This window comes from Pseudomonas sp. GW821-FHT01A09 (genome assembly GCF_058986725.1).
Genome location: NZ_JBYSWB010000012.1, coordinates 55,958 through 113,175, shown reverse-complemented (window position 1 = coordinate 113,175; position 57,218 = coordinate 55,958). Strand labels below are relative to the sequence as shown.

Sequence of the window (57,218 nt, the reverse complement as noted above, 5' to 3'; positions counted from 1 at the left end):
GTGAATTGCATTGCGTGTTCCATCGCATCGATTATCAAGCCGGGCAGAATACTCGCAACCTGACGTCGGAGCGAGAAACCCGCTCGCTTGGATCCGGGTAGACTGGCCCTCGCGAATCAAACCGGAGACCCCCAAGGTGCAATACACCCTCGGCCTGTTCGACGATCTGCCCAGTGCGCCGGGTGGCGTGCGCGCCATCGGCAGCCAGGCTTTCGTACTCGAAGGCTTCGCCCTGCCCTATGTCGCCGACCTGCTGCCATTGCTCGACAGCATCAAGCACCGCGCGCAGATTCGCCACATGGTCACCCCGGGCGGCTTCACCATGTCCGTCGGACTGACCAACTGTGGCGCCCTGGGCTGGGTCAGCGATCGCCAAGGCTACCGTTATTCGGCCGTCGACCCACTCAGTGGCGAGCCCTGGCCGGCGTTGCCGCCGCTGATGCTCGAGCTGGCACGCAAGGCTGCACAGGCAGCCGGCTTCGAGCATTTCGAGCCGGACGCCTGCCTGATCAATCATTACGCCCCAGGGGCGCGCATGTCGTTGCATCAGGACCGCGACGAAAAACAGCTCGGCGAACCCATTGTTTCCGTTTCACTGGGTTTGCCAGCGATGTTTCTATTCGGCGGTTTCGAACGCAGTGACAGTACCCAGCGTGTCCCGTTGGTCCATGGTGATGTTGTGGTATGGGGCGGTGCCGATCGGTTGCGTTTCCATGGTGTGTTGCCGATCAAGCCAGCCGAACATGCATTGCTGGGACCGTGGCGAATCAATTGCACTTTCCGCAAGGCGGGGCGCTAAAACCTGAATTAAATAATCGACAACAAAAGACCCCGACATCTGCCGGGGTCCTTGACGGGTGATAAATAACTTAGCCTTGTTGGCAACCATTACCCATCACACGGTATTCGATCTTGTGTTCCTGACCTTGATGGTCGAAGTAAGTCATGGTGGCCGGGACCACACCGCAAACATCCGGGATAGGCGAGACGTCAACGACCTTGGCGATGTCCAACTTGGTCCCGTAGCTGTATTCGGTAGTCGCGACATTATTGCTGTCATCAGCCGCTTGCGCAGCGGACATGCAACCGATAAACGACAAACTAACCAGGGCGAGGGCAGCGATACTTTTCATGATAAATGGCCTTTAGAGCAATCCTACAACCGATTTGCTTCATGTGGCGACTAGGCTTATTAGATATTATTAGGACAGTATAGGGTCAAATTAAACAGCTTATTATAGTTTGACGATTCACCGCGTCGTAACACGAAGTATTCCAAGATCCGGGAGATTAGTTACTCTCCAGAGTCCCCTGCGGGTTGTGTTCGTAAGGGATGAACATATAGTACAAGAATGAAATTTATATTAAACACAAGTTATAGACATGCACTGTTACCGTTACAGCAACAATCGGATACACTCTGCCTACTACCCAAGGAAGGCGAGCCATGTCCATACCCCAGTACGCTGCACTGCAAGCCGTTGCTCGACCACTGCTGAACAAGTTTTATCGCCAGCACCGCTCAGCCATGCGTTTGCCCCCTGACGCCCAGGGCTGGGTGGCGCGTGACGGCGAAATCATCGCCGGGCTGTGCCTGACGCCAGTGGCTCAAGGGCAATGGCTGACGGGATTGCTGGTGACGCCCGGCTGGCGCGGACGCGGCGTGGCGCAGGGGCTGATCGAGGCGGCGATTGCCGCAGGGCCGGTATGGTTGTTCTGTCACCCGCAGTTGCGCGGTTTCTACGAGCGCGTCGAGTTCGAGATCGCCGAGACGCTGCCGCCGGCGCTGGCCGAACGGCTCAAGCGCTACCAGCAGAGCAAGGAGTTGATTGCGATGCGCCGGGGGTAAGCGGAGGTTGCTGGGCGCTTGCGCGTTGGCCGGCTAAAGATCGTCATTCATCGGTATTGGGGTCGAGCCCTGGGAACAACACTTCGGTAAACCCGAACCGAGTGAAGTCTCGAATGCGCGACGGATACAACCGTCCGATCAGGTGATCGCACTCGTGTTGCACCACCCGGGCATGAAACCCATGGGCCACACGCTGGATGGGCCGGCCTTGCGGATCGACGCCTTCATAGCGGATGTGCTGATAACGCTCGACCACCCCACGCAAGCCCGGCACTGACAGGCAACCTTCCCACCCTTCCTCCAGCGTCGGGCTGAGCGGCGTGATGAGAGGATTGAGCAATACGGTCTGCGGCACCGGTTCGGCCTCGGGATAACGCTCACTGCGCTCGAAACCAAAAATTACCAGCTGCAGGTCGATGCCGATCTGCGGCGCCGCCAGGCCGACGCCGCCGACATGCTCCATGGTTTCGAACATATCGGCGATCAGGGCGTCGAGTTCTTCCGTGCCGATCAGGGCTTCAGGCACGGGCGGAGCGATTCGCAGCAAGCGCTCGTCGCCCATTTTCAGAATGTCGCGGATCATCGGCTCATGCTTCCAGTCGGAGGTGGCGGCGCAACAGGTGCGGGACTGTGCTTGTGGCCCAGCACCGTGGCATGTTTTTCCTCGACTGGCGCATCCGCGTCCTTCTGGCCCTTGGCCTTGCCTTCCGTCGACATGTGCTCGATCACCGCATTCATTTCCGCGCCTAACAGCAGCACTGCCGAGGAGATATAGAAATACAGCAGCAAGACGATGATCGCGCCGATGCTGCCATACATGGCGTTGTAATCAGCGAAGGTCTTCACATAAAACGCGAAGCCCAACGAGGCGATGATCCACACCACCACCGCCAGCACCGAGCCCGGGGTAATGAAACGAAACTCCTGTTTGACGTCCGGCAGCACGTAATACATCAGTGCGACGGCCACCATCATCAGAATGATGATCACCGGCCAACGCGCGATGGTCCACAGGGTCACCACGAAATCCTCGAGGCCGATCTGCGCCGCGATCCAGTTCATCACCTGCGGCCCCAGCACCATCAATGCCGCGGCGGCCAGCAACATGCCGGCGATGCCCACGGTGTAGAGCACCGACAGCGGCAAGCGCTTCCAGGCTGGACGTTCTTCCACCACATCGTATGCCGCGTTCATTGCGCTCATCAGCAGACGAATACCTGCCGAGGCGCTCCACAGCGCCACCACGATACCTACCGAAAGCAAGCCGCTCTTGGAGGTCTGCAACTGGTCGATCACCGGGTTGACCAGATCCAGCGCCTGGGGCGGCAAGACCATTCCGGACTGCATGCGCAGCCAGGAAAAGAAATCAGGCAAATGCAGGAAACCGATCAGCGCGATCAGAAAGAGGATGAAAGGAAACAGCGAAAACAGCATTTGATAGGCCAATGCCGAGGCATAGGTCGACATCTCGTCGTCGACGAATTCCTTGACCGTTTTGACCATGACCTGGCCCATTGGCAGATTACGTAATATTGGGAAAATCATAGCGTCTCCTTTCGCCTCGCCTTGTCGAGCGGCGGTATGAATACGACCGGGCATTCGAACGCCCCTTCACTCGCCACGACAATTTGAACGCTTTTGATCAGTCAACGCGCGCGGCCAGCACCTTGCGGCGCGCCGACGTTACCCTATCTTCATGCACGGGGCCAATTCGCTACCCGCTGACAGCGCAACGGCCATCCGTGGATGACCGTTGATAGTGCTACAGCTCACCGGATCGCGTCCGGTGTCGGCGTGCGCCTTAATGCTTCTTGCTCACAGCATCTTTGACTTTGCCGACGGTTTTCTGTGCTTCGCCTTTGCGTTCCTGCACTTTACCTTCGGCTTGCATCTTGGCGCTGCCAGTGGCTTTGCCGACGCCTTGCTTGACGTTACCGACTGCTTCGTTTACCGCACCTTTCACTTTGTCTTTAGTGCCACTCATGGTGTTTCTCCTAATGAGATCGAAGTGTCTTCAATCGACATAAGGTTGACTCCACGTCAGGCGCGAGAGTTTCAATTTTTACTGCAACCGTTCATCGGCACGCCTGAAAAAATCGGCCGGGGCTTTATATTCAAGGGCTTTGGCACCAGAATAGGCGCCAGTTCAGGCATGTGCCCGTGCGTCATTTCTTTACAGGTTTTCCATGAAGCTCGATAAACCCCAGGCCATCGTTCGCCGCAACGAACAACTCGGCGGCGCAGTGCTCGGCGTCAATAACTGCCATTTTTCCATTCTCGACAAGCGCCGCAACATCTGGTGGTTCGATATTCCGGTAGCTCGCTTGCAGATCGGCCAGTACGAGTGGATTCACCTGCTGATGCACGACCCACTGACCGATCGTCTGGTGCACGCGAAGGTGCCCACCAAGGTCATGCGCGAGGGGCTCGAAGGCCTGGTGGTGCGCAATGCCGGCAAGCGCAAGTCGACAGTGAGCCTGGAGCTGAGTGCCGACAAGGATTCATTCCTCAAGGACGTACGGCCGCTGGGCAGCGGCATGGGCTTCGCGCCTTTTGTGCAGGATTGATTCACTCCCCCCAGCGCCGGGCAATGAACACCCCCGCCGCCGCGCTCAGCGCTGATATGACCACACCCCAGGCCATGTCCATCGCCACCAGGCTGCCGGGCCATCCCGAAAGCGTCGCCCAGTTGCTCAAGTCGTAAGTGCCATAGGCAACCAGACCGAGCAACGCGCCGCTGCTCAGGGCGCGTCCGGTGCGACCACTGAGCAAACCGGGCAATACCGCAAAATAGGCCACGCCCAACGGATACAACAGATAGAACAGCAGCGCCGGCAGCCAGCGCGGCTGATCGAGCATCATCGGCCCGAGCAGGGCCTTGTAGGTGGAGCCCATCAGCACTCCGAGCCAGAGGCCGTCGAGGACGATCAGCGCCAGCAAGGCACCCAGATAGGCAAGCGCGAAACGTTTCATGGGGGAGCCTCGTGGGAAGAGTTCTGTATGAAGACAGACACTAGACCCCACCCAGAGGCATTCGCTCAACTCGCGCGCCAGATCAGCTCAATTCGATGCGGTCGGCGTGGATGACGATCTGGCCGTTCTTGTACAACGCGCCGATGGCCTTCTTGAAATTGCCCTTGCTGACCCCGAACAGGTCGGCGATCACCTGGGGGTCGCTCTTGTCGCTGACCGGGAGGCTGCCCTGATTGTCGCGCAGCTTGCCGAGGATCTTCTCGTTGAGGCTGTCCGCGGCCTGAGCGCCCACCGGCTGCAGGCTCAAGGCGATCTTGCCATCATCGCGCAGCGCCTTGATGTAGCCGATCTCCTGCTTGCCCGAACGCAGAAACTTGAACACTTCGTTCTTGTGGATCAAGCCCCAGTGCTGGTTGTTGATGACCGCCTTGAAGCCCAGATCGCTTTCTTCGACCACGAGCAATTTCACTTCCTGGCCCAGGCTGTAGTGGGCGGCGACCTTGTCCAGATAGCGGTCCAGGCGAGCGGTGGCAGTGATGCGCCGAGTGCGCTTGTCGAGGTACACGTGCACCACGCAGTAATCGCCCTGCTTGAGCTGGCGCTTCTCTTCGGAATACGGCAACAGCAGGTCCTTGGGCAGGCCCCAATCCAGGAACACACCGATGCTGTTGATTTCCTTGACCTTGAGGCTGGCGAATTCGCCGACCTGGACCTTGGGCTTTTCAGTGGTGGCCAGCAGCTTGTCTTCGCTGTCGAGGTAAACGAACACGTTGAGCCAATCCTCGACCTCCGTGGGCGTGTCCTTGGGGATGTACCGGTTGGGCAGCAGGATTTCGCCATCGGCGCCGCCATCCAGATACAGACCGAAGTCCGTGTGCTTCACCACTTGCAAACTGTTGTAACGCCCAATCAAAGCCATGCTCAAGATCCTCACTGCGAGGCCGGCATTCTACCCGAGATCATTGCCGCATGCCTTGCCTGACGAACGGCAACCGTGGCATTCTGGCCCGTTGCGATATTCGGCCACCAGTAACTGGTTATTTCGTGTACAATGCGTGGCCAAGTTAATTTTCAAAGGTTAATGGCAGCCATGCGCGTAAAAGCATCCACCACGAAAGCGAAACCAGCTCCGGCCGTCGAAACCAGCGAGTCGATCAACGAACAGATCGCTGCGTTTCTCAACAAAGGCGGCGAGATCCAGCAGATCGCCAAAGGTGTGAGCGGCCAGACCTTCACCCCTTCGCGTCACATCAGCCTTGGCAAGAAGTAAGCGTCAACGCTCCCAAGCCTGAATCGAAGTCAGTGGGCAATGTGAAACGCCCACGACTTCAGGCGATGAATCATCGCCCGCAACACCCTCTTTTTTGCGACTCGATGTCGCAGCCTGCCGAAAAATAGACGAGTGGCGCCCATCTGCGAAGTTCAGAGGGTATGCTTTGCACCGTCTAGCTCGGGCCTTTGCGCCCACCTTCACAGACCGCGCGGTTGATTGCGCGGCACACTGCGTTCGGCATCACACGGAGTAAGACATGCTCAGAACCCGCCTTGTTCTGACCGCCAGTCTACTGGCCATCCCCTATGCCCATGGGCAGGTTGCCGAGCGCGACCTGGGTGATTTCGACCTGAAGATCGGCACTACACCCACGCGCAGCATGGCTGCAGGCCTGGTTCAGCCAGCCTCCGTCGGCACCCTGCACGGCGGCCTGGACCTGACCCACGACAGCGGCTTCTACGCCGGCCAGTGGTCGCCCAGTGTCGGGCTGACCAGTGATAGTACCCTCGAAATCGACTCCTACGCCGGCTTCAAGCATCCTTTCGACAAGAATCTGGGCCTGGGCTACGAAGCGGGCATCATTCACTACAGCTATCCTCGCCTCGAAGCCACCGACAGCCATGAGTTCTATGCGGGCCTCAAGGTGCTCGACACCCGCTTCGGCGCCGCTTTCAACCAAGCCGTCGACAGCCGCAACAGCACCCTCTTCGCCAGTCTGCACGGGCTCCCGCTGCTGGACGTGGACATGAGCTTCAAGGTCACCAACCACCAGCTGGACTCCCCTTACGTACTAGGTTCCGGTGCCCAGGTGGCCAGCTTCAACGACTGGTCGCTGCAGCTTTCCAAACCGTGGAAGGGCGTCAACATGAACTTCATCTACACCGATTCGACCCTGCGTGGCGAAGGGTGCGAGGCATACTCCGGGCATAACCCGCAATGCGAAGGCGTGTTCACGGTGCAGGCGGTTCGCGCGTTTTTCTGAAACCTGCGCTGTAGCACGGGGGCTTGCCCCCGATTTTGCTTCATTGAGGATGAAGGTCGCGCGCAGCTTTTTCGGGGGCAAGCCCCCTCGCTACCTGAAGTACCGCTGGTATAGGCTACGGGGCAGTGATTCAGCCCCCCACTTCGACACAAGACCGCCGCCATGCCCGACCGTCAGATGCCGCCCGCCCTGCGTTTCATGCTCGCCGCACGCCGTATCGAGCTGGAAGGCCTCGAAGGCCTTGCCGTGACCTGCGAACTGGTCACGCGCATCAGCGAACTGATCCACGCGCTGCAACGCGAGCGCGGCTACACCAACCTGTATCTGGCCAAGCTCACCGCCCCCCATCTCGCCTACCTCGATCACCTCAGCGAAGATGCCCAGGAAATCGAACGGGTGGTGCGCGAGCGCTTCGACAGCATGGATCTGGAGTCCAACAGCGCCACCGATCGCGCCCGCCTGTTCAACCGTATCGCCCACGTGCTGCACGGCCTCGACGAGCTGTCCGGCCTGCGCCGACGGATTCGCGACCAGATGCTCGAACCCGGCGATGCCACCATGGCCTTCACGCGCATGATCGGCGGCCTGCTGGCCGTAGTCTTCGAAGCCGCCGATACGGCCGTCGACCCGATCATCACGCGGGTGCTGGTGGCCATGTTCAACTTCATGCAGGGCAAGGAACTCGCCGGCCAGGAACGTGCCTGTGGCGTCGGCGGTTTTTCCCTGGGCTTTTTCGACGGGCCGCGGCGCGATCGCCTGGAACAACTCGCCCACAGTCAGGAGCGTTGCTTCGAGACCTTTCTCGACTTCGCCGACGATCGGGCGCGGGAGATGTGGTTCGATACCGCCACCAGCGATATCAACGCCAAGCAGGCCCGCATGCGCGCCATGGCCTTGCGCACCTCGGAGAAGGACAAGGTTTCGGCGGAGCTCTCCGAGCTGTGGTTCGACGTCTGCACCGAGCGCATGGACGCCTTCAAGGGCGTCGAAAATCACATCGCCAGGTTGCTCCACGGCAGTTGCCAGCGCGGCATCCAGCAGGCCCGCGCCGACCTCGACAATCATCGTGAACTGCTCAAGCGCCTGGGCAGCCTGGAGCGCCAGGACGAAAGCGAGTTCAGCAAGTTGTTCAACATCCAGGCCAGCGACCTGAGCGGCGGCGGCCAGGACAGCATGGGGCCGCACCTCAGCCGTTCGGTGCTGGACATGCTGCAGGCCCAGACGCAGCGGCTGGTTACGGCCACCGAACAATTGGACGAGGCCCGCGAGGCGCTCAACGAACGGCGGGTGGTCGAGCGCGCGAAAAAACTGCTGATGGAGGAATATCAGGTCAGTGAGAGCCAGGCCTACGCGCGCTTGCGCAAAACCGCCATGGAGCGCGGCGAGCGGCTGGTGGACGTGGCGCAGAACCTGCTCAATCTGGCGGCACGGCGGCGCTGACCTGCGCCGTTGAAGTGCAGTGCGCGCTCGCCACGTGCGGCGCGCCCCGCACTGATAACCGGGCGCGGCTTGACACCCACGCTGCAATCCATTGATTCATAAAGATTTACATTCAGAATTTACATTCATCTTCAGCGCTGGCACACATTCTGCTTCGTGATGATCAGGCCAGCCGACAGCGGCCTCTCAATCGAATACAGGACAACGGCGTCCACTCTTCTTGCGGCAGCAATGCCCATCAAGAGTGGTCGCCGTTTTTTTATGCGCGCCATTTGGGGAATCGACGATGGATGACACACCTTTCAGTGCAGCAGACGAACAACACGATGCCCCGCGACGCACCTTCCTCAAGCAATCCCTCGGCGTATTGGGTGCGAGTGCGGCACTGACGCTGCTGCCGGCGGGTTTGCAGTCGAAAGTCTGGGCGGCCGGCGGCGATGCGCCGGAAACCACCAAGGCCAAGCTGGGCTTTATCGCCCTCACTGACGCCGCTCCGTTGTTCGTTGCCGATGAGAAGGGCCTGTTCGCCAAATACGGCATGACCGAAGTCGAAGTCCTCAAGCAAACGTCATGGGGCACCACCCGCGACAACCTGGTGCTGGGTTCGGCCGCCAATGGCATCGACGGTGCGCATTTGCTGACCCCCATGGCCTACCTGATGAGCGCCGGCAAGATCACCACCAACAACCAGCCGGTACCAATCTCCATCCTTGCGCGCCTCAACCTGGCCGGCCAGTGCATCTCGGTAGGCGAAGAATACTCGGCGCTGAAACTGGGCACCGATTCGAGCCCGTTCAAGGCCGCCCTGCTGGCCAAGAAAGCCGCCGGCAAAACCGTCAACGCCGCGGTGACCTTCCCCGGTGGCACCCACGACCTGTGGATGCGCTACTGGCTGGCCGCCGGCGGCATCGACCCGAACAAGGACGTCGCCACCATTGTCGTGCCGCCGCCGCAGATGGTCGCCAACATGAAAGTCGGCACCATGGACACCTTCTGCGTGTGCGAGCCGTGGAATTCGCAGCTGGTCAACCAGAAGATCGGCTACACCGCCAATACCACCGGCGAGCTGTGGGACAAGCACCCGGAAAAAGCCTTCGCGCTGCGCTCGGATTACGTCGCCGCCAACCCCAATGCCGCCAAGGCATTGCTCAAGGCGATCATGGAAGCGCAGATGTTCTGCGAAAAACCGGAGAACAAGGACGAGGTCGCGCAGATCTGCGCCAAGCGCCGCTGGATCAACGCCCCGGTCGAAGACATCGCCTCGCGCATGAAGGGCACTTTCGCCTACGGCACCGGCAAGGTGGTGGAGAACAGCCCGTTCATGATGCGCTACTGGGATGACCATGCCTCCTACCCGTTCAAGAGCCATGACCTGTGGTTCCTGACCGAGAATATGCGCTGGGGCTACCTGCCGCAGAACCTCGATACCCAGGCGCTGATCGACAAGGTCAACCGTGAAGACATCTGGCGCACTGCAGCGGCTGAACTGAACCTGTCCGCCGAGCTGATTCCGACCTCGACCTCCCGAGGCATCGAGACCTTTTTCGATGGCAAGCAGTTCGACCCACAAAACCCCAAGGCCTACCTCGACAGCCTGGCGATCAAGGCGCTGGTGTGAGCCCGACTTTGAGTCTTGCGGCGGATGCCAGGGCCCCGTCGCGGGCAAGCCTAGCTCCCACAGACTGCGCCCTGTGGGAGCAAACTCTGCTCCCATAGATTGCCCCGTACCTCTGTGGGAGCAGGGCTTGCCCGCGATGAGGCCCGTACCACCAACGCCAAAACACCGTTATCTACGCACCATCGGAGGCATCCATGAACGCTGACGCAAAATTACCCAAGGCCGCCGCTCACGCACTGGCGCCCAAACCCATCGCTGCACGCGCGATGCCCGGCTGGCTCAAGCGCCTGCGTACGGCGCTGCTGCAAAACCTCCTGCCCCCGCTGGTGATCGCCACGCTGCTGCTGTGCCTGTGGCAATTGCTGTGCAGCGGCAAGGGCTCGGCACTGCCGCCCCCGACGCAAGTGATCAAGGACACCTGGGAGCTGATCGTCAATCCGTTCTTCAACAACGGTGGCAACGATGTCGGCATGGCCTGGCAACTGCTTGCCAGCCTCAAGCGCGTCGCCTATGGCTACCTGCTGGCGGTGGTGGCCGGCATCAGCCTGGGGGTGCTGGTCGGGCAATCGAGCTGGGCCATGCGCGGCCTCGATCCGCTGTTCCAGATCCTGCGTACCGTGCCGCCGCTGGCGTGGTTGCCGCTATCGCTGGCGGGCTTCAAGGACAGTCACCCGTCGGCCATCTTCGTGATCTTCATCACCGCCATCTGGCCGATCATCATCAATACCTCGGTGGGCGTGCGCAACATCCCCGAGGACTACCGCAACGTCGCCAAGGTGCTGCGCCTCAACGGTATCGAGTACTTTCTCAAGATCATGCTGCCGGCCGCCGCGCCGTACATCTTCTCCGGGCTGCGCATCGGCGTAGGCCTGTCGTGGCTGGCGATCATCGCCGCAGAGATGCTCATCGGCGGGGTCGGCATCGGCTTTTTCATCTGGGACGCGTGGAATGCCTCGCGCATCAGCGACATCATCCTCGCGCTGTTCTACGTCGGTATCGTCGGCTTCTGCCTCGATCGCCTGGTCGCCCTCGTGGGCCAACTGGTTACCCGCGGCACGTCCGCCAGCTAAGGAGCACAGCCCATGGGCACGAGTTATCTGAGCATCGAAAACGTCGACAAGCACTTCGAGCGCGACGGCGTCAGCAGCCAAGTGTTGAGCGGCGTCAACCTCGACATCGAGCGCGGCGAATACATCTCCATCATCGGCCATTCCGGCTGCGGCAAGTCGACGGTCTTGAACATAGTCGCCGGGCTGTTGCAGGCCAGCAAAGGCGCGGTGATCCTCGATGGCCGCGAAGTGCACGCGCCCGGCCCGGATCGCAGCCTGGTGTTCCAGAACCACTCGTTGCTGCCATGGCTGACGGTGTATGAAAACGTCGCGCTGGCGGTCAACAAGGTGTTCAAGTCGAGCAAGACCAAGGCCGAACGCCACGAATGGACCCTGCACAACCTGGAGATGGTCAGCATGGGCCATGCGCTGCACAAGCGCCCAAGCGAGATTTCCGGAGGCATGAAGCAGCGCGTCGGTATCGCCCGGGCCCTGGCCATGCAGCCCAAGGTGCTATTGCTCGACGAGCCGTTCGGCGCCCTCGACGCCCTGACCCGCGCGCACCTGCAGGATGAAGTGATGCGGATTCAGGGTGAACTGCACAGCACGGTGATGATGATCACCCACGATGTCGACGAAGCCGTGCTGCTGTCCGATCGCATCGTGATGATGACCAACGGCCCGGCCGCTACCATTGGCGAGATCCTCACCATCGACCTGCCCCGCCCGCGCAACCGCATCGCACTGGCGGACGACCCGCTGTACAACCAGTATCGCCACGCGGTGTTGAGCTTTTTGTACGAAAAACAGCGCAAGGTCGAGGACCTGGGCGCGCGGCGTGCAGCGGCGCCGTTGGTGGCCAAGTCCCAGGCCACAGTTGGTCACACTCTTTAGGGGCATTGCGCATGGCGTCGCCAGCGGCGTCTGCGTTTTAATGGCCGCCCTATCGAGCCACGGCACTGCCCCATCATGGATTTTCAATCACTTTGGCTGCGCGCCCAGGACCTCTGGAGCGCGTTGGATCAGCACCCCTGGCTGCACGCCGCCCTCGGGCTCATCCTGTTGTTCGGCGTAGCACTGGCGCTCGGCCGTATCGCGCGCTACGTGATCATCCATGGGGTCAAGCTGCTCAGTCGCCAGCCGGCGCTGCATTGGCTCGACGATTTTCTGCGCAACAAAGTCTTCCATCGCTTGGCTCAGACCGTTCCATCGCTGGTGGTGCAGTTCGGGCTCAACCTGGTACCGGAGCTGAGCGACGTCGCCCGGCATTTTCTCGGCAACGTCGCGCTGGCCTTCACCATCCTGTTCCAGATGTTCGCCCTCGGTGCGCTGCTCAACGCTCTGCTGGACATCTATGCCCGTACCGAGCACGCCCGCACCCGCTCGATCAAGGGCTATGTGCAACTGGCGAAGATGATCCTCTACATCTTCGGCGCCATCATCATCGTCGCCACCCTGATCGACCGCTCGCCGTTGTTGCTGCTGTCCGGGCTGGGTGCCATGTCGGCGGTGATCCTGCTGGTCTACAAGGACACGCTGCTGTCCTTCGTGGCGGGTGTGCAGTTGACCAGCAACGACATGCTGCGGGTCGGTGACTGGATCGAAGTGCCTCAGGTGGGCGCGGATGGCGATGTGGTCGATATCACCCTGCATACGGTGAAGGTGCAGAATTTCGACAAGACCATCGTGTCGATCCCTACCTGGCGTTTGATGTCCGAGTCGTTCAAGAACTGGCGCGGCATGCAGCAGGCCGGCGGGCGCAGGATCAAGCGCAGCCTGTTCATCGATGCCAGCGGCGTGCGCTTCCTGCGCCCGGACGAGATCGAGCGGTTGACTCAGGTACATCTGCTCACCGACTACATGGGCCGCAAGCAGGCCGAGCTGCAGAGCTGGAATGCGGCCCAGGGCGATGTCGCCAGCGTCGCGGCCAACCGCCGCAACATGACCAACCTGGGCACCTTCAGGGCCTATGCCCTCGCCTATCTCAAGAGCCATCCGGATATCGAGCCGAACATGACCTGTATGGTCCGGCAGATGGCCACCGGCGCTGAAGGAGTGCCGCTGGAGATCTACTGCTTTACCCGCACCACCGCCTGGGTGGAGTACGAGCGGATTCAGGGAGATATCTTTGACTATCTGCTGGCGGTGCTGCCGGAGTTCGGGTTAGCGGTATTTCAGCAGCCGAGCGGGGCGGATATGCGGGTGGGGTTGATGGGGAAAGTGACGCTTTCCGAGCTCCTGATACACCCTCCGTCGCATCGCCATTGCAGGAGTGACAGCAGATGAACAATACTGCTGTCATTGAAAGCATAGAGGGAATAGCGATGGCAGTGCTGACCGTACGGAATCTGCCAGACGAGGTGCATCGCGCGCTACGTCTGCGCGCGGCGGAACATGGCCGCAGCACCGAAGCTGAAGTCAGAGACATCCTTGCGCAAGCTGTTCGCCCAAGCTCACGCCTTATGCTGGGTGACGCCCTGGCTGCACTGGGCCGACAATTCGAGCTGAGCGATGAAGATGTCGACGCGATGAGTCAAGCACGAGACAAGACGCCCGCTGAGCCCATGAGGTTCCAATGATCGTCCTGGACACCAATGTGCTCAGCGAAACCCTGCGGCCTCAACCTGAAGTGAGGGTGCTCGACTGGCTCAATGCACAACATGCCGAGACCCTGTTCATTACCAGTGTCACCGTGGCGGAAATGATGTTCGGGGTTGCGGTTCTCCCCGAGGGGCGGCGCAAGGCCATGTTAACCGCTGCCGTGGAAGAACTGGTGAAGCTGTTCCATGGCCGGATACTGCCTTTTGAAACTGAGGCTGCTTGCCATCATGCCGAATTGGCCGTTCACGCCCGTTCCAACGGGCGTGGACTTCCCACGCCAGACGGATATATCGCAGCCATCGCCGGAGCACGCGGTTATACGATTGCCTCCAGAGATACGGCCCCTTACGAGGCAGCCGGGTTGAAGGTAATCGATCCGTGGCAATGGAATGCCTGACGTTGGCTGAACATGTACACCGCCATCAGACCACGTAAGCCAGACGCCCCCGCCGACTGATCCACAGCGATCCAAGAATCACCAACCCGCCCAACGCCAGCCTTCCCAGCGGCTCGCTCTGATTCCAGATCAGCAGATTCAGCAGCAACCCCACCGGCACATGCAAATTGTTCATCACCGCCAGGGTGCCGCCACTGACCTGGCAGGCGCCCTTGTTCCACCAGTACATGCCCAACGCAGTGGACACCAACCCGAGGAACACCAGCACGCCCCATTGCAAAGGCGCCTCGGGCCAGTGATGCAGATTGCCGAACGCCAGCCAGGCCGGCAATGCCACCAGCAGCGCCCCGACATAGAAGTACCCGAACCGCCGGTAATGCGGCAGGTCGCTGGGGTAGCGCGCAATCAGGTGCTTGTACATCACCTGCCCCGCCGCATAGGTAAAGTTGGCCAGTTGCAGCAACAGGAAACCCATGAAGAAATCCGGGCTGATGCTGTCGAAGCGGATCACCGCCGCGCCCATCACCGCCACCAGCGCTGCCACCAGGCCCCAGGGATTGAAGCGCCGGTTGAGCGCGTCTTCGATCAAGGTCACGTGCACTGGGGTGAGGATGGTAAACAGCAGCACCTCGGGCACGGTCAGCACGCGGAAGCTCAGGTACAGGCAGACATAGGTGACGCCGAACTGCAAGGCACCAATCAATAGCATCGAGCGCATGAAGCGCGGCTCGACCTGGCGCCAGCGGGTCAGTGGGATGAATACCAGGCCAGCGAGGAGGATGCGCAGCACCACCGCGAGGTAGCTATCGACGTGACCGGCGAGGTAAACGCCGATCAGGCTGAAGGAAAATGCCTGGATAAGGGTAACGATCAGAAGGTAGGGCATGACGGCCTCGTGCAGTGAGGCGGCGACCATAACGGCTCGATGAGCATCAGGCAATTGTTGCGCTCGGTCGATCGCACCGCCTGTTAACCTTCGATGAAATATTTGAGAAAAGGCTCGTAATCCATCGAATTAATTGTTTTATTAACCAGATGTGTATTAATCAAGAGAGCCGGTCATGAAAGCGCCACGCGTAACCCTCGACCAATGGCGCACGCTCCAGGCAGTGGTCGATCACGGCGGTTTTGCCCAAGCCGCCGAGGCGTTGCATCGTTCGCAATCGTCCGTGAGCTACACCGTCGGGCGTATGCAGGAGCAACTGGGCGTGCCGTTGCTGCGAATCGATGGCCGCAAGGCAGTGCTCACAGAAGCCGGCGGCGTGTTGCTGCGCCGCTCGCGGCAACTGGTCAAGCAGGCCAGCCAGCTGGAAGACCTGGCCCTGCACATGGAACAGGGCTGGGAGGCCGAAGTCCGGCTGGTGGTCGACGCCGCCTATCCCAGCGCGCGGCTGGTCCATGCGCTGACCGCCTTCATGCCACAAAGCCGCGGCTGCCGCGTGCGCTTGCGCGAAGAAGTGCTGTCCGGTGTCGAGGAAGTGCTGCATGAAGGCATCGCCGACCTGGCCATCAGCGGCTACAACATTCCGGGCTACCTCGGCACGGAAATGAACGCCGTCGAATTCGTCGCCGTGGCCCATCCCGACCACGCGCTGCACAAGATGAACCGCACCTTGAATTTTCAGGATCTGGAAAGCCAGCTCCAAGTGGTGATCCGCGATTCAGGCCGCCAGCAACCCCGGGATGTCGGTTGGCTCGGCGCCGAACAACGCTGGACCGTCGGCAGCCTCGGCACCGCCGCTACCTTCGTCGGCAGCGGCCTGGGCTTCGCCTGGCTGCCGCGCCACATGCTCAGCCGCGAGCTGCGCGACGGCGTGCTCAAGCCGCTGCCCCTGGATCAAGGCGGCTCGCGTCATCCACTGTTCTACCTATACTCGAACAAGGATAAACCTCTCGGCCCGGCGACCCAGATCCTCATCGAGTTGTTGCGCACCTTCGATACCACTCCGCTGAGCACGCTGGACGCCACGACGCTGACCGTCTGACAAGGAAGCCCCATGGCTCGCTTCGACCATCAAGGCTGCGCCCTGCACTATGAAGTCATCGGCCACGGCAGCCCGGTGTTGCTGTTGCATGGCCTGGGATCGAGCTCGCTGGATTGGGAATACCAGACCCCTGCGCTGGCGGCTCGGCATAAAGTCATAGTGCTCGACCTGCGCGGCCACGGCCAATCGGCCAAGCCCCGCGAGCGCTACAGCATCGAAGGTTTCTGCGGCGACGTCATCGCCCTGCTCGACCATCTGGACTGCGGGCCGGTGCATCTGGTCGGCCTGTCGATGGGAGGCATGATCGGCTTCCAGCTGGCGGTGGATCATCCGCGGCGGCTCAAGAGCCTGTGCATCGTCAACAGCGGGCCTCAGGTCAAGCTGCGCTCCCCCGGCGACTACTGGCAGTGGTTCAAGCGATGGAGCCTCATGCACCTGGCCAGCATGCGCACCATCGGCATCGCCCTGGGCAAGAATCTTTTTCCCAAACCCGACCAGGGTGCGCTGCGCGCCAAAGTCGCCGAACGCTGGGCCAACAACGACAAGCGCGCCTATCTGGCCAGCTTCAATGCCATCGTTGGCTGGGGTGTGCAGGAACGTCTCGGCGCCATCGATTGTCCTACCCTTGTGATCAGCGCCGACCACGATTACACCCCGGTGGCGGTAAAGGAACATTACGTCACACTCATTCCCGACGCGCATCTGGCAGTCATCGATGATTCGCGTCACGCTACACCGCTGGATCAACCAGAACGCTTCAACCAAACCGTGCTGGGCTTCATCGCCACGGCAGACAACACCCTCAAGGATCAATGAGTCCATGTTCAAGAAAATCCTGATCGCCGCCTCCGCCCTTCTGTTCGCCGCCAACCTGATGGCCGCGCAACCGGCCGGCGGCAACAAGCCCCATGTATTGCTGCACACCAGCAACGGTGACATCGAGCTGGAGCTCGATGGCGACAAAGCGCCCATCAGCACCAAGAACTTCCTTGCGTATGTGGACAAGGGCTTCTACACCAACACCATTTTCCACCGCGTGATCCCCAACTTCATGATCCAGGGCGGCGGCTTCACCCAGCAGATGCAAGAGAAGGACACCAACCCGCCGATCAAGAACGAGGCCAGCAACGGCTTGGAAAACCTGCGTGGCACCATCGCCATGGCGCGTACATCGGACCCTGATTCGGCCACCAGCCAGTTCTACATCAACCATCGCGACAACGACTCGCTCAATTACAGCTCCGGCAACCCCGGCTACGCAGTGTTCGGCAAAGTGGTCAAGGGCATGGATGTCGTCGACATCATCGCCAACAGCAGCACCACGACCAAGAGCGGCATGCAGAACGTGCCCGTCGACCCCGTATTGATCCTTTCGGCCAAACGCATCGACTGACGCCGAGCCCGCCAGGACCGCCCCAATCGCACAGGAGAGCCCGCCCCCATGATCTACCGCCGTTTCGAGCAATGGATCGATATCTTCCGCGAAGCTCCAACCGAGTCGCCACCCAACAAGGTCCTGGCGTTCTACATCTACTACCTGCGCCAGGTCTGGCCGACCTTCGCCGTGCTGCTGGTGGTCGGTCTGATCGGCGCGCTGATCGAAGTCGCGCTGTTCCGCTACCTCAGCCGCATCATCGACATGGCTCAGGGCACGCCTAATGTGCACTTCTTCAGGGACAACGCCCTCGAACTGATCTGGATGCTGGTCGTGACCCTGGTACTGCGGCCGATCTTCATCGGTTTGCACGACCTGCTGGTGCACCAGACCATCAGCCCGGGCATGACCAGCATGATCCGCTGGCAGAACCACAACTACGTGCTCAAGCAGAGCATGAACTTCTTCCATAGCGACTTCGCCGGGCGCATCGCTCAACGCATCATGCAGACCGGCAACTCGCTGCGCGACTCGGCCGTGGCCGCCGTCGACGCTCTATGGCACGTGCTGATCTACTCGATCAGCGCCCTGGTGCTGTTCGCCGAAGCGGACTGGCGCCTGATGATCCCGCTGATCTGCTGGATCGGCCTGTACATCCTGTCGCTGTATTACTTCGTGCCACGGGTCAAGGAACGCTCGGTCATCTCCTCCGATGCTCGCTCCAAGCTGATGGGGCGCATCGTCGATGGCTATTCCAACATCGCCACGCTCAAGCTGTTCGCCCACACCAGCATGGAGCAGCAATACGCCCGTGAAGCGCTGACCGAACAGACCGAGAAAACCCAGATGGCCAGCCGGGTCATTACCAGCATGGATTTCGCCATCACCGCCATCAACGGCCTGCTGATCGTCGGCACCACCGGCCTGGCGCTGTGGCTGTGGACCCAGTCGCTGATCTCGGTCGGTGCCATCGCCCTGGCCACTGGTCTGGTGATTCGTATCGTCAACATGTCCGGCTGGATCATGTGGGTGGTCAATGGCATCTTCGAGAACATCGGCATGGTCCAGGATGGCCTGCAGACCATCGCCCAGCCCGTGACCGTCACCGACCCCAAGGGCGCGCCGCAGTTGAAGGTCGACCGCGGCAACGTGCGCTTCGAGGACGTCGACTTCAACTACGGCAAAGGCCCGAACATCATCGATGGGCTGACCCTGGATATTCGCCCGGGAGAGAAGATCGGCCTGATCGGGCCTTCCGGCGCCGGCAAGTCGACCCTGGTCAATCTGTTGCTGCGCCTCTATGACCTGCCAGCAGGGCGCATCGTCATCGATGGTCAGGACATCGCCAGCGTCACCCAGGAGAGCCTGCGGGCGCAGATCGGCCTGATCACCCAGGACACATCCCTGCTGCACCGCTCGATCCTCGACAACCTGCGCTATGGCAAGCCGAACGCCTCCGAGGAGCAGGTCTGGGATGCCGTGCGCAAGGCCCACGCCGAAGAGTTCATCCCGCTGTTGTCCGACGCTGAAGGCCGCACCGGCTTCGAAGCCCATGTGGGCGAGCGCGGGGTGAAGATTTCCGGTGGTCAGCGTCAGCGTATCGCCATTGCGCGGGTGCTGCTCAAGAACGCGCCGATCCTGATCATGGACGAAGCCACATCGGCGCTGGACTCGGAAGTGGAAGCCGCGATCCAGGAGAGCCTGGAGACCCTGATGAAGGGCAAGACGGTGATTGCCATCGCTCACCGGCTGTCGACCATCGCCAAGATGGATCGGCTGGTGGTGCTGCAGCACGGGCGCATCGTCGAAGTCGGCAGCCATAGCGAATTACTGGCCCAGAAGGGGCTGTATGCGCGGCTGTGGCATCACCAGACGGGCGGGTTCGTCGGGATCGATTGATCGCCTGATAGCGAAGGGTCAGTGCCCTTCGCTACTTTCACTATGGCGATAGGGCAATGCCGCCCTCGCCTCCTCGGCATAGGCCAGAATCCCGACCCGCTCCTTTTCGAGAAACTCCTGCACGGCCGCTTTCAGCCCTGGATGCAGCAGATAGTGCCAGGACCGCGTAATGGTCGGCTCGAAGCCGCGAATCAATTTGTGCTCGCCTTGGGCGCCGGCATCGAAACGCTTGATGCCCTTGGCGATCGCGTAATCCATGCCCTGATAGAAGCACGTCTCGAAATGCAGCCGATCGAACTCGGCCAGGCAGCCCCAGTAACGACCATACAAACTGTCCCCGCCCACCAGGCTAAAGGCCATCGCCACCGGACGTTCGTCCTGCAGGGCGAACACCACGCGAATCATTTCGGGCATGCGCTCGGCCAGCAGGCTGAAAAACTCCCGCGTCAGGTACGGCGATTGCCCCCGCACCGCGTAGGTGTTGGCGTAGCACAGGTAGACGAAATCCCAGTCTTGCTCGTTCAACTCGTGCCCTTCGCGCCACTCGAAGGCCATGCCCTGGGCCGCTACCTGCTCACGTTCCTTGCGCATCTGCTTGCGCTTGCGCGAGCTGAGCGTGTCGAGAAAATCCTGAAAGTCCCGATAGCCGCGGTTGTGCCAGTGATACTGGCAACCCAGACGCTCAAGCCAACCTGCCTGGCCGCGCATGTGTTCATCGAGCGCGGGCTCGGTAAAGTTCAGATGGGCGCTGGAAAGGCCTTCGGCAGTCAGGTACTCCGGCAACTCGCGCAGCAACGCCAGGCCGTCATCCAAGTGGCGGGCCAGCAGACGCGGCCCAGTCACCGGACTGAAGGGTACCGCGCACAGCAGCTTGGGATAATAGGCGATGCCGGCGCGGCGACAGGCGTCGGCCCAGCCGTGATCGAAGACATACTCGCCATAGGAGTGCCATTTACGGTAAGCAGGCAGCGCGGCCACCAGTTGCCCGCCCTCTTCCAGCAGCCGATGCTCGGCACGCCAGCCCGACTTGGGCCCCAGGCTGCCGCTGTCTTCGAGGGCCGAGAGAAACCCATGGCGCAGAAAGGGCTGCGGTTGATCGAGCAAAGCGTCCCACTGGGCGGGGGCGATGTCAGCGAGGCTGGAAATAATACGAACGGACATGACCCACCTCGACGCAAGAATAGGTCGAGTATCAGCAGATAGACCGCGCCTCGCAAGGCGGTGCGAGAATTTTCATGCGAAGAGGGACAATCGGCGCCCACAAAAAAGGCCGACAGAGTGGGCGCCCTGCCGGCCAAGTTGATTGTAGGAGCAATCAAGACTGAATAATAACAGCCATCACCACTGACAACCTTTAAACATCCTTAATTGAAACTTTATCTATAAATTTCATGCCATCTAAAATAGCAACTTAATATCATCCTCAGAAGATATTGATTGGGTATTCGGTAATCAGGCGGGTCTGAATCAGTTTGCCGCCGGTGGACGCATCGCCATCGTGCCAGGCTTCACGCAGGTGGAAGGTCAGGTGCTTGGCGGGACCCGATTGCACCGCATATTTCACCTCAGCATCGGTTTCGTGCTCGCGATCGTCTGCACCATAGAAACCCGAGTAGGCAGAAGAGCTGTCCACGTGAGTCCCGTCAATGCCATAGCCACGGATATGACGGGCCATGAAGCCCAGACCCGGTACGCCATAGTTGGTCATGTCGAGGTCATAACGCACTTGGAAGGACCGTTCGCCAGGGCCGTTGAAGTCCGAGTACTGTACCGAGTCCGCCAGGTTGATCGAGTTGCCGAAGCGACCAGAGGCGTCATTGTCACCGAAGCCGACATAGTCGAACGGCTCGTCGCCCTTGATCTTCTGTCCGGCCAAGGTAAAGGTGTGCGCACCGAGGGTATATGCCGCCGACAGCGAAGTCGCGGTGGTGTTGATGGTACCGGCTTTCGCGTCGCCGTCATCGAGCGTGCGATACAGGTTGAAGTCCACTGCCACGGATTGGTTGTCGGTGAGTGGATGGACCAGGTTCAGGTTGACGTAGTACTGGTTCCACAAATCTTCATAGTGAGCACCGTACAGCGACCCCGTGAACTCTTTGCTGAACTGATACTTGGCCCCGCCATAGCTGACCGAACTGGTGTCGACCTGGGCATAGGCAGCCATGATGTCACCGCTATGCGCCGCGGTGGTGTTGCCGGTACCCGAGGTAAAGTGACCGCCTTCCAGATTCAAGCCAGCCCATTCGTGGCTGTTGATCAAAAACCCTGACGCGGTTTGCGGCATCAGGTAGTTGTCGGCGGTAGCGAAGACCGGCGCAGTCGGTTGCAGATCGCCCACTTTCAGCACGGTGTTGGACACCTGGAACTTGACGTCACCGCCAGCCTTGGACACGCCGTGCTTGGGATCGCCGTCGTTGTCGGTAGGGATGTTCGGACCGCCCGCACGGTCAGTGGTGCCATCGATACGCAACGCGAGGTCGGCGAAGGCATCGACACCGATACCCACTGTGCCCTGAGTGAAGCCGGAGCTGAAGGTTGCCATCAGCGCCTGATCCCAATCACGGGTGTGCCCGCCGCCGCCGGTCTGATTCCAGACCATGTTGCGGTTAAGGATGTTCAGGCTGCTATCCGCGACGAAGCCTTTCGAATCTGATTGATCGCTTGCTTGTGCCAACGTTGGCAAGGCCATGACCACTGCTGCGGCCACCGCACTCAATTGCAACGTGTTAAACATTTTTCTCATTTTATGTCACTCCCCTGCACGAAAATCGTGTAGCGGCATTAAGACGACGGCGAGATACAGCGACCAATGAAACCGAATTAAAACTTTGATATGAAAGTTTATGTAAATTAATTATTTATGACGGTGGAACTCTTTTCGTTGCAATGACGATTGCCTATAGCGACCCGAATAATGCTTCGACGCCCATGGGAAAAATCGGCGATAGCCCCGCCCGCTGTGCTTTTCCTCGGCTTCCACCTACGGCGGCTAATCATCGCAACCGCTCTATCCCGGCCCTCTTGGCGGCTAAATCGCTTCATCAATCTGCTATCAAACAGCCATCTCTCTGTCATAAACGCTCGCAATACTGGCGCCTGTTTTTACCACCGGGGGTGGCAAGCCTCCACATGACCGGGCCAGGCGCCCGGCGTGCATTCAGGCGATTTCGCCGTATTAGCGTTGGGGAGTTCACACATGGGTTTTGTATCTAAACGCGCCGCTGCCAGTCTGTGCGGCGGCCTGGTTCTCGCAGCCAGCGCTTCGGCCAACGCGGCTGTCGACGCCAAGCTGCTGGAAATGCTGAAAGCCAACGGTTCGATCACATCTGCTCAATACAGCGAGCTGCAAGGCGAACTGGCCAAGGATCAACAACAAGCCGCCGCCGATGCCGCACAGAAGAAGACCGAGATGTCGGCCTTCGATCAAAAAGTCGCCTGGGCCGCCAAGACTCAGATTCACGGTGACGTCCGTGTTCGCCAGGAGAACATCGACCAGGATCACGGCTCCAGCACTTCGGACGGCGATCGCATCGCCGACCGCCAACGCATCCGTGCCCGTCTGGGTGTGTACAGCGAGATCAATCCGCAAGTCGACGCTGGTATCCGCGTGGCCACGGGCGGCAGCAACGATACTCGCTCGACCAACCAGGACCTGAACGGCAACTTCTCCAAGAAGTCCCTGTGGCTGGACCTCGGCTATCTCGACTGGCATCCGACTGCCGTGCCTAACCTGCACCTGATCGGCGGCAAGATGAACCAGCCTTGGGTGAGCATGGGCGACGTGATCTGGGACAGCGACATAAACCCGGAAGGCGTGACCGCTACCTACAAGCTGCCACTGAGCAAAGACGCATCGCTGTTCGGTAGCCTGGGCTACTACTCCCTGACCGACAACGTCGACGGCGAAGGCTATCAATACAACCACGACCTGAGCCTGTACGCCGGCCAGTTGGGTGGCAAATTCAACATCGGTAACGCTGTCGGCGTGACCGTGGGTGGCAGCCTCTACACCTACAACAACGAAGACAACAACGGCGACAACACGGCGAACACCGCGCTGAGCCGCAATGGCAACTCGATCGCCAACGAGAATTTCCGCCTATGGGAAGGCTTTGGTCAGCTCGATATCAAGAACCTGCCGATCCCGTTGGCGCTCTACGGCCAATACGTGAAGAACAGCCAAGCGGTGGACAGCGACGACAAAGCCTACCTGGTAGGCGTCAAGACCAAGCTGGGTGACTTCTCGCTGGACTACAACTACCGCCGCGTGGAAAACAACGCAGTGGTCGGCGCGTTCACCGACTCGGACTTCGGCAACGGCTACACCGGCGCCCACGGCAGCAAGATCAAGCTGGGCTACGACATCGACAAGAACTTCGGCCTGGGCGTGACTTACTTCATGGCCAAGACCAACACCCAATCCAACGGTGCCCTGGCTGCCCAACGCGACGACGACGTCAACACCCTGCAACTGGATCTGGAAGCCAAGTTCTAAGGGTTCCAGCCCCAACAGAAACGCCGGCAGCTGCCGGCGTTTTTTATTTCCTGGTGGTCACCGCCGCGAGCTTCAACGCTTGCGCAGGATCACGCTACCGATCGAATAACCCGCCCCGAACGAGCTCAGCACACCCAATGCGCCGGGCGGCAGATCGTCCTGATAGGTGTGCAGGGCAATCACCGAACCCGCCGAGCTGGTGTTGGCGTAGGTATCGAGAATGACCGGCGCTTCTTCTACCGTAGCGTCGCGCCCCAGCAGCTTCTTGACGATCAGGTGGTTCATGCTCAGGTTGGCCTGGTGCAGCCAGAAGCGCTGCACGGCGCTGACCTCGATATCGTTCTCGGCCAGATGCTGGGCGATCAGTTCGGCGACCATCGGGCAGACTTCGCGGAACACCTTGCGGCCTTCCTGGACGAACAGCTTGTCGATGGCATCGATGCTCTCCTCAGCGGTGCGATTAAGGAAGCCGAAGTTGTTGCGGATATTGTTCGAGAACTGGGTCAACAGCTTGGTGCTGACGATCTCGAACTGATGCGCCGAGGTCGCCAGATCGGCGCGCTCGACCACCACCGCCGTGGCCGCGTCACCGAAGATGAAGTGGCTGTCGCGGTCGCGGAAATTCAAATGCCCGGTGCAGATCTCCGGATCGACCACCAGCACCGCCCGCGCCTGCCCCAATTGCACGCTGTTGGCGGCAGTCTGGATACCGAAGGTGGCGGACGAGCAGGCAACGTTCATGTCGAAGCCGAAGCCCTGAATGCCCAGCGCCTGCTGTACTTCGATGGCGATGGCCGGATAAGGCCGCTGCAGGTTGGAGCAGGCGACGATCACCGCGTCGATGTCGGCGGCGGTCTTGCCGGCGCGTTGCAAGGCCTGCTTGGCGGCAGCGGTGGCCATTTCGCAGAGAATCGATGGCTCGTCGTTGCTGCGCTCGCGCAGCCGTGGCTTCATCCGCTGCGGGTCGAGAATACCGGCCTTGTCCATGACGAAGCGGCTCTTGATGCCCGAGGCTTTCTCGATGAACGGTGCACTGGATTCGCCGAGGGCGACCACATCGCCGCGCTCGATAGCGGCGGCGTTGTCATGGTTGAACTGGTGCACATAGGCGTTGAAGGACTCCACGAGTTCTTCGTTGGAGATGCTGTCGGCCGGGGTGTAGAGCCCGGTGCCGCTGATGACGACGTTATGCACGATCGTTCCTCTTTGAATGACGCCAATGTTGTAAGTTATTGAGCGGCCGAGTGTGCCATATTCGCGGGCGATTGGCGCGAGTCGCCTAGCCCTCGACCTGGCTCCACTGCTTGCTCAGACGCTTGTCCGAGACCGGCACCTTGGTCCCCAACTGCTGGCCGAACAACGATACCCGGTACTCTTCCAGCCACCAGCGAAACAGCTCCAGTTGCGGATCACGCTTGCCTTCCTGGCGGTGCTTGTCCAATCGCGAGGCATATTGCGCCCAGTAACCGGACAGCTCGCCGCTCCAGACTCGATCCTTCTGCACCTGGGCCGGCAACTTCTCGAGGCGCAGTTCGATGGCCTTGAGGAACCGGGGCAGCTCCTTGAGCCACACCCCGGGCGTCTCGCGCACGAACCCCGGATAGACGAGGTTGCCCAGCTGCTGCTTGATATCGTTCAGGGCAACGGCCTGGGCCAGGTCGATCTTGCCCTTGAAGCGTTTTTGCAGGCCGTGCCACAGCTTGAGGATGTCCAGCGTCAAGCGTGCCAGGCGTTCGGCATGCTCGGCCCAGGTCCCACGCTTGCGCTCGGCCAGCGACAGCAAACCGGCGCCGTCACGGGGCAGGACCGCCTCGCCTTCGAGCACGCAACTGTCGAGGCTGGCCAGCAGGATGTCTTCCACCAGCGCATCAATACGCCCCAGATCGCGGTACATCAAGCCTAGCTCGGTCAAGCCCGGCAGCTTGCCGCGCAGGAACTTGGCCGGTTCCGCCAGTTGCTGCAACAGCAGCCGCTGCAACGCACGACGGTGCTGGAATTCTGCCTCGGCGGCGGTGGAGAAGCGCCCCTCCTTGACCGTGCCGCCCTCCTCCACCAGCGCCGGGTAGACCGTCAGCGACAGCCCGGCGATGTTCTGCTGAGTGGTTTCGGCCACCGCGGCGAAGACCTTGGCCTCCACCGGCTTCTGGTTCTTCGCGGTCGCCGGCACCGCCAGCGCGGCCTGGCTGGCCTGGGCGAAACGCGCGGTCAGCTCGGCCAGATCACGGCCCTCGCCGAGGAACTTGCCCTGGCCGTCGAGCACTTCGAGGTTCATGCGCAGGTGGCTTTCAACCTGCTGCTCGGACTCGGCCCACGCCTCCTCGGAGACGCGCGCTCCGGTCATGCGCAGCAATTCGCGGCCCAGGGCCTCGGGCAGCGAGCCCTCGGCGAAGGTCATGCGCTGCAGGGCCGCCTTGACGAAATCCGGCACTGGCACGAAGTTCTTGCGCAGCGCCTTGGGCAGGTTGCGTACCAGGGCGATGCACTTGGCCTCGATCAACCCCGGCACCAGCCACTCCAGGCGCTCGCCCGGCAGTGACGGCAACAGCGGCGCTGGCACGGTCAGGGTCACACCATCACGGGGATGGTTGGGCTCGAAGTGATAGCTCAGCGCCAAGGTCAGATCGCCCAGACGCAAGGTGTCCGGGTATTGCGCGGCGGTGACTTCGCTGGCCTCGCGGGCCAGTACGTCTTCGGCGCGCATGATCAGCAATTGCGGGTCTTTCTGGCTGATGACCTTGTACCAGCTGTCGAAGGTGGCAGTCTGGTGAATCTCCGCCGGTACCCGAGCGTCGTAGTAGGCGTAGAGGGTCTCTTCATCGGCGAGGATATCGCGGCGCCGCGCCTTGGCTTCGAGGGCATCGAGCTGTTCGAGCAGTTCGCGGTTGGCGCTCAGGCAGCGCGCCCGCGACTGGATCTCGCCGCGCACCAGGCCTTCGCGGATGAACAGCTCGCGCGAGGCGACCGGGTCCACCGGACCGAAATGCACCGGCCGCCGGCCGATCACGATCAGCCCATACAAGGTGACTTGCTCGAACGCCACCACCTGACCGCGCTTCTTCTCCCAATGCGGCTCGAAGTAGTTGGTCTTGACCAGATGCCGCGCCAGCGGCTCGATCCAGTCCGGCTCGATCTTGGCCACCATGCGCGCGTACAGCTTGGTGGTCTCCATCAGCTCGGCGGTCATCAGCCACTGCGGGCGCTTGCGGCCGATACCGGACGAAGGGTGGATCCAGAAGCGCCGCTGCCGGGCGCCCAGATAGTCGCCGTCTTCGGTTTTCTGGCCGATCTGGCTGAGCAAGCCCGAGAGGATCGCCTTGTGCAGGCGCGGATAGTCGGCCGGGTCCTTGTTGACGGTCAGTTGCAGATCGCGGCAGATCAGCCCGAGCTGGCGATGGGCATCGCGCCATTCGCGCAGGCGCAGGTAGTTGAGGAAGTTCTTGCGGCACCAGTTGCGCAGCGGGCTGGAGGTCAGGGCCAGGCGTTGTTCTTCGAAGCCGCGCCATAGATTGACCAGCGCGGCGAAGTCCGAGTCGGTGTCCTTCCACTGCGCGTGGGCTTGGTCTGCCGCTTGTTGACGTTCGGGCGGCCGCTCGCGCGGGTCCTGCACCGACAGCGCACTGGCGACGATCAACACTTCCTGGAGGCTGCCTTGCTGCGCAGCCTCGAGCAGCATCCGCCCCAGCCGCGGGTCCACCGGCAAGCGCGCCAGTTGGCGGCCCATCGGGGTCAGCTGATTGTCGCGGGTCACGGCCGAAAGCTCTTGCAGCAGGTTGAAGCCGTCGGTGATGGCCTTGCCATCCGGCGGCTCGATGAACGGGAAGGCGTCGATGGCGCCGAGGCGCAGATGCAGCATCTGCAGGATCACCGCCGCCAGGTTGGTGCGCAGGATCTCGGGGTCAGTGAAGGCCGGCCGCGCGTTGAAGTCTTCTTCGCTGTACAGGCGCACGCAGATGCCCGGCTCGACCCGGCCGCAACGGCCCTTGCGCTGGTTGGCGCTGGCCTGGGACACCGCCTCGATGGGCAAACGCTGAACCTTGGCGCGATAGCTGTAGCGGCTGATGCGCGCGGTGCCGCTGTCGATCACGTAGCGGATGCCGGGCACCGTGAGCGACGTTTCGGCGACGTTGGTCGCCAGCACCACCCGGCGGCCCGGATGGGACTGGAAGATGCGCTGCTGCTCGGCCGGTGACAGCCGCGCGTACAGCGGCAGGATTTCGGTGTGTTTGAGCTGCGCCTTGCGCAGCATGTCGGCGGCGTCGCGGATCTCCCGCTCGCCGGGCAGGAACACCAGCACGTCGCCCGGGCCTTTGCCGTTGCTGCGTTCGAAGTGGGCGATTTCATCCAGGGTGGCGATGATCGCCTGGTCGACGCTGAGGTCTTCCTCGACGCTGTTGCCCTCTTCGTCCTGCTCGCTGGTCAGCGGCCGGTACCAGGTATCCACCGGGTAGGTGCGCCCAGACACCTCGATGATCGGCGCCTTGTCGAAGTGCTCGGAAAAGCGCTCCAGATCGATGGTCGCCGAGGTGATGATGACTTTGAGGTCCGGGCGACGCGGCAGTAGGGTCTTGAGGAAGCCGAGTAGAAAATCGATGTTGAGACTGCGCTCGTGGGCTTCGTCGACGATGATGGTGTCGTACCGCTCCAGAAAGCGGTCGTGCTGGGTTTCGGCCAGCAGGATGCCGTCGGTCATCAGCTTGACCAGGGTGTTGCTGTCGCTTTGATCTTCGAAGCGGACCTGATAGCCCACCAGCCCGCCCAGCGGCGTGGCCAGTTCTTCGGCGACTCGGGCCGCGACACTGCGCGCGGCAATGCGTCGAGGCTGGGTGTGAGCGATCTGGCCGTGCTGGCCGCGGCCAAGCTCCAGGCAGATCTTCGGCAACTGGGTGGTTTTGCCGGAGCCGGTCTCGCCGGCGATGATCAGCACCTGATGCTCGGACAGCAGCTTTTTGATCTCGTCACGCTTGGCGGCGATCGGCAGGTTGTCGTCGTAGCGGATGGTCGGCACGCTGTCGCGACGCGCCGTGACCCGGGCGCACGAGGCCTGCAGTTTCTCGACCCATTGCGCCAGCTTGCCCTCATCGGGCTTTTTGCGCAGTTCCAGCAATTGGCGTCGCAGGCGGTGGCGATCGCCGATCATGGCGTGGTCGAGGGTGTTGAGCAGGTCGCCAGTAGCGGGAGTCTGGAGGGTCATCAGGTACGTCGAAGTCTTCTACAGGAGGGCATTTCACCGTGATCGGGCATTATCGCAGAAATGCCCAGCAGCGTGGGCATGAGGGGCATCTGAAGATTCTCGCCGGCTGTGACGGCCCCTTCGCGAGCAAGCTCTGCTCCCACAGTGCGGGGTACAGATGTGGGAACATGGCTTGCCAGCGAAGGGGCCCGGTAAGCTCTGCCCCCACAGTGCGGGGTACACCTGTGGCAGCATGGCTTTCCAGCGAAGGGGCCCGGTAAGCTCTGCTCCCACAGTGCGGGGTACAGATGTGGGAGCATGGCTTGCCAGCGAAGGGGTCTGCAGAGTCACCGTGCAAGCCGCCTGGGATCAGGCGATCTTCTTCAGCCCCAGCTTACGCAGCTCCTCGTCACGCAGCTCGCGGCGCAGGATCTTGCCGACGTTGGTGGTGGGCAGCGCGTCGCGGAACTCCACTGATTTGGGCACCTTGTAGCCGGTGACATTGGCGCGCATATGCTCCATGACCTGCTCCTTGGTCAGGGTCATGCCGGGGCGCACTACCACGAAGATCTTGATGACTTCGCCGGACTTTTCGTCCGGAATGCCAATGGCCGCGCACTGCAACACACCCGGCAGTGAAGCCAGGACATCTTCCAGCTCGTTGGGATACACATTGAAACCCGAGACCAGGATCATGTCCTTTTTCCGATCGACGATGCGCATGTAGCCATCTTCCTGGATCAGAGCGATGTCACCGGTCTTCAGCCAGCCTTCGCTGTCGAGGATTTCATCGGTGGCTTCCTGGCGCTGCCAGTAGCCCTTCATCACCTGCGGGCCCTTGATGCACAGCTCGCCGATTTCCCCGAAGGACAATTCGCGGCCGCTGTCGTCGACCACCTTGCATAGGGTAGAGGGCACCGGGATGCCGATGGTGCCGACCTGAATCTTCTGGATCGGGTTGACGGTGGCCACCGGGCTGGTCTCGGTCATGCCGTAACCTTCGCAGATGGGACAACCGGTCACTTCTTTCCAGCGCTCGGCGGCGGCCAGTTGCAAGGCCATGCCCCCGGACAGGGTGACCTTCAGCGACGAGAAATTCAGCGCGCGGAACTCGGCGTTGTTGCACAGCGCCACGAACAAGGTGTTCAGGCCGACGAAACCGCTGAACTTCCACTTCGACAGCTCCTTGACCATCGCTGGCAAGTCGCGCGGGTTGCTGATCAGGATGTTGTGATTGCCGATCAGCATCATCGCCATGCAATGAAAGGTGAAGGCGTAGATGTGATAAAGCGGCAATGGCGTGATCAGCACCTCGCAGCCTTCATCGAGGTTGGACCCCATCAATGCCTTGCACTGCAGCATGTTGGCGATCAGGTTGCGATGGGTCAGCATCGCACCCTTGGCAATGCCGGTGGTGCCGCCGGTGTACTGCAGCACCGCGACGTCATCGTGCCGCGGATCGGCTTCACGCACCGGCTGGCCATGGCCCTTGCGCAGCACGTCGTTGAAACGCACCGCAGTGGGCAGATGGTAAGGCGGCACCATTTTCTTCACGTACTTGATGACGCTGTTGACCAGCAGACGCTTGAGCGGTGGCAGCAGGTCGGCCACCTCGGTGACGATGATGTGCTTGACCTTGGTCTTGGGCACCACGCTCTGCGCCAGATGCGCCATGTTGGCCAGGCACACAAGGGCCTTGGCGCCGGAGTCGTTGAACTGGTGTTCCATCTCCCGCGCGGTATACAGCGGATTGGTATTGACCACGATCAGGCCGGCGCGGATAGCGCCGAACACCGCCACCGGATATTGCAGCACGTTGGGCAACTGCACGGCGATGCGGTCGCCGGGCTGCAGATCGGTGTGCTGCTGCAGGTAAGCCGCAAAGGCGCCGGAAAGCTCGTAAAGCTCGCCGTAGGTGAGGGTCTTGCCCAGGTTGGTGAACGCCGGTTTGTCGGCGAAACGCTGGCAGGACTGCTGCAACACTGCCTGGATATTCGGATACTGATCCGGATCGATATCGGCGGCGATGCCCACCGGATACTTATCCTTCCAGAAGTTGTCGATCATCGAACCCCGCTCCTCCAGCCACAGCCAAGACTCACCGCATTTGATGCGGCTATTATTAAAAGTGTCGCCAGGCTTCCCCACAACAGCGAGATAGAGCCAAAGCGCGGCCGAGAGTAGCAGCTTTGCAAAATGGCCACCAGTGGGCCGAGCAAGGCTTAATGGTCATATCCAGAACCAAAATACAGCTACCAGTCACATATAGAGTATTTATCCCACTCCGTTGCCCCGCCCACCACTCGACCCCGCAAGGGCTGTACACATAAAACAAGTCAGCCTTTGTCCCTCAGCTCGCGCCGCAAGATCTTGCCCACGGCCGTCATCGGCAGGCTGTCGCGCAGCACGATCTGATGGGGGACTTTGTAGCCCGTGAGGTTGGCTTTACAGAACCGCTTGAGCTCCTCGATATCGAGCCCTGCGCCGCGCGGCACCACGAATAGCTTGACCGCCTCCCCCGTGCGCGAGTCCGGAACGCCGATGGCGGCGCAGTTGGCGACGCCGGGATGGCCCATTACCACCTCTTCGACTTCGTTGGGGTACACGTTGAAACCCGAGACGATGATCATGTCCTTCTTGCGATCGACAATGCGCACGAAACCATCACTGCTGATGATGGCGATATCGCCGGTCTTCAACCAGCCGCCGCTGTCCAGGGCTTGCGCGCTCGCCTCGGTGTTGTTCCAGTAGCCCTTCATCACCTGCGGGCCCTGGATGCACAGCTCGCCGCGCTCGCCCAGCGCCAGCTCGACGCCTTGGTCATCGATGACTTTGACCGCAGTGCCCGGCATCGGGATGCCCACCGAGCCCAGCTGAGCACTGGGCCCATAGGGATTGGCGCAGGCCACGGGGGAAGTCTCGGTCAAGCCATAGCCTTCGACGATGCGGCAACCGGTCAGCGCCTGCCAACGCTCGGCCGTGGCGGTAGACAACGCCGTACCGCCCGAATTGGTGACCTTCAAGGAGGAGAAATCGAGACTGCAAAACTGCGGGTGCTCCATCAAGGCGACGAACAGCGTGTTGAGCCCCAGCAGCCCGGTGAAGCGCCACTTTTTCAGCTCCTTTATAAAGCCGCCGATATCCCGCGGATTGGTGATCAGCACGTTGTGATTGCCGCTGACCATCATGCACATGCAATTGGCCGTGAAGGCATACACATGGTAGAGCGGCAGCGGTGCGATCATCACCTCCTGCCCCGGCTCGATCATCCGCTCGCCGCCTTCGCCACGCTGGGAGAAACAGGCCTGCACCTGCAGCATGTTGGCAATCAGGTTGCCGTGACTGAGCATCGCGCCCTTGGCCAGGCCGGTGGTGCCGCCCGTGTACTGCAGCACCGCGGTGTCGTCCTGATCGGCCGGCACCGGCACAGGCGGCAATTGCGCCTGCAGTATCTGGCGAAACGCCACCGCTTGGGGCAGGTGATAGAGCGGCACCATTTTTTTCACCTTGGCCACCAGCAGGTTGACCAGCCAGCCCTTGGGTGCTGGCAGCAGATCACCCATTTTCGCCTCGATGAGAAATTCGATACGGGTGTCGCCCAGCACCTGTTCGACCTTGTTGCCGAACAGATTGAGGTACACCAGCGCCCGCACCCCGGCATCCTTGAACTGATGGCGCATCTCGCGCACGGTGTACAACGGATTGGTATTGACCACCACCAGCCCGGCCAGCAACGCCCCGAACACGGCAATGGGGTATTGCAGGACGTTGGGCATCTGGATGGCGATACGGTCACCAGGGCGCAGCGTGGTGCGCTGCTGCAGCCAGCCGGCGAAGGCGCGGGCATGGGCGTGGAGCTGGGCGTAATCGAGGGTCACCCCCAGATTGCTGAAGGCCGGGCGCCGAGCGAAATGCTCACAGGAGCGATCGAAGACCTCGACCACGGAGCGATAGGCAGTCAAATCGATGGACGAGTCCACACCCGCGGGGCGTTTGTCGTTCCAGAAATCGGCATTCATTATTATTGTCCTCAGGCTGCGCACCGACGCCTGCCGAACCCCATGCAGGGCAAGCACAGCGCAGCGTTCAGGACGTTAGCAGGTCAGCGCGAGCAGGCCCACAGGCAATGCTTCACTATTAACATCGTGAATCTATTTAATATAGAGGCATCGCCAATGTGCTCCACTGCGCTTGGTCGGACGTCTCAACACCCAAGCAGTATTCGTCACCGCCGCCGCCCACCACCTTGTTCACCTGATGCACGGTGCATCGCGGCTTTTCACGTTCAGCGAAGGATTCTTCTCCATGACCCAAGTCACCAACACGCCTTACGACGCGCTCGAAGTCGGCCAGACCGCCAGCTACAGCAAGACCGTCGAAGAGCGTGACATCCTGTTGTTCGCCGCCATGTCCGGTGACTGCAACCCCGTGCATCTGGATGCCGAGTTCGCCGCAGCTACCATGTTCAAGGAGCGCATCGCCCATGGCATGTTCAGCGGCGCCCTGATCAGCGCGGCCGTTGCCTGTGAATTGCCTGGACCGGGGACTATCTACCTGGGCCAGCAGATGAGTTTCCAGAAGCCGGTTAAACTGGGCGATACCCTGACCGTGCGCCTGGAAATTCTCGAAAAGCTGCCGAAATTCCGTGTGCGCATCGCCACTCGCGTCTTCAACCAGCGTGATGAACTGGTGGTGGACGGCGAAGCGGAAATCCTCGCGCCACGCAAGCAGCAAACAGTAACGCTGGCGAGTCTGCCGGCGATTCAGGTGGGTTGATAGAGACGGGAATACAGGCGAAAAAAAAGGCGACCGAAGTCGCCCCAAATGCCTTGCGTGCCTGTTTGCGAATGCATGGGGCAAGAATAACCGCAGGGCAGCGGGGCTGCATTGACCTGCGTCAAGATGAGCGCAGGGTCATTTTTTCTTCGGTTTCTTTTTCGCTTTCTTGCTGCCTTTGCCCAGCGGCAGCGCCTGTTCGAACGCCTGACGGACTTCCTTCAGGCGTTTTTCGTTGAGGTCATGCACGCGCTTGGCGCGTTCGGCAGAGAAGTCGATCAGGTTCGGGTCGTCGCTCATGGTCATGCCACATTGGCTTACGGGATGCGCCCATAATGGCGGCTGCCGGCCCCGGTGACCAGCCCTGGCGTCAGACCTCGATATTGATCAGCAGTCCCTGGCGCGGCTCGTTGTCGATCAGCGGCGCCACCGGCACCGTGTCATCAGGGTTGAGTTCGTAGCCGGGCACCGGCAGATAGGCTTCAGGCTCCTCGGCTTCGGCCTGCTCCTCTTGCTGGCCCTCCCCGTGCTGCTGGCGGTTTTGGCGCTGGAACTCTTCATGCAGGCGCTGTGCGGTCTCGTCCTGATCACGCTGGCGGAATTCTAGCGTCGGATTCCCCGGGCTGGCCTGAACCGGCGCCACTGGCGGGATCGCTGGCGGCTGGCGCACGGGATCCAGTTGCGACGTCACGGGCACGGCACTGATGGGTAAATGGGGCGGTATCATGGTTTAGGTCTCCTGTCGCCAAGCTGTCGGCGGCGCGCGAGGCGACTTGAGTCCATTTGTCGCACCTTGTATCAATATCGTTACCTGCATCACACTTTTACACACCACCGGCCGCCTCCAGTGGGACCGGGCTCTGCCCTGGAAGGCGCCAGTCGCAACAGCGCATCGCCTGATTCGCGGGCAGCCCCTACTCCCACTCGATCCATTACTGGTGGACCGCCTCTGTAGCGAGGGGGCTTGCCCCCGAATGGATCGTGCCAGCCACGCAGATGGCATTGACGTACCGCCATCGGGGGCAAGCCCCTCGCTACAGGGTAATTTCAGTGGCAACCGATGTTTCTGACCAGAGTCTTTGGCCCTCGGTGTCCCTATCCGTTAGAATAGTCGGCTTTTTAGGGCGGGAGTCAGGCAGCATGGCGCAGCAGTATCAACCGGGGCAACGCTGGATCAGCGACAGCGAAGCCGAGTTAGGTCTAGGCACCGTTCTGGCACAGGACGGCCGCTTGTTGACCGTGCTCTATCCGGCCACTGGCGAGACTCGCCAATACGCCCTGCGCAACGCCCCGCTCACCCGAGTGCGGTTTTCGCCAGGCGACATGATCACCCACTTCGAAAACTGGAAGCTCAAGGTCGTCGAGGTCGAGGACGTCGATGGTCTGCTGGTCTACCACGGCCTCAACAGCCAGAACCAGCCCTGCGTGCTGCCGGAAACCCAGCTATCCAACTTCATTCAGTTCCGTCTGGCCAGCGATCGCCTGTTCGCCGGGCAGATCGACCCGCTGGCGTGGTTCTCGCTGCGCTACAACACCCTCGAGCACACCAGCAAGCAACTGCAGTCCTCGCTCTGGGGCCTGGGCGGCGTGCGGGCGCAGCCTATCGCGCACCAGTTGCACATCGCCCGGGAAGTGGCCGACCGTATCGCTCCGCGGGTATTGCTGGCCGACGAAGTGGGCCTGGGCAAGACCATCGAAGCCGGCCTGGTGATCCATCGCCAGTTGCTGTCGGGCCGCGCCAATCGCGTGCTGATCCTGGTGCCGGAAAACCTTCAGCATCAATGGCTGGTCGAGATGCGCCGGCGCTTCAACCTGCAAGTGGCGCTGTTCGATGCCGAACGCTTTATCGAAAGCGACGCCAGCAACCCCTTCGAAGACGCGCAACTGGCGCTGGTCTCGCTGGAGTGGCTGACCGATGACGAAAAGGCCCAGGACGCGCTGTTCGCCGCGGGCTGGGACCTGCTGGTGGTTGACGAAGCGCACCACCTGGTGTGGCATGAAGAGAAGGCCAGCCCGCAGTACTCGCTGGTCGAACAGCTCGCCGAGGTCATCCCGGGCGTACTGCTGCTCACCGCGACCCCGGAGCAACTGGGCCAGGACAGCCACTTCGCGCGCCTGCGCCTGCTCGACCCCAACCGCTTCCACGACCTGGCCGCCTTCCGCGCCGAGAGCGAAAACTATCGCCCGGTGGCCGAAGCCGTGCAGGAACTGCTCGAACAAGGCCGCCTGTCGCCTGCCGCGCACAGCACCATCCAAGGGTTCCTGGGCGCTGAAGGCGATGCCCTGCTGGCCGCCGTCAGCGATGGCGACAGCGAAGCCAGCGCGCGCCTGATTCGTGAACTGCTCGACCGCCACGGCACCGGCCGCGTGTTGTTCCGCAACACCCGCGCCGCCGTGCAAGGTTTTCCTGAGCGCAAGCTGCACCCGTATCCGCTGGCCTGCCCGGACGAATACCTCGAGCTGCCGATCGGCGAAAAGGCCGAGCTGTACCCGGAAGTGGCGTTCCAGTCTCAGGTCGACACCAGTGAGGACACCCGTTGGTGGCGCTTCGACCCCCGGGTCGAGTGGCTGATCGACACTTTGAAGATGCTCAAGCGCGTCAAGGTGCTGGTGATCTGTGCCCACGCCGAGACCGCCATGGACCTCGAAGACGCCCTGCGGGTGCGCTCGGGCATCCCGACCACGACCTTCCACGAAGGCATGAGCATTCTGGAACGCGACCGCGCGGCGGCATATTTCGCCGACGAAGAGTTCGGCGCCCAGGTGCTGATCTGCTCCGAGATCGGCTCCGAAGGCCGCAACTTCCAGTTTGCCCACCACCTGGTGATGTTCGACCTGCCCGCGCACCCCGACCTGCTCGAACAACGCATCGGCCGCCTCGATCGGATCGGCCAGAAGCACATCATCGAGCTGCACGTGCCTTATCTGCAGAACAGCCCGCAAGAGCGCCTGTTCCAGTGGTATCACCAGGCGCTCAATGCCTTCCTCAACACCTGCCCGACCGGCAACGCCCTGCAGCATCAGTTCGGCCCGCGCCTGCTGCCGCTGCTGGACGAAGGTGATGACGACGCCTGGCAAGCGCTGGTGGACGAGGCCCGTTCCGAGCGTGAACGCCTCGAAGCCGAGCTGCACAGCGGCCGCGACCGTCTGCTCGAGCTCAACTCCGGTGGTGCCGGCGAAGGCAAGGCGTTGGTCGAGGCCATCGAGGAGCAAGACGATCAGTTCGCCTTGCCCATCTATATGGAGACGCTGTTCGACGCGTTCGGCATCGACAGCGAAGATCATTCCGAAAACGCGCTGATCCTCAAGCCCAGCGAAAAGATGCTCGACGCCAGCTTCCCGCTGGGCGACGACGAGGGCGTGACCATCACCTACGACCGCCATCAGGCGCTGTCTCGTGAGGACATGCAGTTCATCACCTGGGAACACCCCATGGTGCAAGGCGGCATGGACCTGGTACTGGCCGGCTCGATGGGTAACACCGCCGTCGCGCTGATCAAGAACAAGGCCCTCAAGCCCGGCACGGTGTTGCTCGAGCTGCTGTATGTGAGCGAGGTGGTTGCGCCACGCTCGCTGCAATTGGGCCGTTACCTGCCACCGGCGGCCTTGCGCTGCCTGCTGGATGCCAATGGCAACGACCTGGCGGGGCGGGTGTCGTTCGAGACCCTCAACGATCAGCTCGAAAGCGTGCCCAAGGCCAGCGCCAACAAGTTCATCCAGGCCCAGCGCGATCAGCTGACGCCGCGCATCAACGCCGGTGAAGCCAAGGTCGCACCGCGTCATTCCGAGCGCGTCGCCGAGGCCCAACGCCGTCTGGCGGCAGAAACCGATGAAGAGCTGGCGCGCCTGACTGCCCTGCAAGCGGTCAATCCGACCGTGCGTGACAGCGAACTGGACGCCTTGCGCACCCAGCGCGAGCAAGGTCTGGCCATGCTCGACAAGGCCGCGCTGCGCCTTGAGGCGATTCGCGTGCTGGTCGCCGGCTGATACTTGTAGCAAGGGGCTTGCTCCCGATAGCGGCTTGCCCCTGACATGCCGCAATCGGAGGCAAGCCCCCTCGCTACAAAGGGCGCCGTTCTTATTCCGAAATAGTTGAAGCCACCTCGCCATCATCGCAAGGGTGCTGGGTATACTCGCCTAAAAAACGTACAGGCTGTACGAGGCGCGCTATGGACTGGCTTGGTTTGCGTTTCACCGGGGCGCTCCCCGAACAGGGGCAGATACTCCTGCATTGCACCCACGACCCCTTCCTGGTGTTGCTGGCCTACGTAGTTGCCTGCGCCGGCAGTTTTGCCACCCTCGACATCGCCGAACGCCTGCAACATGCCGAACATCCAGGCACTCGCCGCCGTTGGCGCTGGGCCGGAGCCGCCTGCCTGGCAGGCGGCATCTGGGGCATGCACTTCATCAGCATGCTGGCGTTCATGGCGCCAATGGAAGTGCACTACGACCTGCCCGTCACCATCCTTTCCCTGCTGATCGCACTGATCGCCAGCCTGGCGACCTTGCGCAGCCTCGAACGCGCGACGCTCAATGGCGGCCAATACCTGCAAGCCGCGGCGATCCTCGGCCTGGGCATCGTGGCCATGCACTACTCCGGCATGTCGGCCATGCGCTCCGATGCGCAAACCTACTACAACCCCTGGCTGTTCAGCCTGTCGATCGTCATCGCCATTGCCGTAAGCTTCGCCGCGCTGGTGTTGACGCGACGCTTCCGCTATCCCAGCGGCCGCTACGCCGAGCTGCGCAAATACGCCGCGACCTTGCTGATGGCGGCAGGCATCATCAGCACCCACTTCACCGGCATGTGGGCGCTGACCATGGCCATGCCGGTCGACCTGCACACGCACGGCACCATCAGCTCCAATGGCACCCAACTGGGCATTACCGTGGCGGCGATCACCTTGCTGATCATGGCCTTGTGCATCAACGCCGCGCTGGCCGACAAGAAACTGCAAAGCAAGGAGCAGGACCTGCGTCACGCCAATGCCCTGCTCAATCAGCTGGATCAGGCGCAGGTCTCGCTGCAGCAGGCGGCGCACTATGACGGCCTGACCAACCTGGTCAATCGCCGCGGCTTCGACCAACTGTTCGCCGACAAACTCCAGGAACGCCAGGCCAACGGTGGCATGCTGGCGGTGATGTTCCTCGACATCGACCACTTCAAGCGTATCAACGACAGCCTTGGCCACGATGCAGGCGATGAACTGCTCAAGGCCATTGCCAACCTGCTGCGTAACGCCACCCGTGGCCAGGATGACGTGGTCGCGCGTTTTGGCGGCGACGAGTTCTGTGTGCTGTTGAGCCTGCGCACCCGGGACGAGGCGCGGATGATGGCCCAGCGCATCATGACCGCCATGAAGAACCCCATCGAACTGGCCGGGCGGCGCATGGCAATGACCACCAGCATCGGCATCAGCCTGTTCCCCGATGACGGCAACAGCACCGAAGCGCTGCTGAAAAGCGCCGACCTGGCGCTGTATCAATCCAAAGGCAATGGCCGCAACAGCGCGCATTTCTTCAGCGAGGATCTGCGCAGCAAAGCTTCCCTGGCCTTGCATCTGGAAGCCGAATTGCGCGAGGCGTTGCGTTGCGGGCAGGAGCTGGAGCTGTTCTACCAACCCATTTTCGACCTGCGCAGTGGCCAGGTCACCCGCCTCGAAGCCCTGGTCCGCTGGCGCCATCCCGACCACGGTCTGCTGAGCCCCGACGCCTTTATCGGCATCGCCGAGACCAACGGCCTGATCGCCGAGCTGGATGGCTGGGTGCTACGCCGCGCCTGCCTGGATCTGGGCGAGCTGGAACGCCTGGGCCACGACAGGCTGCGCATCGCCCTCAACTGCTCAGCGCTCAACCTCAAGCGCGAGTCCTTGGTCGACGAAATCGCCGCAGCCCTTGCCGACACCGGTGCCAAGCCCCAGCGGCTGGAACTCGAGGTGACCGAGAATGCGGTGATGCTCAACATCGACAGCGCCATCAAGGTGCTGAGCAGCATCGAGGCGCTGGGTGTGTCGCTGGTGATCGACGACTTCGGTACCGGCTATTCATCTCTGGCCTACCTCAAGCGCCTGCCGCTGAACACCCTGAAAATAGATCGCAGCTTCATCCAGAACACTTCGCCCGCGCCCTATGACATGCAGGTGGTCAAGGCGATCATCGCCATGGCCCACACCTTGGGCATGCAGGTGATTACCGAGGGGGTGGAGACCGAAGAGCAGTACGAGATGCTCAAACAGTACGGCTGCGACTACGCCCAGGGCTTCCTGCTTGGGCATCCGGTGCCCATGGCGCAACTGCGCGAGTTGCTGGGGCAGGTCGAGAAGCGCCCACCACCGCCATCCGCACCGCCACCCACCCTGTCGATCGTGGGCAAGACGCCAAATCGCTGAACAGTCGATTGCACCACTAAAGGGCGCGCTATATTACTGCGCTCTATTCTGGATCAGGATCCAGGGTGATATCACTACCGCCCAGAGGTCCGGGGTGCCCTCGTGCAAAGCCAGAGCCCGCGAGTCAGAGAGCTTCTCGACCTTTCCTGCGGCCAGCCAGGCAGCGATGGGTTCTTTGTGGTCCAAGGCAAAAGATTCGGCCACGGCGACCAGATCCAGCTCGGGATCGACCCATAACAGGGCACCCTTGGCAAAGAAAGGTTGCAATTCTTTCCAGGCAATCGAGGCGGTCTCGCCGAGCAGCTTGGCATAGAGGGTGCTAGGTTGTTCTGTCATGGGTCTCACCGAATAAACGAAGGCGCAATCATAACGTCGGCGTGCTTTCGGCAAAACCCGGTTGCAAATCCAGCATTGATTACAGCGTTCAAACCGGCAATGGTGTGCCAGCTGTCGGGGACGGTCCGGCGCGGGGGCGAACCCCTTGCCTGCAAAGGGCTAACCCTTGTTGCACAGAGGGTTTTTCGCTGGCCACAGGTGATTGCGCGCCGTGTTTCTGTAACTTTGTGTCGATTTGGCGACACCCGTATCGCGCTTGCCATTCGCCGCTTTTCAAGGCGCAAACCGGCGCTCTACACTGCCTGCGGTGAAAACTCGGGTGGGCTCGGAGCGCTTCGGTAACGGCAGCAAAATGCTTTCGATACGGGCCGAGACCTACCCGGTTCGGCAGCCCAGGCCGCCAGAACTATAAAAACTAAAACACGAGAGTGGAGCATTATGCACAAGCAGATTTCCAAGCTGTTCGCCGCCATGGTACTGGCCGGCGTCGCCAGTCATTCGTTCGCCGCCGACACCATCAAGATCGGCATCGCCGGTCCCAAGACGGGCGCTGTCGCGCAATACGGCGACATGCAGTTCAGCGGCGCAAGAATGGCGATCGAGCAGATCAACGCCAAGGGCGGCGTCGACGGCAAGAAGCTCGAAGCGGTCGAATACGACGACGCCTGCGATCCCAAGCAAGCGGTCGCGGTCGCCAACAAGGTGGTCAACGACGGCGTCAAATTCGTGGTCGGTCACCTGTGCTCCAGCTCCACCCAGCCAGCATCGGACATCTACGAGGACGAAGGCGTGATCATGGTCACACCGGCCGCCACCAGCCCGGAAATCACTGCCCGTGGCTACAAGATGGTGTTCCGCACCATCGGCCTGGACAGCGCCCAGGGTCCCGTCGCCGGCAACTTCATCGCCGATCACGTGAAGCCGAAGATCGTCGCCGTCGTCCACGACAAGCAGCAGTACGGTGAAGGTATCGCCACCGCGGTCAAATCGACCCTGGAAGGCAAAGGCGTGAAGGTCGCCGTGTTCGAAGGCATCAATGCCGGCGACAAGGACTTCTCCTCGCTGATCGCCAAGCTCAAGCAAGCCAACGTCGACTTCGTCTACTACGGCGGCTACCACCCCGAGCTGGGCCTGATCCTGCGCCAGGCTCAGGAAAAAGGCCTGAAGGCCAAGTTCATGGGGCCTGAGGGCGTCGGTAACGAGTCCATCTCGCAGATCGCCCAAGGCGCCTCCGAAGGCCTGCTGGTAACCCTGCCGAAGTCCTTCGACCAGGACCCTGCCAACAAGGCACTGGTAGAAGCCTTCACCGCCAAGAAGGAAGATCCGACCGGCCCGTTCGTATTCCCGTCCTACGCAGCCGTGCAAGTCATCGCTGGCGGTATCGAACAGGCCAAGAGCGAAGACACCGCCAAGGTGGCCGCAGCCATCCACGCCGGTACCTTCAAGACCCCGACCGGCGACCTGAGCTTCGATGCCAAGGGCGACCTGAAAGACTTCAAATTCGTGGTCTACGAATGGCACTTCGGCAAACCGAAAACCGAAGCCAAGTAAGATCCACTGACTGACTACAAAGCCCACTGCGACCTGCAGTGGGCTTTGTATTTAGGAGCACTGCAATGCCCGACATTTATCACTTCTTCCAACAGTTGGTGAACGGCCTGACTGTTGGCAGTACCTATGCCCTGATCGCCATCGGCTACACCATGGTCTATGGCATCATCGGCATGATCAACTTCGCCCACGGCGAGGTGTACATGATCGGCTCGTACGTGGCGTTCATCGCCATTGCCGGCCTGGCCATGTTCGGTATCCACAGCTTGCCGCTGCTGATGACGGTGGCGTTCATCGCCAGCATCGTGGTCACCAGCGCTTACGGTTACAGCATCGAACGCATCGCCTACCGACCGCTGCGCGGCAGCAATCGCTTGATCCCGCTGATCAGCGCCATCGGCATGTCGATCTTCTTGCAAAACACCGTGCTGCTCTCGCAAGACTCCAAGGACAAATCGATCCCCAACCTGCTGCCCGGCAACTTCGCCATCGGCCCGGGTGGGGCACAGGAAGTCATGATCTCCTACATGCAGGTGCTGGTCTTCGCGATCACTCTCATCGCCATGCTCGGCCTGACCCTGTTCATCTCGCGTTCGCGCCTGGGTCGCGCCTGCCGTGCCTGCGCCGAAGACATCAAGATGGCCAACCTGCTGGGTATCAACACCAACAACATCATCGCCCTGACGTTCGTCATCGGTGCGGCGCTGGCGGCCATCGCCGCCGTGTTGCTGAGTATGCAATACGGCGTGATCAACCCGAGTTCCGGCTTCCTGGTCGGGCTCAAGGCCTTCACCGCCGCGGTACTGGGCGGCATTGGCAGCATTCCGGGCGCCATGCTCGGTGGCCTGGTGCTGGGTGTGGCGGAAGCCTTCGGTGCCGACGTGTTCGGCGACCAGTACAAGGACGTCGTGTCCTTCGGTCTGCTGGTATTGGTACTGCTGTTCCGCCCCACGGGCATTCTTGGCCGTCCGGAGGTTGAAAAAGTATGACCCGTCCCCTCAAATCCGCGCTGTTCAGCGCGTTGCTGGTGTGGGCCGTAGCCTACCCGGTGCTCGGCCTGAAGCTGTCGATCGATGGCATCCACCTGATCGTCGAAAACGCCAGTGCCACCACCCTCAGCATCATCGCCCTGTGCTCGGTCCTGATGTTCCTGCGCGTGCTGTTCGATCGGCCCCTGAGCGCGGCGTGGAAATCCCGTCGTCAGGGCTCGCTGATCCCGGCCAGCGCCAGCAACTTCATGACCCTGCCCAGCACCCAGAAGTGGTTCATCATCGGCCTCATCGTGCTCGCGTTCATCTGGCCGTTCTATGGCTCGCGTGGTGCCGTCGACCTGGCGACCCTGGTGCTCATCTACGTGATGCTGGGCCTGGGCCTGAACATCGTCGTCGGCCTCGCTGGCCTGCTCGACCTGGGCTATGTCGGCTTCTATGCGGTGGGTGCCTACACCTACGCCATGCTGTCGCACTACTACGGTTTCAGCTTCTGGGTGTGCCTGCCCATTGCCGGCCTGGCCGCAGCGGCGTTCGGTTTCATCCTCGGTTTCCCGGTACTGCGCTTGCGTGGTGACTATCTGGCGATCGTGACCCTGGGTTTCGGCGAGATCATTCGCTTGTTCCTGCGCAACCTCACCGACCTCACCGGCGGCCCCAACGGCATCAGCAGCATCCCCAAGCCGACCCTGTTCGGCCTGAGTTTCGACCGCACGGCCGCCGATGGCGGGCAGACCTTCTACGAGTACTTCGGGCTGGCGTACAACCCGGTCGGCAAGGTGATCTTCCTCTATCTGGTAGCGCTGGTGCTGGCCCTGGCTGCACTGTTCATCATCAACCGCTTGCTGCGCATGCCCATCGGCCGCGCCTGGGAAGCGTTGCGTGAGGACGAGATCGCATGCCGCGCGCTGGGCCTGAATCCGACCATCATCAAGCTCTCGGCCTTCACCCTGGGCGCGAGCTTCGCGGGCTTTGCCGGCAGCTTCTTTGCCGCACGCCAAGGCCTGGTCACGCCCGAGTCATTCACCTTCATCGAATCGGCGATCATCCTCGCCATCGTCGTGCTGGGTGGCATGGGCTCACAACTGGGCGTGATCCTCGCCGCGATCGTGATGATCGTGTTGCCGGAAATGATGCGCGATTTCAGCGAGTACCGCATGTTGATGTTCGGCGCCATGATGGTGCTGATGATGATCTGGCGTCCGCAGGGCTTTCTCCCGATGCAAAGGCCACACCTGGAGCTGCGTAAATGACCCGCAACATTCTCGAAGTCAGCAACCTGAGCATGCGTTTCGGCGGCCTGCTGGCCGTCAACGGTGTCGGGCTCACGGTCAAGGAAAAACAGGTGGTCGCGCTCATCGGCCCCAACGGCGCCGGCAAGACCACGGTGTTCAACTGCCTGACCGGTTTCTACAAGCCTACTGGCGGCACCATCCTGCTGGATGATCAGCCGATCCAGGGCATGCCTGGCCATGAAATCGCCCGCAAGGGCGTGGTGCGTACCTTCCAGAACGTGCGGCTGTTCAAGGAAATGACCGCCCTTGAAAACCTGTTGATCGCCCAGCATCGGCACCTCAACACCAACTTCCTCTCCGGTCTGTTCAAGACCCCGGCCTTCCGCCGCAGCGAGCGCGAAGCCATGGAGTACGCCGAGCACTGGCTCGAGCGAGTCAATCTCAAGGAGTTCGCCAACCGTACCGCCGGAACCCTGGCCTACGGCCAACAACGTCGGCTGGAGATCGCTCGCTGCATGATGACGCGCCCGCGCATCCTCATGCTCGACGAACCCGCCGCCGGCCTCAACCCCAAGGAAACCGAAGACCTCAAGGCGCTGATCAGCGTCCTGCGCGAGGAGTACAACGCCACCGTGCTGTTGATCGAACACGACATGAAACTGGTCATGAGCATTTCCGACCACATCGTGGTGATCAACCAAGGCACGCCGCTGGCCGATGGCACGCCTGAACAGATTCGCGGCAATCCTGACGTGATCAAAGCCTACCTGGGGGAAGCGTAAATGCTGCAGTTCGAAAACGTCTCGACCTTCTACGGCAAGATCCAGGCGCTGCACAGCGTCAACGTCGAGGTGCGCCAAGGCGAGATCGTGACCCTGATCGGCGCCAACGGCGCGGGCAAATCGACGTTGCTGATGACCCTCTGCGGTTCGCCACAGGCGCACTCGGGCAGTATCCGCTACATGGGGGAAGAACTGGTGGGCCAGGATTCCTCGATCATCATGCGCAAGAGCATTGCGGTGGTGCCCGAGGGGCGGCGGATCTTCGCGCGGCTGACGGTCGAGGAAAACCTCGCCATGGGCGGCTTCTTTACCGACAAGGGCGATTACCAGGCGCAGATGGACAAGGTCCTGGCGCTGTTTCCAAGGCTCAAGGAGCGCTTCACCCAGCGCGGCGGCACCATGTCCGGGGGCGAACAGCAGATGCTCGCCATCGGCCGGGCGCTGATGAGCAAGCCCAAGCTGCTGTTGCTCGACGAGCCCTCGCTAGGGCTGGCGCCGATCATCATCCAGCAGATCTTCGATATCATCGAACAGCTGCGCAAGGATGGCGTGACGGTGTTTCTGGTAGAGCAGAACGCCAACCAGGCCCTGAAAATCGCTGACCGGGCCTATGTGCTGGAGAACGGCCGGGTGGTGATGGAAGGTTCGGGCGAGGCGCTGCTGACCGATCCGAAGGTGCGCGAGGCGTATCTGGGCGGGTGATCTTTCAGCGTGGCTAGTGGCCTCTTCGCGGGCAAGCCTTGCTCCCACAGGTGTGTGACTCGCCTTGTAGGAGCAAAGCTTGCTCGCGAAGGGGCCCGTCCTGATACTGCTTAGAGGCGTATCTCTGCGGGTGATCTTTCAGCGTGGCTGATGGCCTCTTCGCGGGCAAGCCTTGCTCCCACAGGTGTGCGGCTCGCCTTGTAGGAGCCAAGCTTGCTCGCGAAGGGGCCCGTCCTGACACCGCGTACAGTCATCCCCAACACCGTTTTGACGTTTACCCTTATTGCCTGTGCTACGGTGGCCGCCTCGTCCAAGGAGCCCCGTCAATGCACCACCTGCGCACCGTTGCACTCCTCACTCTCCTCCCGTTGTTTTCCGCCTGTCAGATGCTCGGCCTGGGCGTCAGCGAACCGCATCCCAATGCCGGCCTCACGCGCATGCAAGGCGCATTGCTGGGCGAAGGCGGTCATCTGCTGTTTCAACCTTGTGGCGAACAACGACGCTTCGCGGTGACCGATGTCGGCAACACCGGCGTACTGCAGGAAGCCGGGGACCTGGCAAGCAAGCCTGGCACTCTGTTCGTTGACCTGCGGGGCAGCTTCGACGCCAGCAAGACCGGCGGCATGGACGGCACCCTCAAGCTGTCCCAGCTGTACCGCGTCGAACGTTCCAATACGGCCTGCAGCGACCCTAATTTCAAGCTGCAAACCGTGCATGCCAGCGGTCACAACCCTGAATGGGAACTCAAAGTCAGCGGCAGCGGCATGGTCCTCAACCGTGCAGGCGAAGCGCCCCTGGCCCTGCCCTATCTGGAAGAACAACTGCCCGACGGCCGCCTTAACCTGTCGAGCGCCGCCAACGACCAGCGCATCGATGTCTGGTTGGCGCCACAGCGCTGCGTCGACGGTGCCAGCGTGCAGTTTCTGACTGCCGAAATCCGCGTCAACGGCCAGGCTCAGCGCGGCTGTGGCTATTTCGGTGGTGCGCGCAACGACTGAACGTCCGATTTAGCCTGACGCAGGCGGCCTCTGGCAGCTTATAATCGCCGGCTAGAAAAAGCTGCCGGGCCGTCCCTGCGGCTCGGATATTGGACCTGTCATGTTACGAATCACCGAACTCAAGCTGCCCCTCGACCATACCGACGAGGCCTTGCGCCCTGCCATCGTGCAGCGCCTGGGCATTACCGACGCTGAGCTGCTGAACTTCACCCTGTTCAAGCGCAGCTACGATGCCCGCAAGAAAAACAGCGAGTTGCAGTTCATCTACACCATCGATCTGGAAGTCGCGGACGAAGCGCCGCTGCTGCACAGATTCGCCGACGATCACAACGTCAATCCGGCGCCGGACGTCACCTACAAGTCAGTCGGCCAGGCGCCGGCCGATCTGCGCGAGCGCCCGTTGGTGGTCGGCTTTGGCCCTTGCGGCATTTTTGCCGCGTTGCTGCTGGCGCAAATGGGCTTCAAGCCGATCGTGCTGGAACGCGGCCGCGAAGTCCGGCAACGCACCAAGGACACCTGGGGCCTGTGGCGCAAAAGCGTGCTCAACCCTGAATCCAACGTGCAGTTTGGCGAAGGCGGAGCCGGGACCTTCTCCGATGGCAAGCTCTACAGCCAGATCAAGGACCCACTGCACCACGGTCGCAAGGTGTTGCACGAGTTCGTCCGTGCCGGTGCGCCAGAAGAAATCCTCTATGTCTCCAAGCCGCACATCGGTACTTTCCGCCTGACCGGCATGGTCGAAACCATGCGCAAGGAAATCGAAGCCCTGGGTGGTGAGGTGCGCTTCGAACAGAAAGTCACCGACGTGCTGATCGACAACGGTCAACTGCAGGGTGTCGAGCTGGCCAGCGGTGAACAGCTGCTGTCCCGTCACGTGGTGTTGGCGTTGGGTCATAGCGCCCGCGATACCTTCCGCATGCTGCACGCCCGTGATGTGTTCATGGAAGCCAAGCCGTTCTCGGTGGGTTTTCGTATCGAGCACCCGCAGACCGTCATCGACCAGGCGCGCCTGGGCAAGTACGCCGGGCACCCGAAACTCGGCGCGGCCGACTACAAGCTGGTGTACCACGCCAAGAATGGCCGCTCGGTCTACAGCTTCTGCATGTGCCCAGGCGGTACTGTAGTGGCGGCGACCTCGGAACCCGAGCGCGTGGTCACCAACGGCATGAGTCAGTATTCGCGCAACGAGCGCAACGCCAACTCCGGCATCGTGGTCGGCATTACCCCCGAGCAGGATTATCCGGGCGGCCCGCTGGCCGGGATCGAGTTGCAAGAGCAGCTGGAATCCAAGGCCTATCTGCTCGGGGGCAGCAACTATCAAGCGCCCGCGCAATTGGTAGGGGATTTCATCGCCGCCAAGGCTTCCACCGAACTGGGCAGCGTCGAACCGTCGTACAAGCCCGGGGTGTCGTTGGGTGACCTGGCGTTGGCGCTGCCGGCTTTTGCCATCGAGGCGATCCGCGAAGCGCTGCCAGCGTTCAACCGGCAGATCAAAGGCTATGCCATGCATGACGCGATTCTCACCGGCATCGAGACCCGGACCTCCTCGCCACTGCGTATTACCCGTGGTGCCGACTTGCAGAGCCTCAACGTTCGCGGCCTGTTCCCGGCGGGTGAAGGCGCCGGCTATGCGGGCGGCATTCTGTCGGCCGGTGTCGACGGCATCCGCATCGCCGAGGCAGTGGCGCGGGATATTCTCGGTATTGCAACCCTCTGAGCTTCTGTAGCGAGGGGGCTTGCCCCCGATACAGTGCGTCAGACGCCATATCAGTGGCTGGTACACCGTATCGGGGGCAAGCCCCCTCGCCACAGGGTTGCTCATTCATCGGTGGGCGAAACGGGTTGTAACACTTATCAGACTCGTCCTATCGGCTCAAAACCGCGAAACTCCCGGCCCTGCCGCTTATAACAAAAAAGAATATAACTTTTGTTTTAACACCCGCGCGCACAGGTTAGGGTGGCGGTCCTTCAACGTCCCAGAACGAGGCTGCCATGCGTATTCGCGGCGCTTTGAACCGTTTTATCCAAATGGAAGCGTCCAGCGGCCTGCTGCTGATCGCGGGTGCCGTATTGGCACTGATCGTCAACAATTCGCCCCTTTCAGTGTTCTATCAAGGCTTCCTCGATACTCAGGTGGTGGCGCAGATCGGCGCGCTGAAGATCGACAAGCCCTTGCTGCTGTGGATCAACGACGGACTCATGGCGTTGTTCTTCCTGCTGATCGGGCTGGAGGTCAAACGCGAAGTGCTGGCGGGCCAACTGTCCAACCCGGCTCAGATCGTTCTGCCCGGCGCCGCCGCCGTTGGCGGCATGCTGGTGCCGGCGTTGATCTACTGGTGGCTCAACCACCATGACTCCGCAGCGCTGGCCGGCTGGGCCATCCCCACCGCCACGGACATCGCTTTCGCGCTGGGCGTGCTGGCGCTACTGGGCAATCGCGTGCCCACCAGCCTCAAGCTGTTCCTGATGACCCTGGCGATCATCGACGACCTGGGCGCCATCGTTATCATCGCCTTGTTCTACACCAGCGAACTCTCGAGCATGGCCCTGTTACTGGCAGCCGCTTGCCTGGCGGTGCTGATCGGCATGAACCGCCTGGGCGTAGTACGCCTGGCGCCCTACCTGATCGTCGGCGCGGTGCTTTGGGTCTGTGTGCTCAAGAGCGGCGTGCACGCGACCTTGGCGGGCGTGGCCCTGGCTTTTTGCATTCCACTGCGCACAGGCAACAAGCCTGCCCCACTCGCCACCCTGGAGCACGCCCTGCACCCTTGGGTGGCGTACGCGATCCTGCCGCTGTTCGCGTTCGCCAACGCCGGGCTGTCCCTCAAGGGCGTCACTCTGGACAGCTTCACCCACCATGTGCCCATGGGTATCGCCGCAGGTTTGCTGCTGGGCAAGACCGTCGGTGTGTTCGGCCTGACCTGGCTGGCGATCAAGACTGGCATGGCCGCGTTGCCCGCTGGCGCCAACTGGGGCCAGGTATTCGGCGTGGCGGTACTCTGCGGCATCGGCTTCACCATGAGCCTGTTCGTGGGCTCGTTGGCGTTCGTGCCGGGGGTCAGCGAATATGCCGGCGAAGACCGCATGGGGATCCTCACCGGATCGGTGATTGCTGCATTGCTGGGCTACGCGATCACCGCCACAGCCAGCCGGAGGAGCGCCACTGCGGCGTGAAGCACGGCAACCAGCGCACATAAAAAAAGCGGGCCCTTGTATGTAAGGGTCCGCTTTTTGTTGGGGCTTGCGCTTAGTGAGTGACGCGGCTGGTGCCATCGACAGTCATGATGCGAACGCGCTCACCGACGCGGAAAATCTCGTTTTCCTGCACGGCCTGAACATAGGCTCGCATGCTGCCGTCGTCTTCGCGAACAGTGATTTCCACGCCTTGGGTTTTGGTCAGGCCTTCTTCTGCCGCCGAGCCCGCCAGGCCACCGGCGACAGCGCCGATCACAGCGGTAATGATGCTGCCACGGCCGCCACCGATGGCGCTGCCGGCGACGCCACCGACTACGGCACCCGCACCGGCGCCAATCGGGGTCTTGCTGCCTTCGATCTTGACCGGCCGCAGCGAGTCGATGGTGCCCATGCGCACAGTCTGAACGCGGCGCGCTTCATCGCGGGAGTAGGAGTCACCGCTCAGATCGGACATGCAACCGCTCAGCAGCAGCGACATGGTGGTGAAAAAGGCAACCAGCACAACAGATTTACGCATGAGAAATACTCCAGATTGGCAGATAGCTATTAGACGCCGCAGCATGCCCGGTGTCACGACACAAGCTGTATAAATTTGATTCCATTCAGCTCAGGTACAGACATTTCCGTCGGCGCTGGCATCGCTGCAACGGCCTTGTTCAGTCGACAGCACAAGCACCCGAAAGGTCAGGCGCATCGTACCGGGGGGGGTCAGGGTGCCAGGCGCTCACGCGTCCAGGCACTCCCTTCGAGGCGGAAATTGAGGCGGTCATGCAGACGGCTCGGGCGGCCTTGCCAGAACTCGATGCGCTCGGGCAGCAGTCGATAGCCGCCCCAATGAGGGGGACAAGTGGGCGCGTCATCGGCAAAGCGCTGCTGGGTCTGCGCCAGCAGCGTCTCCAGCTCGGCGCGATCACCTATGACTTGGCTCTGGGGCGATGCCCAAGCGCCCAGACGGCTGCCCAAGGGGCGCACTTGGTAATACGCATCGGACTCCGCCGCGCTGACCTTGACCACTCGCCCTTCGATACGCACCTGGCGCTCGAGTGTCGGCCAGAAAAAGGTCATCGCACCGAGCCCGGTATCAGCCAGTTGCTGGCCCTTGGCACTGTTGTAATTGCTGAAGAAGGTGAAGCCCTGATCATCCAGGCCCTTGAGCAACAATACCCGGCAATGTGGACGCCCTTGCGCATCCACGGTAGCCACCATCATGGCATTGGCTTCGACGGGAGGCTTCTCGGTCTTGACGGCCTCGTCGAACCAGCGCCGAAACAGCGCAAAGGGCTCGGCCGGGGCTTGCGCCTCGGTCAGCCCGTCACGGGTGTAGTCGCGACGCATGTCAGCGATGGACTGGCTCATGGCTTTGCTTGCGCCCCTCAGTTATTGCTGGTGGTGTCGGTGGTGGCTTTCTTGGCCACTACTTTCTTCGCCGGAGCAGCAGCCTTGGCGGGAGCGGCTTTCTTCTTGGTCGCAGCGGGTTTGGCGGCGGCGGCTTTTTTGCCAGCGGCTTTCTTGGAAGTGGCAGGCGTAGCAGCCGTGGTTGCCGGCAGCGGCTTGACGTCCTGGACCGCGACCATTTCGGCGGCTGGTGGCGTCGGCTGATTATAGCGGGCGACCAGTGCGATCATGGTGTCTTGCGGGGTCAGCATGATTTCGACGCGACGGTTGAGGGCGCGACCCTCGACGCTGTCATTGGCAGCACGCGGCATCACCGAGCCCATGCCACGCAGGTTGAGACGGTCACGCTGCAGGCCGCTCAGGCGGAAGATCGACGCCACTGACTGCGCGCGCTGCAGGCTCAAAGCCTGGTTGGCGCTGGTCGCACCACTGGTATCGGCATGACCGAGCACCAACGCGGCGGTTTTCGGATCGGTCTCGATGACCTTGGCAACGCGAGTGATCGGGCCCAGCGTCACCGGCAAGAGCATTTCCGGGCGCTTGGGGTTGAAGTTGCTGTCCGCAGGCACGGTGATGACCAGCAAATCTTCACGACGCTCGACCTGGAAGTTGCTGTCCTTGAGGGCTTCGCGAACCTTGGGCTCATAGTTGTCGAGCCAGGCCTTGGTGGCTTTGGCATCGATCTTGGGAACTGCCGCTACCACCGGGGCATCGGCTGGCTTGTCGCTGCTAGCGAACGGCCACCACCAGTGTCCTTCGCTCTGGGCCTTGGCATCGGAAGCCGCATCGGCCTTGGCGACGCGATCATTCACCGCCTGCTCGACGCCCTTGTCCGCCGGTTGTTGAAAGCCGAACTGCCACCAATGCGGAGCGGTGTCGGCACCGCTCTGGGACGGGGTTTGCGCGCAACCGGTAACGGCCAGGCAGAGTGCAAAAGCGAAGGATTTATTCGGCAACATGATCAGTCCGCAAGGTGAAGTGAAGATAAATCGGGTTAACAAACCCGCATAAACTATTGATTGGATAGTAGAACATTCGGCGCATCATAGCGCACCGTCGGTCGATTCGCTCAAAGACAACTTGCGAGGGCTGCCGACAGCCGTTGTACCCGTGGATCCATGAGGATGTACGGGCCCAGGGTGTTGGTGACAAAACCGAAAGCCACGTCCCGCTCGGGGTCGGCGAACCCGATGGAGCCACCCGCCCCGGGGTGGCCGAACGCCTTGGGCCCGAGGCCGAAGGTGGCATTGGCGACCTGCGGCTGATCGAGCATGCAGCCCAGGCCGAAACGCGTGGAGGTCAACAAGGTGTGGTCGTGGCCGAGGCTGTGCTCGCGAGTCAGCTCGTCGAGTAACTCCGGCTCCAGCAACCGACCGTCCAGCAAACCACTGTAGAACCCCGCCAGACTGCGCGCATTACCGTGGCCGTTCGCCGCCGGCTGTTGCATGCGTCGCCACTCGGACTTGTTGGTGCTGGTCAGAATCGACGGTGGGTTGGTGAACGCCTTGGTGCTGAGGGCCTCAGGCTCGCGCATCGTCACCTGCAGCAAACGCCGCGAGGCGTCGTCGCCGCTGTGGCCTTTACCACGGGCAATATGCGCGACGCGGTAGAATTCTTCGTCATCCAGCCCGACGTGGAAGTCCAGCCCCAATGGCCGCGCCACTCGCGCGCCGATGGACTCGCCCGGGCCGCGACCATCGGCGATCCGAATCAACTCGCCCACCAACCAGCCATAGGTGATCGCCGCGTAGCCATGAGCCGTACCCGGTGTCCACCAGGGGGCCTCGGCAGCCAGGGCATCGACCATCACCTGCCAGTCGTAAAGGGCTTCGGCCGGCAGTTGCTGACGCAATGCAGGCAGGCCGGCGCGGTGGCTGAGCAGGTGGCGCAAGGTCACCCGCTCCTTGCCCGCCGCCGCGAACGCCGGCCAGTACTGGGCAACTGGTGCGTCGAGACTGAGCTTGCCCTCGCCCACCAGTTGCAGGGCTGTGACCGCTGTGAAGGTCTTGGTGCAGGAAAACAGGTTGGCGATGGTATCGGTGTGCCAGGCCTGGCTGGCGTCCTTGTCGGCGGTGCCGGCCCAGAGATCGATGACGGACTCGCCGCCGACCTGGATGCACAGCGCCGCACCACGCTCTTGGGGATCATCGAACAAGGCAGCGAACGCATCGCGCACCGGTTCGAACTGAAGCTCGTAATGACCCTGAATCTGCACCGAAAGCCCCCGCGACCCATGAACAAAAGTGCGGGCATTGTTCCAGTCTGCGCGGCGTTTGGGAACCCATGAGCGCCAGGTGGCACCCATGGGTCGATCAGCTGAAGGGAATCAGCGATTGCCGCCTTTGCCCCCATGCCCTGGGCCATGGTCACCGCCCTTGCCGCTGTGGTCAGCGATCGGCGCGGCGACCGCTGGGGCCAGCTTGCGCAGGCGATCGAGCGCCGCGAGGTTGCTCTTGCGCACCGATGTTACAAAGCCCGAGTAAGGCAGATCGGTGATCGCCACCAGGCCGAAGTGGCCGTTCTCGCCATCCAGCAAGCGCCCGGTCAGGGGCTCATCCAGATACTGGAACCAATGCACGCCGACGATCGACGGTTCCTTCAAGGCTGCGTCGAGGAACTTATCGTAGGCCGGGCCGCGATCCTCTTCATGGGCCACTTCCATTACCCCCGGCCAGAACAGGCCGCGGTCGCGAGAGCCAAAATGGAACTCGCTGACCAGCACCGGTTTGTCCAGCGCCGCCAGGGCCTTGAAGTCATAACCATCCTGCGGAGTCGGGGTGTAGAAGTTGAAGCTCAACACATCGCAATACTGGGCGCAGGCCTTGACCGCTTCCGGAGTACTGACGGCGAAGCGACCGCCGAGCAACAGCTGGTTGGGCGCATGCCATTTCAGCGCATCGGAGACCGTCTTGAAGTAGGTGTCCGCGAAGGTTTCCTGGAAGTGCTGGTAATCGGCCTCGATCTGCGGATGTTCGGAGTTGGGCAATGGCCCCTGGAAGCCTGGATCTTCCATCAACTCCCAAGCCGCCAATTCGATCCCCCAGGCTTTCGATAGCCCTTCCTGGTTGCGATATTTGTCGCGCAGCTGCTTGAGGAATGCGCGTTTGGCCGGGATGTCGGTGGTCAGCTTCAATGTCCCCAAGGCCAGAGCGTAACGGGTTTCGGCGGTCGCACCGGGGCCGGCCCAGGCGAGCTCGTTGTCCGCGTAGTAACCGATCAGCCAAGGATCTTCGCGATGATCGCGGGCGGCGATGGCCACGGCACGCTCGGTCGCCATGGCGAAGCGTGGATCGAACGGGTCAGGCATGCGCCCCCACCAATCCATGCCAGTGCTGATGCTGGCGTAATCACCGACGATCGACAGCGGTAGCGTGTACGGCACGCGCTCGGCACTCTCCAGGCCAGCGGCGCTCCAGTTGCCGATGGTATTAAAACCCCAGCCTTGCAGGCGGTCGAGGGTATGCGCCTGCCAGCGCGCGGCATCGAATGCCGCCGGCGCACCGGGTTTGCCGTAGGTGCGCTGCAGATTGGCGGCGTAGAAATCGAACCAGCGACCATGGTTGTAACCCATGCCCTGGGCCGATCCGTTGCCACTGCGATCATCCTGCTGGCCATAAAAAGCCGCGGCAGGCTCGTCAGCCGTGGGCAGGCTGGAAAACATCCACTCCCGGCCCTCTGTATAGGTACGCTCATTGTCGGCAGTTACCGCATTGACGCCGAGCGAGTAGAACGGATGCCCTTCAGGCGTTACCAGATACCAGCGACCGTCATGCTTTTGGGTCCGGAAAAACCCAGTGGCGTCGAAGCTCACGCCGCCGGTCACGCCACCGAAGCGATCTATGCGCGCGTTCTTGCGCTCGGCCAGCCAGCCTTTGAGTTGCTGCTGTTCACGGCCGGCTTGCGCCTTGAGCTGGTCGTCGCTGCTGACCTTTTCAGGCCAGCGGCCGCGGGTGAACTGCCCATAGGCATCGACGATCTGGCTGTAGGCCGCTTTCTGCAGGGTATCGCCGGACAGCAGCGCAACGCGCTCGATCAGAATGCTCTGAGCCACGTTGGGCTTGTCCAAAGACAGCGTCACCGACGCCACCTGGTCGCGGCTCAAGTCACCGCCACTGCTGGCCAGCAGTACCCGTTGGCCATCCTGCGTCCACGGCATCGGCGGCCCGGCGCGCATACCTTGGCTTGCCGGAGAACTGGCCTGCAAAGGCACGATCACCGTCTGCGCAGGGCCGGCCGGCAGATCGATGCGGCTGGTGAGGGTCTTGCCGTCAGTGCTTTGCACCGTGACATACAGGGTCAGCGCCCAATCCATGGCACTTTGCACGCGCAGGGTCATGGCGCTGTTCTGCCGCCAGTCCCACACGCCGGTAGGAGGTGCCAGGCGCAGGGCGGGCTTGTCCGCCGCACTGAAGGTCACCCGCCGCAACACTTCGCCCTCGGCGGTCTGCTCGGCGTTGGCCTGGGGCAGATCTGCGCCTTGCGCAGTGATCTTGACCGTATCGGTCGGCCGCACGAAGCTGAACAGCACTTGCGCGCTGCCCGCAGGGGCAGGCGCGCCGCTGTCTGCGGCAGGGGCGACCGGTACCGGCTCAGCGGTGGACGGAGTAGCAGTAGCAGGCGCGGCAGCAACTGGCAGCTGGCTCGGCGCGTTGGCGGGCGCGGTGGGGACCTCGCCCTCGGCCGCCATCAGCGGGGCCGCGAACATCAGCGCGAGAACAGCGGGCAGGGAACGGCGCAACATAGATGGATGTATCTCCTCGATGAGGTCCGGCGGACCTCGGTGATTGTGTATAGAGAGCATAGAAGGCATTCCGCTCATTGCCCTGGCGGGGCCCGCGCGGTAAGCGATCTAGCTGATTTCTCGGCGGAAGGGCGGCAGTGCGTTGAGGATCGCCTTGCCATAGCGCTGAGTGACGACGCGGCGGTCCAGCAGGGTGATGGTGCCGCGATCCTGCTCGGTGCGCAGTAGCCGACCACAGGCCTGAATCAAACGCAGCGAGGCATCGGGCACGGCGATTTCCATGAACGGATTGCCGCCCCGCGCTTCGATCCATTCGGCCAGCGCGGCTTCGACAGGGTCGTCCGGCACGGCAAAGGGAATCTTGGCGATGACCACGTGTTCGCAATAGGCGCCTGGCAAGTCGACACCCTCGGCGAAGCTGGCCAGGCCGAACAGCACGCTGCTTTCGCCGCCGTCGACCCGCGCCTTGTGCTTGTTGAGGGTTTCCTGCTTGGACAGGTTGCCCTGAATGAACACCTGGCGTCGCCAGTCGCGATCCAGCCCGTCGAAGACGTCCTGCATCTGCTTGCGGGAAGAGAACAGCACCAAAGTGCCACGCGAGCCTTCGACCAGGTCGGGCAAGTCACGGATGATGGCGGCGGTGTGCGCGGCGGCATCACGAGGGTCGGCGCCCAGGTCCGGAACCCGCAAGACGCCAGCGTCAGCATGGTGAAACGGGCTAGGCACTACCGTGGTTACCGAGTCCTTGGGAATGCCGGCGCGCATGCGATAGCGGTCGAACTTGCCGAGTGCCGTCAGGGTCGCCGAGGTGACCAGGCAACCGTACGCCACATTCCACAGATTGCGCCGCAGCATCTCCGCCGCCAGGATCGGGCTGGCGTTGACTTCGATGTCGTACAGCGCGCCGCTTTCCGACAAGGTCAGCCAGCGCGCCATGGGAGCGCTGTCTTCCGGGTCTTCGGCGGTGAACGCGGTCCATAGTTCCCAACTGCCGGAAGCACGTGCCAGCAAGGTACCGAACAG

Annotated in this window: 51 protein-coding genes (2 of these 51 running past the window's edge); 28 read left to right on the top strand and 23 right to left on the bottom strand. The window is 61.7% G+C overall.

Translation table 11 applies throughout. The features are described from left to right. Positions 1–11, bottom strand: partial view of a LysE family translocator gene (locus AC3WJP_RS15675; protein ID WP_493722137.1) — the start only. The gene continues 634 nt to the left of window position 1, outside the view; the window shows 11 of its 645 coding nt (coding positions 1–11); the start codon lies at positions 9–11; its stop codon lies off the left edge, out of view. A 125-nt stretch (positions 12–136) separates the two neighbouring features. Here AC3WJP_RS15675 and alkB point away from each other — a divergent pair, with 125 nt between their 5' ends. Continuing rightward, positions 137–799 carry a DNA oxidative demethylase AlkB gene (gene alkB, locus AC3WJP_RS15670; protein ID WP_493722138.1) on the top strand — a complete coding sequence of 221 codons (663 nt, stop codon included), beginning with the start codon at positions 137–139 and terminating at the stop codon, positions 797–799. 70 nt (positions 800–869) lie between these two features. Here alkB and AC3WJP_RS15665 read toward each other — a convergent pair whose 3' ends face one another. Beyond that, on the bottom strand, positions 870–1,082 hold the full coding sequence (locus tag AC3WJP_RS15665; protein WP_493722207.1) for a DUF2790 domain-containing protein: 213 nt from the start codon (positions 1,080–1,082) through the stop codon (positions 870–872). 365 nt (positions 1,083–1,447) lie between these two features. On the opposite strand from AC3WJP_RS15665, the gene AC3WJP_RS15660 reads away from it, so the two are divergent. Next, positions 1,448–1,849 carry a GNAT family N-acetyltransferase gene (locus tag AC3WJP_RS15660; protein ID WP_493722139.1) on the top strand — a complete coding sequence of 134 codons (402 nt, stop codon included), beginning with the start codon at positions 1,448–1,450 and terminating at the stop codon, positions 1,847–1,849. A gap of 43 nt (positions 1,850–1,892) precedes the next feature. Here AC3WJP_RS15660 and def read toward each other — a convergent pair whose 3' ends face one another. From def to AC3WJP_RS15645, 3 genes are all read right to left on the bottom strand, one after another. Beyond that, a complete protein-coding gene (gene def, locus AC3WJP_RS15655) occupies positions 1,893–2,432 on the bottom strand; it encodes a peptide deformylase (RefSeq protein WP_493722140.1) in 540 nt (179 codons plus the stop codon). Then, positions 2,429–3,394: a YihY/virulence factor BrkB family protein gene (locus AC3WJP_RS15650; RefSeq protein WP_493722141.1), complete on the bottom strand. Its 966-nt coding sequence runs from the start codon at positions 3,392–3,394 to the stop codon at positions 2,429–2,431. The genes def and AC3WJP_RS15650 overlap by 4 nt, the downstream gene beginning before the upstream one ends. 256 nt (positions 3,395–3,650) lie before the next feature. After that, entirely contained in the window at positions 3,651–3,833 is a 183-nt protein-coding gene (locus AC3WJP_RS15645) for a CsbD family protein (protein WP_226505123.1), read from the bottom strand. Between the two features lie 202 nt (positions 3,834–4,035). Between AC3WJP_RS15645 and AC3WJP_RS15640 the strand changes: the two genes are divergently transcribed. Then, positions 4,036–4,416 carry a hypothetical protein gene (locus AC3WJP_RS15640; protein ID WP_493722142.1) on the top strand — a complete coding sequence of 127 codons (381 nt, stop codon included), beginning with the start codon at positions 4,036–4,038 and terminating at the stop codon, positions 4,414–4,416. Position 4,417: 1 nt separating this feature from the next. On the opposite strand, the gene AC3WJP_RS15635 is transcribed toward AC3WJP_RS15640, so the two are convergent. Both AC3WJP_RS15635 and AC3WJP_RS15630 read right to left on the bottom strand, forming a co-directional pair. Then, on the bottom strand, positions 4,418–4,822 hold the full coding sequence (locus AC3WJP_RS15635; protein WP_493722143.1) for a DUF2177 family protein: 405 nt from the start codon (positions 4,820–4,822) through the stop codon (positions 4,418–4,420). A gap of 82 nt (positions 4,823–4,904) precedes the next feature. Then, positions 4,905–5,741 carry a CvfB family protein gene (locus tag AC3WJP_RS15630; RefSeq protein WP_493722144.1) on the bottom strand — a complete coding sequence of 279 codons (837 nt, stop codon included), beginning with the start codon at positions 5,739–5,741 and terminating at the stop codon, positions 4,905–4,907. Between the two features lie 162 nt (positions 5,742–5,903). Between AC3WJP_RS15630 and AC3WJP_RS15625 the strand changes: the two genes are divergently transcribed. The 9 genes from AC3WJP_RS15625 (at position 5,904) to AC3WJP_RS15585 (ending at position 14,182) form a co-directional block, all read left to right on the top strand. Then, complete coding sequence (locus tag AC3WJP_RS15625; protein ID WP_226505329.1) at positions 5,904–6,092, top strand: PFL_1563 family small protein; 189 nt, start codon at positions 5,904–5,906, stop codon at positions 6,090–6,092. Between the two features lie 259 nt (positions 6,093–6,351). After that, positions 6,352–7,077: a TorF family putative porin gene (locus AC3WJP_RS15620; RefSeq protein ID WP_493722145.1), complete on the top strand. Its 726-nt coding sequence runs from the start codon at positions 6,352–6,354 to the stop codon at positions 7,075–7,077. A 162-nt stretch (positions 7,078–7,239) separates the two neighbouring features. After that, the gene (locus AC3WJP_RS15615) at positions 7,240–8,517 is read left to right on the top strand and encodes a nitrate- and nitrite sensing domain-containing protein (protein WP_493722146.1); all 1,278 of its coding nucleotides are present in this window, start codon (positions 7,240–7,242) and stop codon (positions 8,515–8,517) included. A gap of 286 nt (positions 8,518–8,803) precedes the next feature. Continuing rightward, complete coding sequence (locus AC3WJP_RS15610; RefSeq protein ID WP_493722147.1) at positions 8,804–10,135, top strand: CmpA/NrtA family ABC transporter substrate-binding protein; 1,332 nt, start codon at positions 8,804–8,806, stop codon at positions 10,133–10,135. A gap of 266 nt (positions 10,136–10,401) precedes the next feature. Continuing rightward, the gene (gene ntrB / locus AC3WJP_RS15605; protein WP_493722208.1) at positions 10,402–11,205 is read left to right on the top strand and encodes a nitrate ABC transporter permease; all 804 of its coding nucleotides are present in this window, start codon (positions 10,402–10,404) and stop codon (positions 11,203–11,205) included. A gap of 12 nt (positions 11,206–11,217) precedes the next feature. After that, entirely contained in the window at positions 11,218–12,078 is an 861-nt protein-coding gene (locus AC3WJP_RS15600; protein ID WP_493722148.1) for an ABC transporter ATP-binding protein, read from the top strand. A 75-nt stretch (positions 12,079–12,153) separates the two neighbouring features. Further along, the gene (locus AC3WJP_RS15595; protein ID WP_493722149.1) at positions 12,154–13,470 is read left to right on the top strand and encodes a mechanosensitive ion channel family protein; all 1,317 of its coding nucleotides are present in this window, start codon (positions 12,154–12,156) and stop codon (positions 13,468–13,470) included. Continuing rightward, positions 13,467–13,763 carry a FitA-like ribbon-helix-helix domain-containing protein gene (locus AC3WJP_RS15590; RefSeq protein WP_493722150.1) on the top strand — a complete coding sequence of 99 codons (297 nt, stop codon included), beginning with the start codon at positions 13,467–13,469 and terminating at the stop codon, positions 13,761–13,763. The genes AC3WJP_RS15595 and AC3WJP_RS15590 overlap by 4 nt, the downstream gene beginning before the upstream one ends. Beyond that, positions 13,760–14,182, top strand: a complete 423-nt coding sequence (locus AC3WJP_RS15585) for a type II toxin-antitoxin system VapC family toxin (protein WP_493722151.1) — start codon at positions 13,760–13,762, stop codon at positions 14,180–14,182. The genes AC3WJP_RS15590 and AC3WJP_RS15585 overlap by 4 nt, the downstream gene beginning before the upstream one ends. A gap of 25 nt (positions 14,183–14,207) precedes the next feature. Here AC3WJP_RS15585 and AC3WJP_RS15580 read toward each other — a convergent pair whose 3' ends face one another. Further along, positions 14,208–15,068 (bottom strand): carboxylate/amino acid/amine transporter, encoded by an 861-nt coding sequence (locus tag AC3WJP_RS15580; protein WP_493722152.1) that lies wholly within the window; start codon positions 15,066–15,068, stop codon positions 14,208–14,210. Positions 15,069–15,243: 175 nt separating this feature from the next. Between AC3WJP_RS15580 and AC3WJP_RS15575 the strand changes: the two genes are divergently transcribed. The 4 genes from AC3WJP_RS15575 to AC3WJP_RS15560 are packed head-to-tail and all read left to right on the top strand — an operon-like array spanning position 15,244 to position 19,441. Continuing rightward, positions 15,244–16,167 (top strand): LysR family transcriptional regulator, encoded by a 924-nt coding sequence (locus AC3WJP_RS15575; protein WP_493722153.1) that lies wholly within the window; start codon positions 15,244–15,246, stop codon positions 16,165–16,167. Between the two features lie 12 nt (positions 16,168–16,179). Next, a complete protein-coding gene (locus AC3WJP_RS15570; RefSeq protein ID WP_493722154.1) occupies positions 16,180–16,983 on the top strand; it encodes an alpha/beta fold hydrolase in 804 nt (267 codons plus the stop codon). 4 nt (positions 16,984–16,987) lie between these two features. Next, a complete protein-coding gene (locus AC3WJP_RS15565; RefSeq protein WP_493722155.1) occupies positions 16,988–17,560 on the top strand; it encodes a peptidylprolyl isomerase in 573 nt (190 codons plus the stop codon). Positions 17,561–17,608: 48 nt separating this feature from the next. After that, entirely contained in the window at positions 17,609–19,441 is a 1,833-nt protein-coding gene (locus tag AC3WJP_RS15560) for an ABC transporter ATP-binding protein (RefSeq protein ID WP_493722156.1), read from the top strand. Positions 19,442–19,459: 18 nt separating this feature from the next. On the opposite strand, the gene AC3WJP_RS15555 is transcribed toward AC3WJP_RS15560, so the two are convergent. Continuing rightward, positions 19,460–20,602 carry a GNAT family N-acetyltransferase gene (locus AC3WJP_RS15555; protein WP_493722157.1) on the bottom strand — a complete coding sequence of 381 codons (1,143 nt, stop codon included), beginning with the start codon at positions 20,600–20,602 and terminating at the stop codon, positions 19,460–19,462. Positions 20,603–20,864: 262 nt separating this feature from the next. Beyond that, complete coding sequence (locus AC3WJP_RS15550; RefSeq protein WP_493722158.1) at positions 20,865–22,175, bottom strand: OprD family porin; 1,311 nt, start codon at positions 22,173–22,175, stop codon at positions 20,865–20,867. A gap of 462 nt (positions 22,176–22,637) precedes the next feature. Between AC3WJP_RS15550 and AC3WJP_RS15545 the strand changes: the two genes are divergently transcribed. Beyond that, positions 22,638–23,936: a putative porin gene (locus AC3WJP_RS15545; protein ID WP_493722159.1), complete on the top strand. Its 1,299-nt coding sequence runs from the start codon at positions 22,638–22,640 to the stop codon at positions 23,934–23,936. Positions 23,937–24,008: 72 nt separating this feature from the next. Here AC3WJP_RS15545 and AC3WJP_RS15540 read toward each other — a convergent pair whose 3' ends face one another. From AC3WJP_RS15540 to AC3WJP_RS15525, 4 genes are all read right to left on the bottom strand, one after another. Continuing rightward, complete coding sequence (locus AC3WJP_RS15540) at positions 24,009–25,130, bottom strand: beta-ketoacyl-ACP synthase III (RefSeq protein WP_493722160.1); 1,122 nt, start codon at positions 25,128–25,130, stop codon at positions 24,009–24,011. 85 nt (positions 25,131–25,215) lie between these two features. Then, complete coding sequence (gene hrpA, locus AC3WJP_RS15535; protein ID WP_493722161.1) at positions 25,216–29,127, bottom strand: ATP-dependent RNA helicase HrpA; 3,912 nt, start codon at positions 29,125–29,127, stop codon at positions 25,216–25,218. A 348-nt stretch (positions 29,128–29,475) separates the two neighbouring features. Further along, positions 29,476–31,173: a long-chain-fatty-acid--CoA ligase FadD1 gene (gene fadD1 / locus AC3WJP_RS15530; RefSeq protein ID WP_493722162.1), complete on the bottom strand. Its 1,698-nt coding sequence runs from the start codon at positions 31,171–31,173 to the stop codon at positions 29,476–29,478. Positions 31,174–31,442: 269 nt separating this feature from the next. Next, entirely contained in the window at positions 31,443–33,125 is a 1,683-nt protein-coding gene (locus AC3WJP_RS15525; protein WP_493722163.1) for a long-chain-fatty-acid--CoA ligase, read from the bottom strand. A gap of 286 nt (positions 33,126–33,411) precedes the next feature. On the opposite strand from AC3WJP_RS15525, the gene AC3WJP_RS15520 reads away from it, so the two are divergent. Further along, the gene (locus AC3WJP_RS15520; protein ID WP_493722164.1) at positions 33,412–33,882 is read left to right on the top strand and encodes a MaoC family dehydratase; all 471 of its coding nucleotides are present in this window, start codon (positions 33,412–33,414) and stop codon (positions 33,880–33,882) included. A 138-nt stretch (positions 33,883–34,020) separates the two neighbouring features. Here the strand turns inward: AC3WJP_RS15520 and AC3WJP_RS15515 are convergent, their stop codons facing one another. Then, the gene (locus AC3WJP_RS15515; protein WP_493722165.1) at positions 34,021–34,182 is read right to left on the bottom strand and encodes a hypothetical protein; all 162 of its coding nucleotides are present in this window, start codon (positions 34,180–34,182) and stop codon (positions 34,021–34,023) included. A 70-nt stretch (positions 34,183–34,252) separates the two neighbouring features. Next, entirely contained in the window at positions 34,253–34,609 is a 357-nt protein-coding gene (locus AC3WJP_RS15510; protein ID WP_493722166.1) for an aspartate-semialdehyde dehydrogenase, read from the bottom strand. A gap of 413 nt (positions 34,610–35,022) precedes the next feature. On the opposite strand from AC3WJP_RS15510, the gene rapA reads away from it, so the two are divergent. Then, positions 35,023–37,869 carry an RNA polymerase-associated protein RapA gene (gene rapA / locus AC3WJP_RS15505; RefSeq protein ID WP_493722167.1) on the top strand — a complete coding sequence of 949 codons (2,847 nt, stop codon included), beginning with the start codon at positions 35,023–35,025 and terminating at the stop codon, positions 37,867–37,869. A gap of 182 nt (positions 37,870–38,051) precedes the next feature. Next, complete coding sequence (locus AC3WJP_RS15500; protein WP_493722168.1) at positions 38,052–40,271, top strand: putative bifunctional diguanylate cyclase/phosphodiesterase; 2,220 nt, start codon at positions 38,052–38,054, stop codon at positions 40,269–40,271. 33 nt (positions 40,272–40,304) lie between these two features. On the opposite strand, the gene AC3WJP_RS15495 is transcribed toward AC3WJP_RS15500, so the two are convergent. Then, entirely contained in the window at positions 40,305–40,607 is a 303-nt protein-coding gene (locus tag AC3WJP_RS15495; RefSeq protein WP_493722169.1) for a DUF2288 domain-containing protein, read from the bottom strand. A gap of 438 nt (positions 40,608–41,045) precedes the next feature. Between AC3WJP_RS15495 and AC3WJP_RS15490 the strand changes: the two genes are divergently transcribed. The 8 genes from AC3WJP_RS15490 (at position 41,046) to nhaA (ending at position 50,038) form a co-directional block, all read left to right on the top strand. Continuing rightward, positions 41,046–42,158, top strand: coding sequence for a branched-chain amino acid ABC transporter substrate-binding protein (locus AC3WJP_RS15490; protein WP_493722170.1), 1,113 nt, complete (start codon positions 41,046–41,048; stop codon positions 42,156–42,158). Between the two features lie 65 nt (positions 42,159–42,223). After that, positions 42,224–43,147 (top strand): high-affinity branched-chain amino acid ABC transporter permease LivH, encoded by a 924-nt coding sequence (gene livH / locus AC3WJP_RS15485; RefSeq protein ID WP_493722171.1) that lies wholly within the window; start codon positions 42,224–42,226, stop codon positions 43,145–43,147. Beyond that, positions 43,144–44,400, top strand: a complete 1,257-nt coding sequence (locus AC3WJP_RS15480; protein ID WP_493722172.1) for a high-affinity branched-chain amino acid ABC transporter permease LivM — start codon at positions 43,144–43,146, stop codon at positions 44,398–44,400. Before livH ends, AC3WJP_RS15480 begins: the two co-directional genes overlap by 4 nt. Continuing rightward, a complete protein-coding gene (livG, locus tag AC3WJP_RS15475; RefSeq protein WP_493722173.1) occupies positions 44,397–45,164 on the top strand; it encodes a high-affinity branched-chain amino acid ABC transporter ATP-binding protein LivG in 768 nt (255 codons plus the stop codon). Before AC3WJP_RS15480 ends, livG begins: the two co-directional genes overlap by 4 nt. Further along, on the top strand, positions 45,165–45,866 hold the full coding sequence (locus AC3WJP_RS15470) for an ABC transporter ATP-binding protein (protein WP_493722174.1): 702 nt from the start codon (positions 45,165–45,167) through the stop codon (positions 45,864–45,866). A gap of 326 nt (positions 45,867–46,192) precedes the next feature. Continuing rightward, positions 46,193–46,864, top strand: coding sequence for a hypothetical protein (locus AC3WJP_RS15465; protein WP_493722175.1), 672 nt, complete (start codon positions 46,193–46,195; stop codon positions 46,862–46,864). A 100-nt stretch (positions 46,865–46,964) separates the two neighbouring features. Further along, positions 46,965–48,581, top strand: a complete 1,617-nt coding sequence (locus AC3WJP_RS15460; protein WP_493722176.1) for an NAD(P)/FAD-dependent oxidoreductase — start codon at positions 46,965–46,967, stop codon at positions 48,579–48,581. A gap of 275 nt (positions 48,582–48,856) precedes the next feature. Next, a complete protein-coding gene (gene nhaA / locus AC3WJP_RS15455) occupies positions 48,857–50,038 on the top strand; it encodes a Na+/H+ antiporter NhaA (protein WP_493722177.1) in 1,182 nt (393 codons plus the stop codon). Positions 50,039–50,111: 73 nt separating this feature from the next. On the opposite strand, the gene AC3WJP_RS15450 is transcribed toward nhaA, so the two are convergent. From AC3WJP_RS15450 to dinG, 6 genes are all read right to left on the bottom strand, one after another. Next, positions 50,112–50,576, bottom strand: coding sequence for an outer membrane lipoprotein (locus AC3WJP_RS15450; RefSeq protein WP_493722178.1), 465 nt, complete (start codon positions 50,574–50,576; stop codon positions 50,112–50,114). Positions 50,577–50,767: 191 nt separating this feature from the next. Then, a complete protein-coding gene (gene pdxH, locus AC3WJP_RS15445) occupies positions 50,768–51,415 on the bottom strand; it encodes a pyridoxamine 5'-phosphate oxidase (protein WP_493722179.1) in 648 nt (215 codons plus the stop codon). Positions 51,416–51,432: 17 nt separating this feature from the next. Next, positions 51,433–52,413, bottom strand: coding sequence for an OmpA family protein (locus AC3WJP_RS15440; protein ID WP_493722180.1), 981 nt, complete (start codon positions 52,411–52,413; stop codon positions 51,433–51,435). A gap of 110 nt (positions 52,414–52,523) precedes the next feature. Next, positions 52,524–53,669, bottom strand: a complete 1,146-nt coding sequence (locus AC3WJP_RS15435; RefSeq protein WP_493722181.1) for a serine hydrolase domain-containing protein — start codon at positions 53,667–53,669, stop codon at positions 52,524–52,526. A gap of 111 nt (positions 53,670–53,780) precedes the next feature. Next, a complete protein-coding gene (locus AC3WJP_RS15430; protein WP_493722182.1) occupies positions 53,781–56,195 on the bottom strand; it encodes a beta-galactosidase in 2,415 nt (804 codons plus the stop codon). Between the two features lie 108 nt (positions 56,196–56,303). Then, a protein-coding gene (dinG, locus tag AC3WJP_RS15425; protein WP_493722183.1) for an ATP-dependent DNA helicase DinG crosses the window boundary here: on the bottom strand, positions 56,304–57,218 show its 3' end. 1,230 nt of this gene lie beyond the right edge of the window; only the last 915 of its 2,145 coding nucleotides appear in the window; its start codon lies beyond the right edge, outside the window; it ends in the stop codon at positions 56,304–56,306.

Coding starts and splice junctions, on each gene's coding strand:
- AC3WJP_RS15580 (WP_493722152.1), bottom strand. CDS start 15,068: ATGCCCTACCTTCTGATCGTTACCCTTATCCAGGCATTTTCCTTCAGC.
- AC3WJP_RS15635 (WP_493722143.1), bottom strand. CDS start 4,822: ATGAAACGTTTCGCGCTTGCCTATCTGGGTGCCTTGCTGGCGCTGATC.
- AC3WJP_RS15565 (WP_493722155.1), top strand. CDS start 16,988: ATGTTCAAGAAAATCCTGATCGCCGCCTCCGCCCTTCTGTTCGCCGCC.
- pdxH (WP_493722179.1), bottom strand. CDS start 51,415: ATGAGCCAGTCCATCGCTGACATGCGTCGCGACTACACCCGTGACGGG.
- AC3WJP_RS15510 (WP_493722166.1), bottom strand. CDS start 34,609: ATGATACCGCCCCATTTACCCATCAGTGCCGTGCCCGTGACGTCGCAA.
- AC3WJP_RS15470 (WP_493722174.1), top strand. CDS start 45,165: ATGCTGCAGTTCGAAAACGTCTCGACCTTCTACGGCAAGATCCAGGCG.
- AC3WJP_RS15665 (WP_493722207.1), bottom strand. CDS start 1,082: ATGTCCGCTGCGCAAGCGGCTGATGACAGCAATAATGTCGCGACTACC.
- rapA (WP_493722167.1), top strand. CDS start 35,023: ATGGCGCAGCAGTATCAACCGGGGCAACGCTGGATCAGCGACAGCGAA.
- AC3WJP_RS15555 (WP_493722157.1), bottom strand. CDS start 20,602: ATGTCCGTTCGTATTATTTCCAGCCTCGCTGACATCGCCCCCGCCCAG.
- AC3WJP_RS15600 (WP_493722148.1), top strand. CDS start 11,218: ATGGGCACGAGTTATCTGAGCATCGAAAACGTCGACAAGCACTTCGAG.
- AC3WJP_RS15610 (WP_493722147.1), top strand. CDS start 8,804: ATGGATGACACACCTTTCAGTGCAGCAGACGAACAACACGATGCCCCG.
- AC3WJP_RS15450 (WP_493722178.1), bottom strand. CDS start 50,576: ATGCGTAAATCTGTTGTGCTGGTTGCCTTTTTCACCACCATGTCGCTG.
- AC3WJP_RS15620 (WP_493722145.1), top strand. CDS start 6,352: ATGCTCAGAACCCGCCTTGTTCTGACCGCCAGTCTACTGGCCATCCCC.
- AC3WJP_RS15630 (WP_493722144.1), bottom strand. CDS start 5,741: ATGGCTTTGATTGGGCGTTACAACAGTTTGCAAGTGGTGAAGCACACG.
- AC3WJP_RS15465 (WP_493722175.1), top strand. CDS start 46,193: ATGCACCACCTGCGCACCGTTGCACTCCTCACTCTCCTCCCGTTGTTT.
- AC3WJP_RS15545 (WP_493722159.1), top strand. CDS start 22,638: ATGGGTTTTGTATCTAAACGCGCCGCTGCCAGTCTGTGCGGCGGCCTG.
- AC3WJP_RS15585 (WP_493722151.1), top strand. CDS start 13,760: ATGATCGTCCTGGACACCAATGTGCTCAGCGAAACCCTGCGGCCTCAA.
- AC3WJP_RS15575 (WP_493722153.1), top strand. CDS start 15,244: ATGAAAGCGCCACGCGTAACCCTCGACCAATGGCGCACGCTCCAGGCA.
- AC3WJP_RS15645 (WP_226505123.1), bottom strand. CDS start 3,833: ATGAGTGGCACTAAAGACAAAGTGAAAGGTGCGGTAAACGAAGCAGTC.
- livG (WP_493722173.1), top strand. CDS start 44,397: ATGACCCGCAACATTCTCGAAGTCAGCAACCTGAGCATGCGTTTCGGC.
- AC3WJP_RS15640 (WP_493722142.1), top strand. CDS start 4,036: ATGAAGCTCGATAAACCCCAGGCCATCGTTCGCCGCAACGAACAACTC.
- AC3WJP_RS15430 (WP_493722182.1), bottom strand. CDS start 56,195: ATGTTGCGCCGTTCCCTGCCCGCTGTTCTCGCGCTGATGTTCGCGGCC.
- AC3WJP_RS15595 (WP_493722149.1), top strand. CDS start 12,154: ATGGATTTTCAATCACTTTGGCTGCGCGCCCAGGACCTCTGGAGCGCG.
- AC3WJP_RS15650 (WP_493722141.1), bottom strand. CDS start 3,394: ATGATTTTCCCAATATTACGTAATCTGCCAATGGGCCAGGTCATGGTC.
- AC3WJP_RS15460 (WP_493722176.1), top strand. CDS start 46,965: ATGTTACGAATCACCGAACTCAAGCTGCCCCTCGACCATACCGACGAG.
- AC3WJP_RS15500 (WP_493722168.1), top strand. CDS start 38,052: ATGGACTGGCTTGGTTTGCGTTTCACCGGGGCGCTCCCCGAACAGGGG.
- AC3WJP_RS15525 (WP_493722163.1), bottom strand. CDS start 33,125: ATGAATGCCGATTTCTGGAACGACAAACGCCCCGCGGGTGTGGACTCG.
- AC3WJP_RS15660 (WP_493722139.1), top strand. CDS start 1,448: ATGTCCATACCCCAGTACGCTGCACTGCAAGCCGTTGCTCGACCACTG.
- AC3WJP_RS15480 (WP_493722172.1), top strand. CDS start 43,144: ATGACCCGTCCCCTCAAATCCGCGCTGTTCAGCGCGTTGCTGGTGTGG.
- AC3WJP_RS15615 (WP_493722146.1), top strand. CDS start 7,240: ATGCCCGACCGTCAGATGCCGCCCGCCCTGCGTTTCATGCTCGCCGCA.
- def (WP_493722140.1), bottom strand. CDS start 2,432: ATGATCCGCGACATTCTGAAAATGGGCGACGAGCGCTTGCTGCGAATC.
- AC3WJP_RS15440 (WP_493722180.1), bottom strand. CDS start 52,413: ATGTTGCCGAATAAATCCTTCGCTTTTGCACTCTGCCTGGCCGTTACC.
- AC3WJP_RS15520 (WP_493722164.1), top strand. CDS start 33,412: ATGACCCAAGTCACCAACACGCCTTACGACGCGCTCGAAGTCGGCCAG.
- nhaA (WP_493722177.1), top strand. CDS start 48,857: ATGCGTATTCGCGGCGCTTTGAACCGTTTTATCCAAATGGAAGCGTCC.
- AC3WJP_RS15590 (WP_493722150.1), top strand. CDS start 13,467: ATGAACAATACTGCTGTCATTGAAAGCATAGAGGGAATAGCGATGGCA.
- AC3WJP_RS15495 (WP_493722169.1), bottom strand. CDS start 40,607: ATGACAGAACAACCTAGCACCCTCTATGCCAAGCTGCTCGGCGAGACC.
- livH (WP_493722171.1), top strand. CDS start 42,224: ATGCCCGACATTTATCACTTCTTCCAACAGTTGGTGAACGGCCTGACT.
- fadD1 (WP_493722162.1), bottom strand. CDS start 31,173: ATGATCGACAACTTCTGGAAGGATAAGTATCCGGTGGGCATCGCCGCC.
- hrpA (WP_493722161.1), bottom strand. CDS start 29,127: ATGACCCTCCAGACTCCCGCTACTGGCGACCTGCTCAACACCCTCGAC.
- AC3WJP_RS15550 (WP_493722158.1), bottom strand. CDS start 22,175: ATGTTTAACACGTTGCAATTGAGTGCGGTGGCCGCAGCAGTGGTCATG.
- AC3WJP_RS15570 (WP_493722154.1), top strand. CDS start 16,180: ATGGCTCGCTTCGACCATCAAGGCTGCGCCCTGCACTATGAAGTCATC.
- AC3WJP_RS15515 (WP_493722165.1), bottom strand. CDS start 34,182: ATGAGCGACGACCCGAACCTGATCGACTTCTCTGCCGAACGCGCCAAG.
- AC3WJP_RS15560 (WP_493722156.1), top strand. CDS start 17,609: ATGATCTACCGCCGTTTCGAGCAATGGATCGATATCTTCCGCGAAGCT.
- AC3WJP_RS15625 (WP_226505329.1), top strand. CDS start 5,904: ATGGCAGCCATGCGCGTAAAAGCATCCACCACGAAAGCGAAACCAGCT.
- AC3WJP_RS15490 (WP_493722170.1), top strand. CDS start 41,046: ATGCACAAGCAGATTTCCAAGCTGTTCGCCGCCATGGTACTGGCCGGC.
- ntrB (WP_493722208.1), top strand. CDS start 10,402: ATGCCCGGCTGGCTCAAGCGCCTGCGTACGGCGCTGCTGCAAAACCTC.